We start from the raw sequence: 57,671 nt of genomic DNA, 5'->3' as shown, positions 1-57,671 counted from the left end.
CGTGACGTAGCAGAGCATGGCGCAACCGAACCAGCCGATCATCGCAGCGCCGATGCCCGAGGTGATGTGGTCGTAACCCGGCGCGATATCCGTGGTCAGCGGGCCAAGGGTGTAGAACGGTGCTTCGTCACAGCACTCCAGCTGCTTGTCCATGTTCTCCTTGATCAACTGCATCGGCACATGGCCCGGGCCTTCGATCATGGTCTGCACGTCGTGCTTCCAGGCGATCTTGGTCAACTCACCCAGAGTCTCCAGCTCGCCGAACTGGGCCGCGTCGTTGGCGTCGGCAATCGAGCCCGGACGCAGGCCATCGCCCAGCGAGAAGCTGACGTCGTAGGCCTTCATGATTTCGCAGATGTCTTCGAAATGGGTGTAGAGGAAGTTCTCCTTGTGATGCGCCAGGCACCACTTGGCCATGATCGAACCGCCACGACTGACGATGCCGGTCACGCGCTTGGCCGTCAGGGGCACGTAGCGCAGCAGCACACCGGCGTGGATGGTGAAGTAATCGACGCCCTGCTCGGCCTGTTCGATCAGCGTGTCGCGGAACAACTCCCAGGTCAGGTCTTCGGCCGCACCGCCGACCTTTTCCAGCGCCTGATAGATCGGCACCGTGCCGATAGGGACCGGCGAGTTGCGGATGATCCACTCGCGGGTTTCATGAATATGCTTGCCGGTGGACAGGTCCATGACCGTGTCCGAGCCCCAGCGAATGCCCCACGTCAGCTTGGCGACTTCTTCTTCGATGGAAGAACCCAGCGCACTGTTGCCGATGTTGCCGTTGATCTTCACCAGGAAGTTGCGACCGATGATCATCGGCTCCAACTCGACATGGTTGATGTTGGCCGGAATGATTGCGCGACCGCGGGCGATCTCTTCGCGCACGAACTCGGCAGTGATTTCTTTCGGGATGTTCGCGCCGAAGCTGTGCCCGGCGTGCTGCTGAGTCAGCAGGCCAGCGGCCCGGGCTTCCTGAAGCTTCATGTTTTCGCGGATGGCGACGTATTCCATCTCGGCGGTGATGATGCCCTGACGCGCATAGTGCATCTGGCTGACGTTGGCACCCGCCCTGGCCCGGCGCGGGTTGCGCACGTGGGCAAAGCGTAGCGCGGTCAGCTCGGCGTCGCTCAGGCGCTGCTGGCCGAAGTTCGAACTCAGACCCGGCAGACGCTCGGTGTCGTTACGTGAGTCGATCCACGGCGAACGCACATCGGCCAGGCCTTTGCGCACGTCGATGATCACGTTGGGGTCGGTATAGGGACCGGAAGTGTCGTAGACCGTGACCGGGGCGTTGATCTCGCCGCCGAAGTCGGTCGGTGTGATATCCAGAGTGACCTCGCGCATGGGCACGCGAATGTCCGGGCGCGAGCCCTGGACGTAGATCTTCTGTGAACGGGTAAACGGCTGTACCGATCCGGAATCGACCTGCGCCGACTCGCTCAAGTGGGGTGCGTTTTTTGGTTTTATGCTCATCACGGTCTCTCCAGACATCCACTGTGGATTTATTGTCGGAGTAACCTGATCGGGACGGACGGGTGCACTGAAGAAGTGCTGAGTATCGAGAGAGGCGTGCTGTTCATTGATTGAACGATCGACCCCGGACGACACTCAAGAGGACTCGCCGGGTGACGAGAAATCTTGTTCCCTACGCAGGCGCTAACCTGATCAGGTTCAACGGGATCCGGTTTAACCGATCTCAGCCTCACAGCAAGGCACCCCGACAAGAACGACATCAGTCTATGCCGCGTCGAGGCTGTAAAGCCAGCGCAATTGCGTGGGCATCGATAAATGGCTGAAATGGCCGATTGTTGCGTTCTGCGTCTGGCTCTACACTCGCTATCCCGGTTTTTTCCATCGAACCGTGACAATTTTCTTCATGAACAGGGAACGCCTCATGTTGCGCAAACTTTCGTTGGTCGTGGCTGTTTCATTTGCTTCCAACGGACTGAGCTGGGCAGCCGATATGCCGCTGCCGACCAAGACGGGTCTGGTGAACGTCTATGAGCAGGCGGTGGACAACAACGCCGATCTGGCCGCTGCACGCGCCGATTACGCTGCGCGCAAGGAGGCCGTGCCTCAGGCGCGTGCCGGTCTGCTGCCCAATCTTTCCGGCAGCGCTCAGGCCAACAACACCCGCACCAGCATCGATCAGCCCAGCAGGATCGCAACCCGTAGCGGCACGGTCTATCAGGCGACCCTGAGCCAGCCGATCTTTCGGGCCGACCGCTGGTTCCAGCTCCAGGCCGCCGAGGCCGTCAACGAACAGGCCGCACTTGAGCTGTCGGCCACTGAACAGAACCTGATTCTGCAATCGGCACAGAGCTACTTCAGTGTGCTGCGTGCACAGGACAGTCTGGCAGCGACCAAGGCCGAGGAATCGGCATTCAGGCGCCAGCTGGATCAGGCCAGGGAGCGCTTCGATGTAGGTCTGTCGGACAAGACCGACGTGCTGCAGGCGCAGGCCAGCTATGACACCTCGCGCGCCAGCCGCATTCTCGCCCAGCGTCAGGTAGACGATGCGTTTCAGGTGCTGGTAACCCTGACCAATCGCGAATACAACTCCATCGAAGGCATCGTCCACACCCTGCCGGTGCTCGCGCCGACGCCCAACGATGCCAAGGCTTGGGTCGACACCGCAGCCCAGCAGAACCTCAACCTGCTGGCCAGCAACTACGCAGTCAACGCCGCCGAAGAAACCCTGCGTCAACGCAAGGCCGGCCATGCGCCGACTCTGGATGCCGTCGCAACCTATCAACGTGGCGACAACGATGCGCTGGGGTTCAACAACCCCAACTACACCGGGCAGAACTATGGCGGCGATGTCGAACAGCGCACGATTGGCGTTCAGCTGAATATCCCGATCTACAGTGGCGGCCTGGTCAATTCGCAGGTGCGCGAAGCCTATTCAAGGCTGAGTCAGAGTGAACAACGCCGCGAAGGCCTGCGTCGTCAGGTGGTGGAAAACACCCGTAACCTGCACCGTGCGGTGAACACCGACGTGGAGCAGGTTCAGGCGCGCAAGCAGTCGATCATCTCCAACCAGAGCGCACTGGAAGCCACGGAAATCGGTTATCAGGTGGGGACGCGCAACATCGTCGACGTGCTGGATGCTCAGCGTCAGCTGTACGCCTCGGTGCGCGACTACAACAACACGCGCTATGACTACATCCTCGACAACCTGCGCCTGAAACAGGCCGCTGGCACGCTGAATCCGGGCGACCTGCAGGACCTGTCGCGCTATCTGAAATCCGACTACAACCCGGACAAGGACTTCCTGCCACCGGATCTGGCAGCGGCCGCGCGCAAGAACTTCGAAAGACCGGCCCAGCGCTGAGCGCGCCAGCCTGGACGCTGATTGCCCGCCGCTCCGCGTCACACTCATGAGCGGACGCGGAGCGTCCTGAGAGGCGTTACCACGCAGAGCGTGGGAACGATCCTAGGCCTTAAGCACACTGATCGTGCCCATCGCTCTGCGTGGGCTGCAGGCCGTGACGCTCTGCGTCACATTCTCTGCATCAACCGCCCGATTCCATCCAGCAAACGCTGCAGTGCGCCCTGATTGGCCTTCATCACACCCAGACCCGCTTCAGCCATGGTGGCTGCCAGCTTCGGCTGATCGAACAGGCGCTGCACGGCGACCGCCAGTGCGGCTGAATCGCTCACCTCTTCCAGTGCTCCGGCAGTGCGCAGCATGGCGGCGATTTCGAGGAAGTTGAACAGGTGCGGGCCGCTCAGCACCGGCTTGGCCAATGCCGCAGGTTCCAGCAGGTTATGGCCGCCATTGGGCACCAGACTGCCGCCCACGAACGCGTGGTCCGCCAGCGCATACAGAAACAGCAGCTCGCCCATGGTGTCGCCCAAAAGTACCGACACGTCCGGAGTGACAACCTGCGCAGTGGAACGCCGAACGGTCTTGAAACCCTGCTGCTGACACAACCCATGCACGCTGTCGAAACGCTCTGGATGGCGCGGCACCAGAATCAGCAAGGCATCGGGATGGCTCGACAGCAGCGTGCGATGCGCCGCCAGCACGCTTTCGTCCTCGCCCACATGAGTGCTCGCCGCGATCCACACCGGGCGTTGCGTGGCCTGCCACTCTTCCCGCAACCTGGCAGCGCGCTCCAGCAAGGCGGGGTCGATGCTCAGGTCGAACTTGATCGAACCCGTCACCGTCAAGCACTCAGGCCGCGCGCCCAGATCACGGAAACGCTGGGCCTCGACTTCGGTCTGCACGGCGAACCAGGCCATCTCGGCGAGCATCGGTCTTGTCAGTTTCGCAAAACGGCCATAACCCCGCGCCGAACGCTCCGACAGCCGAGCGTTGGCCAACACCACCGCAATGCCGCGCTTGCTGCATTGATGAATATGATTGGGCCACAGCTCGGTTTCCATGATGATGCCCAGCCGCGGTTGCACATGATCGAGAAAACGCCCAGCCGCCCAAGGCAGGTCATAAGGCAGGTAACAATGTTGAATGCGCGGCTCGTTGGCGGACATCGCCTTGATTCGCTCCGAACCTGTGGGCGTCATGCAAGTCACAGTGATCGGCAGTTCGGGATACTGCGCCAGCAAGGCGCGGATCATGGGTGCGGCAGCAATGCTTTCGCCGACCGACACCGCATGCACCCAGAGACCGCCACGCTGCATCGGCGGCAGGCGCATGGCGAAGCGCTCGCCGATGCGCTGGCGATACGCAGGCGCCTTGCGAGCGCGCAACCACAACCGCAGGGCAACCAGCGGCAGGCCCAGATGAAACAGGAAGGTGTAGAGGGTTCTATTCATGGGCGCGGAGTTTATCAGCCCGCCTGCGCAATGCCACAACGACATGAAGACGCAGACACGATGGCGGGTGGCGTGTGAATCATCAGGTCGGTCGCCACCGCCCTTTAGAATGCGCTGTCTCATACAAGGAAAAGATCATGAATCCGTATTACCTGCTGGGCGTCGCAATCTGCGCCGAAGTCATCGCCACCACATCGATGAAAGCGGTGAAAGGCTTCAATACACCGCTGCCCCTGCTGCTGGTCATTGGCGGCTATGCGATTGCGTTCTGGATGCTGATTCTGGTGATGCGCACCATTCCGGTCGGCATCACGTACGCCATCTGGTCGGGCATGGGCATCGTGATGGTGAGCATTGCGGCATTTCTGGTCTACGGTCAGAAACTCGACCTGCCCGCTCTGCTGGGCATGGGAATGATCGTGGCGGGTGTGGTGGTCATTCAGGTGTTCTCGAAAACCGCCGGGCATTGAAAGTCCGTTCCCTTATAATGGCCGCAATCTTTACTCACTGAGGTGCCCATGCCATCTGTTATTTCCACTGACGTCCTGATTGTCGGGGCTGGCGTTGCCGGCCTCTGGCTCAATGCCCGGTTGCGTCGTCAAGGGTTCTCGACAGTGCTGGTAGAAAGCGCAAGCCTGGGTGGCGGACAGAGCCTCAAGTCTCAGGGAATCATCCACGGCGGCGCCAAGTACGCGCTGCACGGCGCCCTGTCGGGAGCCTCGGAAGCCATTGCCGACATGCCGCGTCGCTGGCGTGAAGCCCTCGACGGCAAGGGCGAGCTGGACCTCTCGGGCGTGCGCCTGCTGTCCGACGCCCATTACCTCTGGTCGCCGGGCACGATCGCGGGCAACCTGACCAGCTTCTTCGCCAGCAAGGCCGTGCGTGGGCGCGTGGATCAGGTCAAGGGCGAGCAATTGCCGCCTGCACTTCAACATCCGAAATTCAAGGGCAAGGTCTATCGGCTGGCAGAGCTGGTGGTCGATGTACCGAGCCTGATCAATCGTCTCGCAGAACTGGCGGGCGACTCGCTGCTCGCCGCAAAGCAGATAGAACCGCTGTACGAAGGCGACGAACTGATCGGCCTGCGGGTCGATGGCACGGATATACATGCCCAGCGCATCGTGCTCAGCGCAGGCGGCGGCAATGCCGATCTGCTCAAGGCCGTCGGTATCTCGCAACCCCAGATGCAGCGTCGTCCGCTGCACATGGTGCTGGTCAAAGGGCCGACCCTCAAACCGCTGTATGCCCACTGCCTGGGTGGCGGCACCAAACCGCGCATCACCGTGACCACGCATCCTGCGGCCGACGGCCAGTGGGTCTGGTACCTGGGCGGCGATCTCGCCGAGGCTGATGGCGTGGCGCGCGAGCCCGAGGCGCAGATCGCGGTCGCCCGCAAGGAGCTCGAAGCGCTGCTGCCATGGGTCGACCTGAGCCAGGCGCAGTGGGCGACCTTGCGCGTCGACCGTGCAGAACCTGCACAATCGGGTCTGGTGCGTCCCGACAACGCCTTTCTGGACAGTCAGAAACGCCTGATGGTGGGCTGGCCGACCAAGCTTGCGCTGGCGCCGGACTTCGCCGACCGCGTATTGTCAGTCCTGTCCAGGGAAGGCATCCACCCGACGCCACAACCGGCACTGGCGAACGTGCCGAAGCCACCCATTGCCGTTCCTGTCTGGGATCAACTGCTGCCATGAGTCTGAAAACCCTGCACGACCTGCATCGCCCATTTGGCAGCACCGGCCTGAGCGTCTCGCCGCTGGGTCTGGGCACCGTGAAGCTGGGACGCGATCAGGGCGTGAAATACCCGAGCGGCTTCAAGATCCCGGATGACCAGCAGGCCGCGATGCTGCTCAGGATGGCCCGCGACATGGGCATCAACCTGATCGACACCGCGCCCGCCTATGGCACCAGCGAGGAACGCCTTGGCCCGCTGCTGCGCGGCCAGCGTCAGGACTGGGTCATCGTCAGCAAGGTGGGTGAAGAGTTCGTGAACGGACAGTCGAGCCACGATTTCAGCGCCGAGCACACCCGTCTGTCAGTCGAGCGCAGCTTGAAACGCCTTGAAACCGACTTTCTCGATCTGGTGCTCGTCCACTCGGACGGCAACGATCTGGCGATTCTCAACGAAACGGCGGTGTACGAAACCCTTGCGGCGCTCAAAAGCGAGGGCAAAATCCGAGGCTTCGGCTTTTCCGGCAAAACAGTCGAAGGCGGTCTGCTTGCCCTGCGCGACGGGGACTGCGCGATGGTCACCTATAATCTCAATGAACAGGGTGAGAAACCGGTTCTGGATTACGCGGCCGCCCACGGCAAAGGCATTCTGGTCAAGAAGGCGTTGGCCAGCGGTCATGTGTGCCTGACGCCCGGGATGGACCCGGTCCAGGCCAGCTTCCAGTTACTGTTTGAACATCCGGGCGTCGCCAGTGCTATTGTCGGGACCATCAACCCCATGCACCTGGCACACAACGTTGCCACCGCTGCTGCCATGATTTGCCGTCAAGCCTGATTTGGGCGGCCGACCCCAACGCAAGAAGGAGCCGATATGCCGCGAACATTGATTCGGAAGAATCCCAGCAACTTCAAGACCCTGCCGCTGTTCGTCGAAGCCACTCCTGAAAGCCTGAGTTATCAGAGTGTCGGCATGCCGATGAACTTCACGCAGACCTTGCAGCGACGCCGCAAGGTCGAGGTGCCGGACGCTGAGCGATTCGCCACTGAGTTGGCCAATCTCGGCGTGTCGATTCGTCTGACCATCAGTTGGCAGAACCGGGATTACTGGGTGCTGGTCCGGCAACGCCGTCAGGACCGTGGCGACGTGGTGCTCAAGCTGATTTCAGGCTATGTCCCGGCGCACGAGCTGACGCTGCCGCTGCACACCGCCATTCAGGAAGTCGCTGAAGAGTGCCTGATCGAAACGCCGCAGGGCTGGCTGAGCGGAATGTTCAAGGACACCTGGCTGCCCGCTCCCTACGCAGCGGCGCTGCATTACCGAGAGGCGATGCCCTTCACCCTCAGCCCGCTCTCAGGCGCTGCCAGACCGGTACGGGCTGGCAACCTGACGCTGCTGGAACGCCCACGCGCCTACGTCCACCTGCCCACTGCGTCGCTGCAGTTGATCTATGACATGCGCCTGGAAATCCCCAAGGAAGCCCGCCCGATCAGCCTGTTCCACGTCGATGAGGTGCTGGAAAACGATCAATTGGTCGCCCGCCTCAACCGGAGCAAGCCAGATCTGTACCTGATGCCGCTGGAAAACGGCTCGCCACTGCCGGAGCTTTACACGCTCAAGCGTGACAAGCTGACCCCGGCGGGCACGCGTGGTCTGTACCTGGCAGAGAGCTTTGCGGCACAGGATGGCTGGGTGGTGCGTGAGGAAAGGATTCGCTGGAAAGACTGGCTGCGCCAGCAAGGCATGACACCACCGCCAAAGAAGACGGGGCTGAAGCGTCTGACCAGCAAAGCCAGAGAGCTTCTGGGACTGGCACGCGGCAGCTTGAGCAAATAACCGGTTTGCCCGGAACACTCCGGGCAAACCTGATGCAATCACTGTCCGCGAATTTTCTCGACGATGGCCGTGGTCGAGCTGTTTTCAACCAGCCCCAACACCTTCACTTCGCCGCCGTAGGCCTGCACGATATCGGCACCGACCACCTGATCGATCCCATAGTCGCCGCCCTTGACCAGCACATCGGGCTTGACGTGGGTCAGCAGGTTTTCAGGTGTGCCTTCGGGGAAACTGATCACCCAGTCCACAGCGCCCAGACCGGCCAGAACGGCCATGCGGCGGTCCACGCTGTTGATCGGACGGCCAGGACCTTTGAGACGGCTCACGGAGGCATCGTCGTTGACCGCCACGATCAGACGATCACCTTGCGCGCGCGCCTGCTCCAGGTAGGTCACGTGCCCGGCATGCAGGATGTCGAAGCAGCCGTTGGTGAAAACGATCCTTTCCTTGTGTGCCCGCGCGTCATCGACGGCGAGCAGCAACTGCTCCAGCCCCAGAACGCCGCGCTCCGAGCCCTCTTCGCGCTGAATCGCACGACGCAGTTCAGGCGCGCTGATGGCCGCTGTACCCAGTTTGCCGACCACGATGCCTGCCGCCAGATTGGCCAACGCGACCGCATGTGGCAGTTCCTCGCCAGCCGCAATCGCCGCCGCCAGCGTGGAAATGACCGTATCACCGGCACCGGTGACGTCAAAGACTTCACGGGCACGCGCTGGCAAGTGCAGCGCCTGTTGATCGGGGCGAAGCAAGGTCATGCCGTGCTCGCCACGGGTCACCAGCAACGCGCCCAGATCCAGCTCGCTCATCAACTGCGCGCCCTTGGCAACCAGCTCTGCTTCGTCAACGCAATGGCCGACGATGGCTTCAAATTCGCTGAGATTCGGCGTGATCAGGCTCGCGCCACGGTAGATCGCGAAGTCCTTGCCCTTGGGATCGGCCAGCACCGGAATGCCGCGCTCGCGGGCGGCCCGGATCAATGTCTGATGGTTTTTCAACGCGCCTTTGCCGTAATCCGACAGCACAAGCACTTTGACGCCATCCAGCAGGTTTTCGACTTCTGCGCTCAGGGCCTGTGCATCGGTGGCGAAGGGTTCTTCGAAATCGATACGCAGCAGTTGCTGGTGTCGGCTCATCACCCGCAGTTTGACGATGGTCGGCTGATCGGCAATACGCTGGAAACGGGCCAGAACGCCGGCTGCCTTGAGGCTGTTGCTCAGACTTTCTGCCGCTTCGTCTTCACCGGTCACACCCACCAGCGAGGCGGGCGCACCCAATGCCGCGATGTTCAATGCCACGTTGGCGGCACCGCCGGGACGGTCCTCGATCTGGTCGACCTTGACGACGGGCACTGGCGCTTCGGGGGAAATACGCGACGTACCACCATGCCAGTATCTGTCGAGCATGACATCGCCAACCACCAGGACAGGGGCCTGATCAAAGCGCGGCATGGATAACTTCATCGAACAACCCGTACTAGAAAAATGGACAGGGGCGGAATCTTAGCACAGGGGGTTTGAACAGACAGGCTGTTCATAACCTGATTCCTGACGCAGACAAAAGACGATTCCAACGGGAGAAAAGATGCGTGTAGTGATGCGGTGAAAAGCCGCTGCGCCGTGTTTGAAACACAGCGCAGCCAGGCTTGATCAGATCGCGCCGACAGGCGCTGGCTCATCCAGGCCCATGGCGTGCAGGCGGGCGTAATAGCCGTTCTTTGCCAGCAGTTCGGCGTGGGTGCCGCGCTCGACAATCTGACCGGCATCCATGACCAGAATCAGGTCGGCTTTCTCGATGGTGGAAAGACGGTGCGCGATCACCAGCGTGGTGCGTCCTTTCATGACCTGATCCAGCGCGGCCTGAATGTGACGCTCCGACTCGGTATCCAGCGCAGAGGTCGCTTCGTCGAGGATCAGCAACGGCGCATTCTTGAGCAGCGCACGGGCAATCGCCAGACGCTGGCGTTGACCACCGGACAGCAGCACGCCGTTCTCACCCACCGGGGTGTCGAAACCTTGCGGCAGCTGATCGATGAATTCCTTGGCGTAGGCATCGGCGGCGGCCGCCTCAATGTCGGCACGCGGCGCACCCGCCAGATCACCGTAGGCGATGTTGTTGGCGATGGTGTCGTTGAACAGGGTGACGTTCTGGTTGACCTGCGCGATGTGGGTACGCAGGTTACGCAAGCGATAATCGTTGATCTCGACGTCATCCAGCAGGATCTGACCGAGTTCATGGGTATAGAACCGCGGAATCAGATTGGCCAGAGTCGACTTGCCGCTACCTGAACGTCCTACCAGCGCAATCATCTGCCCTGGCGCTGCCGAGAAGCTGATGTCGTTCAGGACCTGACGTTCGGTCTCGGGATAGAAGAAGCTGAGGTTCTTCACTTCCAGACGACCCGAAACACGCTCGCGCTCGAGGGTGCCGGTGTCGATTTCCTGCTGCACATCCAGTTGTTCGAAGATGCTCTCGGCACCGGCAACACCCTTCTGGATGGTAGAACTGACTTCCGACAGCTGACGAATCGGCTTGGGCAGCAGGCCTGCGGCTGTGATGTATGCCACCAGATCACCCGCCGTCGCATCGCCACGCAGGAACAGCACCAGGAACATCAGCACCGCCATGGCGGTATAGATGACCAGTTGCAGCATCGGCGTATAGATCGCGCCGGTCTTGGTCATGCGCAACTGCTTTTTGGTGTTGCTGTTGCTGGCACGCGCAAAACGATCCTGCTCGTAGGTTTCGCCGCCGAAGCTGCGCACCACGCGATACCCCTGAATGGTTTCGGACGCAACGTGAGTCACGTCGCCCATCGCCACCTGAATCTTCTTGCTCTGCTTGCGGAATTTCTTGCTGGCGGTGCCGACCATGATGGCGATCACCGGCAGGATGGCGAGCATGACCAGCGTCAGCTGCCAGTTCATCCACAGCAGGTAGATGAACAGGAACACCACGGTCAGGCCTTCACGGATCACCACCTTGATGGCATCCGTGGCGGCACCCGTCACCATGGTGACGTTGAAGGTGATGCGTGAAATCAGATGACCCGAATTGGTGGTGTCGAAGTAGCGATTGGGCAGTACCAGCAGCTTGTTGAACAGTTCGACACGCAGGTCATGCACCAGCCCCAGCGATACCTTGGCCAGGAAGTAGTTGCCGAGAAACGAACCCAGCCCCTGCCAGGCGGCGATCAGCACGATCAGCAGCGGCACGGCCTGCAGCAATTGCAGGTCCCTGAGGTAGGGAACATTGGGGAACAGCACCGCTTCCGGATTGCTCAGCCCATCGACGAAATATTTCAGGATGCCCGCCAGCATCGGCTGAGTGGATGCAAAGATCACGAAACCGAGGATGCTGAGCAGGAAAATGCCCACATACGGACGCACATAGGACAACAGGCGGAAGTAGATTTTCACGCTGGAAGTGGCGGACGATTCGGAGGTTGTCATGAGTATCCGTCGTGTTAAAAAGAAGCGGAATTGTATCACAAGCCGTTTTCGCAACAGCCTGCTGCGGTAACATAGGCGGCCCGTACAGCCCTTGGGGCGCAGAATCCGGAGTATCGATGCAAGCGCTCGACCACGCCCACTACCTTGCCCTGGTTCAAGGTGCCGAAGTGCTTGAAGCCGACGGCACGGGCGATAAAGTACTACGCCTGAATGACGGTTCAATGTTGAAACTGTTTCGACGCAAGCGGCTGATCAGTTCCGCCGCTTGGTATCCCTATGCCAAACGCTTTGCCGACAACTGCCTGACTCTGGCCAAACGCGCCATCCCCTGCCCGCATGTTCGCACTGTCTACAGAATCGCCGACATCGCCCGCGACGCGGTGCATTACGATCCGCTGGCCGGTTACACCCTGCGTCAACTGCTGGGCAAGGCTGCCAGCGATGATGACCTGCGCATGCAACTGGGGCGCTTTATCGCCAACCTGCATGAAAAAGGCATCTATTTTCGCTCAGCGCATCTGGGCAACGTGATTCTTACCCCGGAAGGCGCGCTGGGCCTCATCGACATTGCCGACCTGAAAACCTACCGTCGCCCGCTGCGCAAAAACCTGCGACTGCGCAACTTCAAGCACATGTTGCGCTATCTGGAAGACCGGCAATGGCTATTGGGCGACGCCAACCCGGCCTTCCTCAATGGCTACCTGAGCGGCCAGAGCGTCTGCACCGCAGCGGAACTGACCCAGGCCATGAACTGAAAAAATGGCCGCTTGCAGTCGGCCATTTCAGCGCTCGGCACTCAGAGCCTGATCCGATGTTCCTGAACCACCCTTCCCAGCACCATCGCCGCAGGCAGCAGCACCAGCACCCAGAGCTCATCCGGATTGCCGACCAGCTTCGCGCCATCGAAATTGAGCATCACCAGTGCGCACGCCAGATACAGCCCCCACGCGTCGCGCAGGCGCAACGCGTGCCACAGCGTCATCGCCATCACGATCAGGAACAGCACCAGCGACACCGCGCCGGTGTACAACCCCATCGAGACGTAGATGTTATGCGGATGCTGAATCGCCATACCGCCTGTCAGCGTCTTGGTGGTGTAGAAATCCACGCCACAGCCCATCATCCATCCGCAATTACGCCATTCGCCGGTCATGATTTCGAACAGCTCGATGCGGTAGGAATCGCCGCGCACCATCAGCAGTTTGATCCACTCCTCATCCCTGACCACCCAGAACAAAGCCGCGCAGATGAGTGCCAGCACCAGCAAAGTGATGAGACTGCGCTTCGGAAAACGATACACCGAATACAGCGTACAAGCCGCAATAAGGAACGCCGCACCCACCAGCGCGGTGCGGGTCTGCACGATGAAAGCAGCCACGACAAGGGTCAGCACAATACCCGCAACGGCTTCGATCCAGCGCTGCTCCTTCAGCCAAACCGGCAACGCCAGGGCCAGGCAGCAGACCAGCCAGGCACTGGCGTAAATCACGTTGGCCATGCGCGCAGGCAATATCTCGACACGTTTGCCGAACGCGAACTGTCCAGTCATCCAGCTGTAAATGCTGGCCACCAGAATATAAGCGCAAATGGCCCAGAAAAAGCTGCGTACGAACCGGCCTTGCTGGAAAAATCGATTGTCCGTCAGACCGGCCACAACAAAGACGAACAGGCTGACGTACGCCACATGTTTATAGAACTGGAAATCCTGTCCGTAAAAGGCAGGCACCAGAAACCAGGCCATGAACACTGCCCAGGCCACACCCAGCGGCTGCGCAAACACGCTGGCGCCACGGTATTTGATCAGGAAAAACAGGCCCGGCAATGCGGTGAGGGCGTAGAACAGATTATTGGTCGTCTTGGCTGAAGAGTTCAAAATGAAACTCAGCAGAAAGACGACCAGCACAGCACCAAAATAGACCTGTGCCTTGCTTGAAGGCACACCGGCACGATCAACTGACATTATTGAGCAACCAACCTGCTACCAGTCCAATGACTACCGCGACAATCAATTTGACGCGATCACGACGTTTGCGACGCTGTTTGTCGAGGCGCTCCTGCGGCACGACCACATGCTCACCAAAGCCGGTGTGCAGTACAGCATCGTTTTCCAGAATCAGAGCGTATCGGTTTTCCGACGCGAACAACTGTGAAAGTTTCTTCTCTCCACCATGGCCCGCATACGGCGCGTGCTGTTTGTAATCGGCCAGACGGCGCAACCCGGGATTGAAGGAAAAACCCTGCCACTCCGGCTTGTGCGAACCCAGTTTGTAGAAGGGAATGCCCTGAACCACTTCGCGCTCGTTCAAATAGACGTACGGGCTGTGGATCTGCAGATCATGATTGAAGCTGCGCAACCACACCTGCAGCGCCTGCGGGTCGTTCTCCAGCAGGATCATCGACTCCTCGATGAAGTGCGGGCGGTAGAAATCCCAGTCATCTTCGCAATGGAACACCCAGGACGTCTCGATCAGCGCATAAGCGGCATCCACCGAGCGCATCTGTCCCAATTTGGGATTGTTGATGAGGAAGCGGGTGCGCGCGCGCCAGTGCTCAGGAATACAGGCCTCGACCTGAACGTCTCCTGAATCTTCAGTGATCAGCACATGGCGGATGGCGGCGGTGTTGTAACGATCAAAGGTTTCCAGGGTGCGCTTCAACAGATCGAATCGCCCGCAACTGGTCACCACCAGCGTGATGTCGCTATTTTCGCTGAATACCATCATCTGTTCCCAATCATTGAAGGTTCAAGAAGCATTACCATGCCCAGCGCGAGCGCAGACGGTCGACCCAGCTCGCAGCCGCCATCGGCCGCAGCGGTGGACGCATGTGTTCGACAATGGCTTTGCCCAAAGCGTGAAACGTATAGCGCTCCTCGACGAGCGCCTGTCCGTTACGGGATATTTCATCGGCCAATGCCGGGGCCGCGCGCAGTTGCGCCAGCTTTTCACGAAGCTGGGGAATATCGCGGTACAGCACAATGTTGTGCATATCCACGAAGCCCAGCGCGCGATTTTCTTCAGCGCCCTGATCGAAGGCAAGCAGCACGCAGCCGCAGGCCATGGCTTCGAAGTTTTTAATCATGTATTCGCCCATGCCGACATCGGCACTGACGAAAAAGCGGATGCGGTTCAGCGTGTCGCAGTATTCCTCGCCCGACTTGGTCCGCGTGACCAGCAGGTTCTCATGCTGCCCCAACTCGTCGAGCAGCGCCTTGCGGCCGCTGTAGGCGACGCTGTTGGTGCTGCCGACGAACGCCAGTTCGATGTCACGCTCGCGGTTCTGCGCCTGTAACAGCGTCTGATCGTAGCCCTTGGGCACGAACACCGCGTCGAAGCCTTCCCCACGCAGCCGCTCGCTGACCATGAAGCCCGAGCACAGCACCCGGACCCAGGGCAGCTTGCGATAGTGTGCGCTGAACTTGCCGGTGTACTTGCAGGCAATGTAGTTCTGGTAGGCGTCGTGCTCGAGAATGACCAGATTCGGAATCATACGGATGAAGGCCACCTGACGCACTTCCTGCTTGAAGCGCAGAAAGAACACGATCCGGTCGTAACGGCTCACATCGATTTCACGCCGGAAATAGCTGCGCAGGTTGCGCTGGTCATTGGAATCCAGCCAGCGCACGTCGCAGTCGCAGCTCGACGCGATGCCGTCGTAAAGACGATCCAGAATCGCACGCTGCTCTTTCTGAACCAGAAGTAGGACTTTCATTGTTTTCCTTGCAGTACTGCGCCTGCTGAATCAGAAATCACGGCTACGCCAGAACAACTCGTGTCGTCGCACAGCCTTTCGGAAAAATTCGTTCTCGCCTTCTGCAGGCCAGCGGCGCCCGGCGAGCAGCTGCTGCAGCCAGCGGCGCACTCGACGTTTGCCCGGCATCGGTGGTTGCAGGTCATGCATCATGCCCAGCGCCATGGCTTTGTCGCGTTGTGTCGGCACCGACAGCTCAAGGCTGTAGGGCTCAAGCTTCAATTGGGCATCGAAGACCGGCGGCAGGCTGATGCCGGTGTACGCATCGCCCATGGGCCAGCGGTCGTTGTCGTGCAAGTGATTGGCGTACCCCAGAATCACCTCTGGCTGCCATTCAAGCCCGGCCAGCGCCTCACGCACAGCGGCCTGCGCACAGATGTGGTCAGGATGCGGGTCGATGGCGGGGTGCGGCATGACGATGACCTGCGGCCTGGCCTTGAGGATCAGCGCGCGCAGATCGGCCAGCAGGTTATTCCAGGTCGGCTGGCCATCGTCGCCCGGCAGCGGCAAGGTGTTGAACTGGCGAAACAGACGCGTATCGAGCAGATCCGCTTCGCGAGAGCCGACCGGCGTATCCGGTGCGGCCTGCATGGCAGGCAGTTGCAGGCAGAAATAGCCCAGTTGCAAACACTGTGCCTCCGCGACTCCGCCCCAGCGCGCCACGGCAATGCTGTCCCAGGCCCGCAGCCGCCCCTTCATGCGAGCCGCCTCGGCCCTGTCCAGGCCCATCTGCCGATAGTGATCGGCTTCGATTTCACCAGCGGTCAGGGTCACGATCCACGCATCACTGGCCTGGCTGTACAGCCCGAAAGCGGCCAGCTCGGCGTCATCGGCGTGCGGCGCGATCACCATTACCCGTTGCTGGCGTGCATCAGGTTGACGGAACACCCACAAACGCGGCTGTCCGCGCAGTCGGCAGAAACGTCCACGCAGGGTTAACGCGCCTGCCGCCAACGGTTCACCGAGCCCGGTCAGGTTCAGATAGCGCACGGCGTCGACACCGCGCTCGAAGGCTTGTCGATCGACGAGACCTGAACCTTGCAACTCGACGACAGGGTCCAGAAAACGTCCCAGCCAGCTGCTTTTTATGTTCAGCGCCAAAACCAGCGTTTCGCCGCCGGTCAGCGTCAGAGGTTCGGCGAATGTGAGTCGGCCATTTTCCAGGCGCACACCCGAGACTTCGTTTTCGACGGCGAAGTTGTACTGATAGTCATCAGCAGGCGAATAGAACAGATGATCGGCAAACCAGGCTTCATGAGCGATCCAGGCGCTGATCGCCAGCACCGGTATCAACCACCACGCTACCGCCACGCCGAGGGCGATCAACAGCAACAGACCACCCAACAACGCCAGCCGCTTGTTACGACGATGGCGCTTGAGCAACTCCTGCTTGCGGCTCAAATCTGGAACACCGGCACGGGGTTGCACCAGCGGTCCTTGTATTCGCGGTCGGCGCGGCCGAACGAGAAACGCAGCGACTTGCCCAGCGCACGTGCATCTTCCCAGGCGCTCTGCGTGTTGACGAAACTGAGCACGCTGCCAGGGCTGAAATCACGGGTTTCGGGATCGACGCCGCCGTTGACGTATTCGATGCTGACCCACTCGGGCGCTTCGACGCGGTACACCAGTTGAATGGCAATCGGCGCATCGTTGAGAAACACCACCGAGCCGATCAGCAGGTCACGCAGCAACTCGATCACGTCGGCCTTGCGCGCAGCACCGGTCGCTTCAAAGCCCCAGCGGCGCTGGAACAGCTCGCAATACATGTGTGCCAACTCTGCGCTGCTGAAATCGCTGACAGGCCGGACCGTGCCGCCCGCCTCTTCCAGCAGACGCAGCTCGCGACGCTGGTTGTAGCGAAACTTTTTGGACAGCTCTTCAGGTGTGCGCGCCATGGCCAGTGACTCGGCCTGCGGCTTGAAGGTGCTGACCCGGCCCTCGTTCAACGACGAGATGTAACGCCCGCGATGACGTACAGGCACCTCGATGCCCTGCGCCACCGGCAGAATCAGCTCGGCGTTGCCCAGATCGAAAAGGCCTTTCTTGCCATGACGTTTGAGCTCGTCCTTGGACAGCGCCAGCGAGCGGCCCCAGGTGGCAATCGCTGCCTTGATGTCGCCGCCCTGCTCCCAGCCCAGATAGCGCACGGGAATGCTGGCGAACACGGAAAGACGTTCGACGACCTGCGGGTGGGTGGCCACGCTACCGCCAAACCGGTGCCACGCCTGCGTATAGGCAGCGGCATCGATTTCGGTCCAGCCACGTTCACGCACGCCTTGAAATCGGTTGAGCATCAGGACTCCGCAACCAGGCGGGTGACCTGCGGCAGGCGCCAGAACACGTTGCGTACCGCGTGGTCGGAAAAGCGCTCGCGCAGACGCAGAAGCATGCGCTCGGCGCAATCCTGACGCTGATCCGCATCCAGCCCGGCCATGTGCATCAGGCCTTGAGCCAGACGCTGCTCGTCGCCCAGCGGGAACAGCAGGCCGACGTCTTCGACCACTTCACGCGCTCCGCCGCAGGACGTCGCAACGACCGGCACGCCTGCCACCATGGCTTCCAGCAACACCATGCCGAACGGTTCGTGATCCGAACTCAGGGCAAAGACATCGAACGCCTTGAAATAGCGACGTGCGTCCGCGACCTGGCCCATGAACATTACGTTCGCGCCAATGCCCAGTTCACGGGCAAGCTCCTTGAGCGACTCTTCCAGTCGACCCTTGCCAAGAATCACCAGTTGGCTGTTCTCGGGCAGGCTTGGCAGAGCAAGCGCGAAGCCGCGCAGCAGGGTCGCCTGATCCTTGTCAGGATGCAGACGTCCGACATTGCCGACGATCCAGGCCGAAGGTGAAAGCCCCAGTTCGACGCGCGCGTCTTCGGCAGAAAACTGGCTGCCTTGCAGTTGCTCGACATCGATGCGGTTGTATAGGGTCTCGATGCGCTCGGCCGGCCATGCAGGCAGGCTTTTGCGCATGTCGTCGCGCACCGAATCCGAAACGCCGAGCAGGCTCAGGCGTTTGCGGAACAGGTTGGCGAACAGCTTGCGGCTGCGGCGCTGATAGTCGCCGAACGCATGATGAACGCCGATCACCGGCAAACGTGTCGCCAAAAGCGCGATATAAACTGGTTTGAATCGATGCGCGATGCAGAAGCTGAAATGACGTGACGCCACGATGCTACGTAATTCGCGAATGGCACCCAGCTTGAGGCCACGAATGGCCTTCGAGCTGAATTCCATGAACAGCACTTCGTCCGAACCACAGTCGGCGACCACATCAGGGTCGGCAGCACCGGTCAGAAACACCGTGGTCACCCGATAGCCCTTGCCTGCGAACAGGCTGGCGTATTGGCGCGCACAGTCCAGAAACGGCCCGTCATAGCCGTGACAGAACTGCAGCACGTGACGTTCAGCCGAGCGTGTCATAAGCCTCGACGCCCTCTTTGACCACCAGAATGTCTTCCATGATCAGGTACTCGAGGTCGGAGCCGAAGAACATGTTCAAGGCATCGGTCGGCGAGCAGATCATCGGTTCGCCACGGCGGTTCAGCGAGGTGTTCAGCGACACGCCGTTGCCGGTCAGGTTTTCCAGCGCCTTCATCATGTCGTAGTAGCGCGGGTTGTATTCGCGCTTGAGCACCTGGGCACGGGAAGTGCCGTCTTCATGGACGACTTCCGGCACGCGGGTCTTCCACTCTTCCGCCACTTCGAAGGTGAAGGTCATGAACGGCGCCGGGTGATCGATCTTGATCATCTGCGGCGCGACGGTGTCGAGCATCGACGGGCAGAAAGGCCTCCAGCGCTCGCGGAACTTGATCTGGTGGTTGATGCGGTCGGCAACGCCGGCCACGCTCGGGCAACCGATGATCGAACGACCGCCCAGCGCACGTGGACCGAACTCCATGCGGCCCTGGAACCAGGCCACCGGGTTGCCCTTGACCATGATCTCGGCGATCCGCTCAGGGGTGTTTTCAATCTGGCGCCATACCGGTTTGCTCGGATGACGGGCACACGCGGCGATCACATCTTCGTTGCTGTAAGCGGGGCCGAGGTAGACATGCTCCATCTTCTCGACCGGCACGCCGCGCGCGTGAGACACATAGGCCGCCGCGCCCACCGCCGTACCGGCATCGCCGGACGCAGGCTGGACGAACAGTTCCTTGACCTCGGGACGGGCAATGATGCGCTGGTTCAATTTGACGTTCAGCGCACAGCCACCGGCGAACGCGATCTTGCCGGTTTCCTTGAGGATGTCACCCAGGTAGTGGTCCATCATCTGCAGCGCGAGCTTTTCGAACAGCGCCTGCATGCTGGCCGCGTAGTGGATGTACGGTTCGTCCGCCACATCGCCGACGCGCTTGGGGCCGAGCCATTCGATCAGTTTCGGCGAGAAGTAGAAGCCCTTGCCGTTCTCTTTGTAGCGACGCAGGCCGATGACGTTGGCCAGCTCGGTATTGATGATCAGCTCGCCGTTCTCGAACGTGGCCAGACGCGAAAAGTCGTACTTGCTGGCGTCGCCGTACGGCGCCATGCCCATGACCTTGAACTCGCCGTCCAGCATCTCGAAACCGAGGAACTCGGTGATTGCGCCGTACAGGCCGCCCAGCGAATCCGGATCGAAGAATTCCTTGATCTTGTGGATCTTGCCGTTTTCGCCGTAGCCGAAGAAGGTCGTGGCGTACTCACCCTTGCCGTCGATGCCCATGATCGCGGTTTTCTCGGTGAAACCGGAGCAGTGGTAAGCGCTGGAAGCGTGGGCCAGGTGGTGCTCGACCGGCTCGATCTTGATCTTTTTCGGATCGAAGCCCAGTTGTTCGAGGCACCAGACAATCTTGTTGCGATAGCGTTTGTAACGGCGATTGCCCATCAGCAGCGCATCGAGCGCGCGGTCCGGTGCGTACCAGTAACGCTTGGCGTAGTGCCAGCGGGCCTTGCCGAACAGGCTGATCGGCGCAAACGGAATCGCGACCACGTCGACATCGGAAGGCTTGATGCCTGCCTGTTCCAGACAGAACTTTGCCGACTCGTAGGGCATGCGGTTCTTTGCGTGCTTATCGCGAACGAAGCGCTCTTCTTCGGCCGCTGCGATCAGCTTGCCGTCGATATAGAGCGCCGCGGAAGGATCATGGCTAAGGGCGCCGGACAGGCCAAGGATCGTCAATGCCACTAGGGTCTAGCCTCTTTAGTCTGCGTACAGGCGCAGCGCGCCCGAGAAAATGTGTGCCCCCGCACAGCGGGCTGAGGGCAGCTAAAGGGCGGGATTATAGCGTAATGACCAAGGATTTGGCTTGGGGGCTGAGAGGGTTTAAACAAACAGATGACATCACGTCTTTGAGGACGCATCCGAAGAATCTCACCCATCCGCTGATATCCAATAACTATCTACGCTCCCGCCCCGACGAATTCTGATTGATTGAAGGCCATGAATCACGGGTTCACAGCCCTCAATCAACCCGCGCACCTTGCGCTCGTCAGAACCGGAAAAACCATGCAAACACCGACACCCGTGTCACCCAAACCCGCCGACACCTTTATTGAAGCGACGACGGCTCTCAAAAGACTCAATCAACTGGGCTCTCGACTGGGCGAAGCGCTCAAGCCGCTGCCAACACCTGATGACACCTTGCTGGATACAACTGCAGACGAGGCGTCCATTGCCCGCCTGCTCTCGCAGCTCGACGATTACTGGCATGCGGCCCTGGCGCCAGGCGATAGCCGTCATGACCAATTCCTGTCCGCCATGCAGCAGGCGCTGCGCGATGAGTTCTGCGTCAAGCTGCACGAGGGTGAACTCTCGGCAGTGCATGCAGGCTGCCTGCCCGTTTCAGCCTTGTCCTCCACAGAAACCAGGGCGCCCGACGCGTTCTCGCTTCACATACAGCTTGATGACGAGATTCAGGCTGAAGTCAGCGGCGCCGTGGTGCTGTCTCAGGCGCAGGGACCGACCTTGCTGGTATTGCCGGGTCTGGGCATCAAGGCGTTCGTGTCGCAGGAGCAGCTGCGCGAGGCGCTCACACAATGGCTCAATTCGCCCGTCCTGAAAGGCGCCCTGATCCAGAGCCTCGAACAAACCCATCAGGACCGGTCGGCACTCATCGACTCGGACCCCGACCTGTACGCCGAACCGTTCCTTGCCATCGATGTGCAGCTGCATGCCATCGCCACGGAGCCTTTGGCCCACGCCTTGAAACGCCTGCAGGAAAAACAACGCGCAGATGTGCGCTACGCCTGCACCCGATCCGGTATTGATGATCGTGAAGTGCGCCGCTCGCTGATTCAGCAGGCGATTGACCAGAAAGGCTTGTTCGGCCCGCAGGCCATGCTCGAACTGCGCGAAATGGCGCTACGCGAATCGCGCTACCAGCGCAGCCTGCCGGACTGGATCAAGCTCGCAAGCCCAAGAGACATGAGCGCCTATATCGAGCGCCTTGAGCACTACGAACAGGCTCGCGCAGCAACCCTGAGCGCGCTGGGCACGGCGGCGTCCGCAAAACAGTTTGCCAGGGCGCACTTGCAGGCACGCCTGGCGGACGATCTGGGCTACGGACTGGATCCGGCATTGATCTCGGTCAGTACGCAGCGAACTCTGCCAGTGACAGGCGAGACCTATACCGTTACGCGCTCGTGGGTGGAACTGGCGCTTTACGGCCTGCACCCCGGCGACCGCCTCCAGACATCGGCGTTTCTGAACCGAACCGCGCTCAGCCATGACGGCATGCCGCTGGCATCCGATTACCAGCATCTGGATGCCGCCTACATTGCACGCATCGTTGAAGAACTGGACCTGCGGGTACGCTTCGGCACGCATCAGAAAGCGGCTTATCAGCACCCGCACAACCAGTCCCTTATGCGCACCCTGACCCGTACACAGATCAACGCCCTCGCCTGCGCCGCCAAAATGCAGGGCCATATTCGCCCTGAAGATTTCGCCATCATCGAAGCCATCTCGCACTCAAAGCCTGACCCGGCACTGAGCACTTGCCACATCAGGCTGAACGCGAAAAACGCCATGAGCAAACTGTTGGTGTTTCGCAAGCAAAACGCACAAGGCGAGCTGGAACGTCTGGTCATGTTCATTCAGGACGCACCTGATCAACAGTTTTTCCGGGCATTCGACAACGAAATTCAGTTGGCCCAGGAACTGGTCAGCTGGACCGCGTCGGACGAGCACCGGGATTACCTGCTCCAGCAGACAGACGTCTCCGCACGACCGGAGCTCGAAACGCAACTGGCCGCCCTCAGACTCAAACCTCATCCCGACGAGGATTTCGTCCAGCTTATCGCGCTGCCGGACTACGACGCAGGTCTGGAGTTTTTCGCGAACGGCCACATTGAAGTCGCGCTGTCCGAACAGGACTTGCACACGCCTCGGTGGTACGTGAACGCCAGCCTCGACAAGCGTCAGGAGCTGGTTGCGCTGGAGGATGCAGCCACCGGCGCACAGCGCAATTACGAGGCGAAACCCCATACTCGCGTTCAACCGTTCGAGCAGTATGTTCACCAGCAAGCCAGCCAGCAGATCAACACGTTGCTGGGTGTGCCGGAAGGCACGGTGGATCCCGACCTGATCGTGATCACCAGTGAACGGGAAACCGTCACCTACACCCAACTGCTGCGCAATGGTTATGACGACAGCGTCAATCCGCTGCTTGCCACTGCCGACACGGTGGCCACCTTCAAAGGCCCCGAGGGGGTGGACCTCAGCGTCCTGTCACCGGCCAGCGTGGCGGGCTCGGTGCGCGGAAACTGGGTGGCCGACCGCTACATCGCAGAGGTCAGGCGCACCCTGCTCAACCCGCAGGACGAAGGTTATGACTACCGCCGCAAGGCAAGCGCGCTGACGACCCAATTGCAAATGAAAGCCGCAGCCCTGCGTAGTTACCTGAAAGGCCACATCGACGGCGTTCAATACGCCTGGTTGAAAAGCTCCCTGGATCGCGCGCACTCAAGCGATGCGGCAACACGCGAGCAATACCCGCTCTACCCGTTGCAACTGCATGTCGACAAACCGTTCATTGCCTCCAACCTCAAGGTCGTGGACCAACTGGTGTTTCCCGATTCGCTGCTGACGCATACCGAGACCGTACAAGGCTGCGTGGCGGTGCTGTCGACGCAGACCCGCCAGACCGCCCTGCTCTACACGCCTCAGGCGCCCGACGGGATCGAGTTCCGCCTGTTCAGCAGCTTCATGTCCTCGCTGGATACGCCAGGCATGATCGATTACTACAAGGACCGATGCCGCTTCAACGCACGCCGGCTGCTGTCGTTCTTCCTGCGTGACATGCAACAGGGCGGCGCGAACAATGCGCCTTTTCTGCCCAAGGCGTTCATCTCCGACTTTGCCGATACCTGCTTCAACCAGACTGTCGAGCGACGATTGCTGGATACGGAGCAGACCACAACTGGTCGCAACGACATGCTGTCGAAGATGGCCTGGGTCAGCGTCGAACTCATCGCGACGGCACTCACGCTGCCGTTCCCGCCTGCAAGTTTCGCAGTGGGCAGCCTGTTGTCCCTGCACGACAGCGTCCGTGCGGTGCAGGCGCTGACCGATGGCGACCATGAAACAGCTGGCGCCCATGTGATATCGGCCTTGCTCAACAGCCTGGGCGCTGCGGGCGATCTGCATTCAGGCCTCAAGGGTTTCGGCGGTATCGTTCACCAACTGGAATACAGCACCCCGATAAAGTCGGCACGCCCGGTGAGCCCCGCGAACTCGATGGATTCGGTGACTTCGGCACTGCGCCCCCTGTCACGCCAGTCGTCGCTGCCACGCTATGAAGATCTTTTCCCGGTCGACCTGCAGGAAAGAACCGTGTGGGTCGGCAAGAAAAACGCCAACGGCCACGCTCCGCTTTACCAGCAGATCGATACCTCGTCTTCGCAGGTCGGCACCACCGGCCAGTTCGTCGGCCGCAGGAGCGGCGAGACGTGGCTGCCGCTGAGCTCGCCCCTGGACGCCAAACCCGACCTGGCCATCGACCGTCCCCTGCACAACGTGGCGCGCATCAAGGACGGGCATGCCAAAGGCGTCTGTCTGGTAGATGGCCAATACTGTATCGGCATGTTCGGAAAGACTTACGTCGTGCAATTCGACGCCGGGCTGCGCTGTTGGCAGATCATCGACCCTGACAACCCGTTCGCGTTCTTCGGTAAACAGCCCGTGCGCCTGGACAGCCGGGGCCAATGGCAAAAAATCGACCGTCATCAGTTACGCGGTGGCGGGCTCGATGATCAGGCTACCTGGCGGCCGCTACAGGAAGAAGGGATTGAGTCTGGCAACGCTGTCGTCCGTTCGAGTGATTACGAAATGCCGGTCGCCATGCGGCCGGGTATTTACACCATCATGCACCGGAACATTCCAGACCCGAGCAATATGGGCCTGGAGCTGTATTTCGAGAGCTACTTTGCCAGCATGCGTCAGACCCTGGGGGCGCTTCAAGACAAGCTCTATCACGACGCCAAAACCTTCTTCACAAAACCAGTCCTGCCTGCGCGCCCCACGGTTCCGACGCTCCCGCCTCGCGCGGACGTCGATACGCTCGTTGAAAACATCTTCAACCACAGCAATGGCCTGGTCATCAGCGAAGCTGCCCAATCGGTTGCCAGCAAGCGTCTGCTCATTCTCAACATGCCGCTGCTGGCAGAGCGAAAAGTAGAAGTCTTGTACATCCAGCATCTGTTCACCGACAAGCACCTCGAAAAGCTGGCCACTTATCGTCAGTTGGCTGCCAGGAGCCGCTCCGGCTCTCATGAACTCAAACGGCACCTGAAGTACCTGAACAATGGCGCGCTGAACAATCACGCCTCCGAGTACGACTACTATCACTTGATCAAGGAAGCGCACAAACACGGCATAGAGGTCCGCCCGTTCAGCGCTTGCGCCAGCTATCCCCTTATCGAAAATCCGGTTGCCGCAGCGGCAGACGACTTGAGCGCTGCTCAAAAAATGAGCAACTACTTTGGTCACACCTTGATCAGCGAAGACCTGGCCCGCCAGCCATCACGACGCTGGGTAGCCTTGCTCGACCAGAAACTGGCCACCACCCATGACAGCATTCCGGGCATCACCGAGCTGCAGGGTGCAATCAGCGTTCACGTTCAGGATGTTCCGGCAGGTCGGACCACTCACGTGCGCAAGAACAGCTTCCCGCCAGCCGCCGAATCGTCAACCGATTTCACGGTCGAGTTTTCCAACCCGTTGGTGCCTGCGTCCGTCCCGCCACTGCAACCCGGTACCCAACTGGATGCAGTGTTGATGAATCGCATGGTCGATCGGGAAAGCATCGAGTCCGCAGAGCGATGGGCAGGCGATTATGTCTTCCGCTGGGATGCCGACAAAGGCTGGCTGCGCGGTGATCCCGAAGGCCGCCCAGGGTCGGCGACGGCCATTCAACAGTCTTTGGCAGACGCCACTTACGACGCTCCTGCCGAACACAGAGACGTGTTGCACAAACTGGCGAACTTCGAATACCGCGGGCTGGACGAGCGTTACTTTCTGCTCGACCCTGAACTGACCGACGCGAGAGAAGACTTTTTCAGGTTGCGTAAACAATTGCTGCGGGATTCGGAAGCGGTTCACACCACAGAACTGCCTGTCAGACCGCTGCTGCCTCAAGTGCCGGCCGACATATCACCGGCAGACTTTCTTGAACGGCTTTATCGGCATACTTCCGGCGTGGTGGTGGGCGAATCACATGCCTCAGTCGCAAGCAAAAAGCTGATCATCGATAACCTGCCAACGCTGGCTGAACAGAACGTCAAGACACTCTATCTGGAGCACCTGCTGAGCGACCTGCATCAAGCCGATCTGGATGACTTCCTCGATACCGGCCAGATGAGCAAGCGACTGCTGCATGACCTTCAGGCACTTGACAAGGGCCACCAGACAGATCCGAAGGGTATCTATACCTTCGAGAAACTGGTGATCAAGGCGCAGCAGCAGGGTATCGAGATTCGTGCCATCGATTGCCTGGCCAGCTATCACCTCAAAGGCCTGGCGAACGAAACGTCCACGACCCGCCAACAGATGATGAATTTCTTTGCTTCACGCACCGTTCGCAGGCATCAGGATGTGATGGGGTTTCACAAGTGGATTGCGCTGGTCGGCAACAGCCACTCCAACACCTTCATGGACGCAGTGCCGGGCTTGGCGGAACTGGAAGGCGGCATCGGTTTGCGGGTCAAGGATGTCTTGCCCGGAGCATCACATGGCATCGTGCGCGACCCTGGCGAAGCGTTGCCCCTGGATCTCGGAAAGGCAAAGGTTCACATTCAGGGCGACTATCGGGTCGAGATCGAGGTCCCAAGATCCCGCCCTGTCACGCGCCCCCGCTCCATCGAAAAGCGACTCGCCAAGCCTGGCATGTTCCTGATCGAGCAGAACGCTGATGGCTTGCAGATCATCGTGCATCGCTCACGAGACAGTCAGATCTATCGCACCCCCGTGAACACGGATGCGCAGGGCAAGCTGTCCGTTGATCGTCCGAGCTGGGTGCCGGTGCACCTTAAGGCCTTCGACGACATGAACGCCCTGACCGTCGCACTCAGGGACATGAACCTCAGTCGCGTGGAATAACGCGAATCATCCGAAGGGCGGGACGACTCAGGCCGTCTCGCCCGTCGGCAAGCGCTGCTCCAGCTTCCGGTGCAGCGCACTTTGCTCCGGCCAGTTGCGCATGAAGCGTGCGCGATCACGGGCAAAAGCTGCAATAAACGACGCCTGAGAGCTGTGTTGCTGCATGGCATCCAGGTCGATCAGCGCCCAGCGGTCCTCCTGCCAGAACACATTGTGTCCCTTGAAATCACCATGACTGATGCGCTCGCGAATCAATTGCGCGAACAGCGTATCGAGCGCCTGCAACTCGCTTTCGGGCACATCACCGGTTTCTACGTAGGGCGCAAAACGCTTGATGATGTCAGGACCCTTCAGGAACTCGGTAATCAGATAGGCTTTGCTGCGCATACCCAGCACGCGCTCTTCGCGCACCGCCAGAGGCTTGGGCGTCGCGATGCCCAGAAACGCCAGCCGATTGGCCTCGCGCCATGAATGCCAGGCCCGGCTAGGGCGCCAGAAGCGCTTGAGCCAGTGGCTGAAATTCTTGATGTTGTAGCGTTTGATGACCAGGGCGCGGCCACCCACTTCCACACGCCCGACGCTGGCGGCACCGCCGGTCTTGTAAAGATGCCCGTCATCGAGCAAGGCGTCGGCCTGATCCAGTACCGGCAGCATCGCCGCCTCTTCTTCACGACGAATCGCCTGAAACACCGAAGCACTGTCCTTGACGCTGAACAGGCTACAGTCGCGACCGGTCTTGTCGAGAAAGTCCTTCAGGCGCCAATTGCGAATCTTGTCGATCTGTTTCTGCAGCGCCTCCATCGGCAAGCCATGCTCGGCGTTGCTCAACAGGTAATGCACCAGCAATTCTTCGGTGAACGGCTCGAACGCGCGGGGCAACTGGGCAAAGAATACGCCGAGGTTTTCCAGGACTTTCTGACGTGACAACGGCTGCCCGGCCTGCTCGGCACGAATGCCTGCGCCGTCGATCATGTACAGCTTGCCGTCATGGCGCAGCAGGTTGTCCAGGTGCAGATCTTCCTGCCACAGGCCTTTGGCGTGCAGCAGGGCAATCGCCGAGAGCGCTTCGCCAAGCACGGTCTGTTGCTCATCGGTCAGCGGGGATTGGTGCTGCACGGCATTCCAGGCGTCGCCCAGGCTTGGCGCGGTCTCAAGAAACTCGAACAACAGCCAGCCGCCCTCGCCTTCCTGCAGACCGTCAGCCAGCAGCAAAGGCGTCGTCACGCCCTGCTCGGCCAACAGACGTACGCCGCTCAGTTCACGCTGAAAATGCCGGGCGGCCTTGCTGCCGACCAGCAGTTTGGCCAGCACTGTGCGACCACGCCAGACACCCGCACCCACGTAGCGCTGACCGGGCAATACACGCAGCAGGGTCAGCAGTTGCAGTTCGGCGCTGCCTGCGGCATCGGCCAGGGTCAGGCTCATCGGCAGCTCAGGCTTGCGCCCGGCGTTCTTGAGATCGGACAAACGCATCAACGGGTCTCTTTCTGGTCACGGTGTTGAAGGTCACGCTTGTGCTGGCCTCGCTGTCCGAGGCGCGCACGCCAGGCATTGACCTGTTCGCTGTCGGGACCGGCCTGCAGGTAGGCGGCCAGCAGTTCGCGCTGATCGGCTTCTGTCCACATACGCGCACGGCGCAACAGCGGTTCCAGATCCTTGACCCGGTCACGCCGGCCGAAGATCACCGGCCGGGTCTTTTCCAGATCGATCAGTTGCGCCTGACAGCCCGCCTGATCGGTCCGCAGAAAAATATGCTTGGGATAGAAACACCCATGGATCTGCCCCGCGCCGTGCAGCGTGCGCGCCAGCAGCCCACAAGCCTTGAGAATAGCGGATCGCGCGGCGCCGCCCAGTTCCGTCCAGCCTTGCAGCAGTTCATCCAGATCGGTCCAGCCGTCCAGCGCACGCGTCATCAGGATCGCCCGACGCTCGCCATCGACCCTGCTCTCGCCGTAAACCGCCGCCTGCAAGGCCGGGATACCCAGCTTCTGGTAGCGGCTGATGTTGCGAAACTCACGGGAAAACGACGGCTCGCCAAACGGATGATGCAACGTGTGGGTCAGGTAATTGCTCTGGCGCTTGAGGTAAAAACCCTGGCCGTCCAGATCCAGCCGGAACACGCTGCTCCAGCCGCCTCGTCCGGTATTGGGCTCATCGACTGCGTCCAGCTTCAGTTTCCACAGCGACTCGAAATCGGTCAGGCCGTGGCGCTCCAGCAGGGGCCGGTCGGCGCTGGCAATAAACACGCTCATTCGCGCCCCTCGAAAAAGCTGACGACATGACGGATACGCTTTTTGTCGGAGGCGTTCAGACGCGCACGCTGACGGTATTGCAGGTAAAAGCGCAGCCGCTGGGTGGCGGACAGGTGGTACTTGGCGACCTTGTCCAGGCACGCCAGGTCCTTGGTGATCCGGTAGCGCAGCATGAAACTCCACCAGAAGGCCCCGTTGGGGCAATCGATGAAGAACAGCCGGGCCTGATCGTCCACCAGCAGGTTGCGCCACTTCAGGTCGTTATGGGTGAAGTGATGGTCGTGCATGATCCGTGTGTAGGACGCAAGCTGGCGGCTGATGCCATCCACCCACTGCCTGTCGGACAACAGCGGATCCTTGCGCTGCGCCAGGGCAGACATGTCTTCGGTATTGGGCAGTTCGCGGGTGATCAACGCACCACGGTCATAGGCTGCGCCGTTGCGCTCGAGCCCCCAGGCCACCACTTCAGCCGTAGGAATGCCCCATTTTGCGAAACGCTTGAGGTTCTGCCACTCGGACTTGACGCGAGGCCGCCCCAGATAACGTCGCAGGCCTTTGCCAGCGCCCACGTAGCGTTTGACGTAGTAATTGACCCCGGCGCGCTGAACCCGAATCACCTCCGACAGCGGATCACGGGTCAGGCGCTCGCCCTGCAAGGCAAACACAGCGTCCAGGTCTCCGAAGTCTTCAGCCAGAAACGCGTACGCAGGCTCCAGGTTCCAACCCGCCATCAGAGCGCATCCCCGTATCGCAATTTACGCTGATAAAGCTTGTCGGCCTTTGTCTCCAGCCAGCCGAGCAGCTTCGCTTCCCTGACCAGTATTTCCCGCAACGGCTTCTGAAAGTAGCCCTTGAGAAAGCGCAGTTTGTCGCGACGCGTGAGACCGATGTCCAGCGCCGAGAAATACAGCGCCGCCAGGTCCTTGTTGCGCCAGCGCGGGGTGATCGCCCGACGGGTCTGGGCGCGGTGCAGGTCGATGACCGACAACCTGAAGTCGTCAGCCGTGACGGGCTTGTCGGTGTGCAACAGAAAATGGCAGATGTAACAGTCGCGGTGGTTGACCCCGGCGCGGTGCATCATCCCGACCAGTCGCGCGACCTCGGCGATGTACGCCCGCTTGAGGCGCGGCTCGGGCGGCTCGTTGCGCCAGTTGATACTGACGTCTTCAAGGCTGGTGGTGGGTGCCAGTTCTTCGGTGACGATGAACGAGTGCTGCGCGGCCGGGTTGTTGCCGCGTTCGCCATAGGCCACGGCAGTCATGGTCGGTACGCCGACTTCATGCAGCCGCTCTATTGCGTCCCACTCCTTGCCTGCGCCCAGCACCGGCAACTTGGCGGTGACCAGATTCTTCGCGATTTCGCCCCAGCCGATGCCGCGATGGATCTTCACGAAATAGCCGCGTCCGTCGACTTCGGTGCGCAGTGTCCGGCGACCTTCGAGTTCGCGATACACCTCACCGCTCAAGGCCTCGACCTCGGCGAACGCATCGCGCCCGGCCCACAGGCTTTTGAACGGTTCAGCAAGGAACAGCTTCATCAATAGTGCTCCGCCAGAATCACATCGGCAGCGTGCTGCGGCATGCTGTAAAGGTCCGCCGTATCAGCGAACGCCAGGCCGTTTCGGCCCCAGTTGCTGCGCGCCGCATCGTCCTTGAGCATGTCTGCCAGATAACGATTGAGCTGCGCCTGTTCGAACGGCTCATCCAGCACCAGACCGCAGTCGGCTTCGGCGATGTAATGGGCATAGCCACACACGGCGCTGACCAGAACGGGCAAACCCGCCACCAGCGCTTCAAGCAGCACGGTGCCGGTGTTCTCGTTGTAGGCCGGATGAATCAGAACGTCAGCGCCCATCAGGAAACGCGGAATGTCACTGCGACCTTTCATGAAGGTCACTTGATCACCCAGACCCAATGCAGCGCTTTGCAGTTGGAATACCTTGGGGTCGTCCTGGCCGATTACAAACAGCCGCGTGCGTTTCTTCAGCTCGGCTGGCAGTGCCGCCAACGCCTTGAGGCTGCGATCCACGCCTTTCGTCTTGAAACCTGAGCCGATCTGAACCAATAACAGGTCATTTTCAGCAAGGCCGAACTCCTGCCTGAAGCCTGAACGAATCTCCGGTGCTTCAGGGGGCGCCCGTCGATCCGGAGAAATGCCAGGCGGCAACAGATGGAAACGTGACAGCGGCGTATCGTAATGCTTGATGAACAGCGGCTGCTGAACCTCGGAAATCATCAGGACCTGGGTCTTCGCGTCCCTGGCGAAAACTGCACGCTCATAGTCGGAAAAGTGGCGGTAGCGACCCCACTTGCGATACAGCGGACTGCGCAGGTTCTGCGCCTTGTCCTCGAAGCAGCCGTCAGCCGCGTAGTAGACGTCCAGACCTGGCATCTTGTTGAAGCCGATCAGGCGGTCCACCGGGCGTTTGGCCAGATCCGCCTCCATCCACGCGCTGAGTTTTTCATTGCGGCGATGGTTGAAAAAGGCTTTGACCGGCGCGACCAGCACCTCGAAGCCGGGCGGCACGTCGCCTTCCCAGATCAGGGTGTAGACGCGAATCTGATGACCGCGCTTCTGGCACTCCAGCGCGATGCGCATGAAGTCGCGTTGCAGTCCGCCGAACGGAAAGTATTTGTACAGGACGAAAGCCAGTTGCATCAGCCAGGTTCCTTTGCCAGCAACAGCGCGCCCAGTTGGCTCGCTACTCGCTCGGGATTCAGGCGAGTGAAGCACGGTGGCCACTCGCGTTTAAGGTCAAACCGGCGCTGATCGTCAGCGGTCGGCTGGTACGTGCATTTCTTTTGCAGGCACGGCGCGCAGCTCGGGTAATCGGAGGCCAGATGCACCTGCGATTTACCGTAGGCTCCGGTCAGCACCGGGTTGGTCGGCCCGAACAGCGAAACGGTCGGCACATCCAGCGCGGCGGCCAGATGACCGATACCGGTGTCCACTGCCACGCAGGCCTGGGCCTGAGCCAGCACCCGCGCCACGCCTGCAAGATTCAATTTGGGCAGCACCTGCGCCGCGTCCAGTCCGTCGGCGATACGCTCGGCACGGGCCTTTTCAGCCGGATTGCCCCACGGCAGGCGCACTTGCAGACCTTGAGCGGCCATCCGTTCAGCCAACTGCCGCCAGTACAGCTCCGGCCAGTGTTTGGTGTCCCAGGTGGTGCCGTGCAGAAACAGCACGAAGGGTGCCTGCGGCGCGTCATCCTGAGCAGTCAGTTTGTTCAACCCGTAGTCACCGATGCCGGCCGGGACGCTGTAGCCCAGCGCCTGCGCGAACAACTGGCGCAAACGCTCGACCGCGTGCTGTCCGCGTGCCACCGGGTAGCGCTGGTCATAGAAACGGCTGGCGACCGGCTCGCGTGCCGAGTCACGGTCCAGACCGGCCACCGGCGCATCGACATAACGGGTCAGCCAGGCGCTTTTGAACAGCCCCTGAGCGTCGATCACCAGGTCATAACGCTGCTCGCGCAAACGGGCCTTGAAGCCACGCCACTCACCGTTTCTGAAGGTCTGCCACAGGTTCTTGCGCCAGCGGCGGATCGCCACCGGAATGACTGTATCGACAGCCGGATGCCAGGCCGGAATCTCGGCAAAGCCTTCTTCCACCACCCAGTCGAAGCGGATGCCCGGCAGCGCACGGGCCGCGTCGGTCAGCGCGGGCAAGGCATGGATCACATCGCCCAGCGAAGACGTCTTGATCAGCAATACCCGCAACGTCAGACGACCTCTACCGGAGTGCTGTCCAGGCGGCCCAGCGCCTGGATCACTGCGCCCGGCTCAAGCAGGCGCATGCAGTTGTAATGGCCGAAACGGCAGGTGCGGTCAAAGCAAGGGCTGCACTCGATGCCCAACTGGACAACCTCGACCTCGTCGGCCAGCGGCGGAGTAAACGCTGGCGATGTCGAGCCATACACGGCTACCAGCGGACGATTCAGCGCCGCCGCAACGTGCATCAGACCGGAATCGTTGGAGACGACCGAGTCGGCACACGACAGCAGATCGATGGCTTCGGCCAGCGAGGTCTGCCCGCTCAGGTTGACGGACTCTTCACGCAGACCAGGAATCAGGTTCTCGCGGATGGTCTCGCCGACCGGATGATCCTTCTGCGAGCCGAACAGCCAGACCTGCCAGCCTTCGCGGATTCGCGCATCGGCGACCTGCGCGTAGTGCTCGGCGGGCCAGCGCTTGGACTCGCCGAACTCGGCACCAGGGCACAGTGCCAGCACCGGACGGTCCAGCGTCAGCCCGAACTTGGCCAGCGCCGCATCGCGGGTTGCCGAGTCGATCTGCAGGCTTGGCTTGGGGTAAGGCCGAGGCAATTCCGCGTTCTTGTCGTAGGCCAGCGCCATGAAGCGCTCGATCATCAGCGGATAACGTTCTTTATCCAGAGTGCGTACATCGTTGAGCAGCCCGTAGCGGAACTCGCCACGCCAGCCGGTGCGCTGTTTGATGCCTGCGAAAAAAGGCACCAGCGCGGACTTCAGCGAATTGGGCAGCAGAATCGCCTGATCGTACTGGCCGGCCAGGGACTTGCCGATGCGACGGCGCGTAGCCAGTTCCAGAGCGCCATGGCCGAGGGGAAAGCTGAGCGCAGCGCGCACTTCGGGCATGCGCTCCAGCAGCGGACGACTCCACTCAGGTGCCAGCACATCGATCTGGCACTCGGGATGACGCTGTTTCAGGCACTGGAACAGCGTTTGCGCCATCACCATGTCACCGACCCAGCTAGGCCCAACGATCAGAATATTCATGTTTCATCCAAAAACGACCGGAAACGATCAGGGAGGCCGATCAGACTGCGTGACGTTCCCACACAACCTGTCGCCTCCCTGTCATAGCTTTATATAGTCTTGTTGTGAACGAACGGCATGTCGTCCGTTCAGCTCAACCCCATCTGCGCCCAGATCCGCATCACTTCACGCCGTTCGCAATGAAACTGATCGCCGCTGACCACACCCGCTTGCTTCTGCAACGCCTGACGGTGCGCCGCCGAACGGTACGCCTTGTAGGCTTCGCGCAACAGGCTGGCATCGGCGTCGGGCAACAACCCGGCCTCTTCCAGCCCTTCGAGAATACGAATGTTATCGGTGTATTGCAGCAGCCCCGGATGCTCTCTGGACCACGCCAAGGCCGCGTATTGCACCATAAATTCGATATCGACGATACCTCCGGCGTCCTGCTTGAGGTCGAACGGCATGGAGGACTCAAAGGCATTGGCTCCCCTGCCCGCCGCCGTCAGGCGGCTGCCGAGGTTGTCACGCATCTTGGCGCGCATCTCGCTGACTTCGGCGCGCAGCTTGTCCAGATCGCGCTCGCGACCCAGCACGTCGGCGCGCACCTTCTCGACTTCGCGGCCCACATCGGGGCTGCCGGTCAGTACACGGGCGCGGACCAGTGCCTGATGCTCCCAGGTCCAGGCCTCCTTGTCCTGATAACGCGCGAAAGCGCCCAGCGAACTGACCAGCAGCCCCGAGGCGCCGGACGGACGCAGCCGCATGTCGACATCATACAGCTGGCCGGAGTTGGTCTGAGTGGTCAGCAGGTGAATGATCCGTTGCCCCAGCCGGGTAAAGAACTGCGCGCTGTCGATCGGTCTGGCGCCGTCGGTTTCGGTCTGCGGGTCGCCGTCATGAATGAACACCAGGTCAAGGTCGGACCCGTGGCCCAGCTCGATGCCACCCACCTTGCCGTACCCGACAATCACGAAACCCGGATCGCATAACGTGCCGTCAGGCCGCGACGGCGTGCCGTGTCGCGCCACACTGTGACGCCAGGCCAGCGCCAGTACCTGTTCAAGTATCGCCTCGGCCAGCCAGGTCAGGTAGTCGCTGACTTTCATCAATGGCAGGCTGCCGGTGATTTCCGACGCCGCCACTCGCAGGCTATGGGCCAGCTTGAAATGCCGCAGCGCTTCCATTTGCTGCTCAAGGTCATCCTCGGGAATGCGGATCAACCGCTCGCGCAGTTCGGCGGCCAGCTCAGGCGCCAGTGGCGGATTGAACAGACGGCCTTCATTGAGCAACTCATCGAGCAGCAACGGGAAGCGGGCGATCTGTTCGGCGATCCACGGACTGGCGGCGCACAGGGTCAGCAAACGGCGCAGCGCGTCGGGGTTCTCGGTGAGCAGCACCAGATAGGCCGAACGCCGGGCCACCGCTTCCACCAGCGGCAACACGCGCTCAAGCACCAGATCAGGTTTGTCATGCTCCACCGCCTGCGCCAGCAGACGTGGAATAAAGGCGTCCAGACGCTCGCGACTGAGGCGCTGCATCGAACGCAGGTGCGGACTGCTACGCAGGTTCGCCAGATGCTTGATCGCTGTCTCGGCGTTGACGAAGCCGGCCTGGGAAAGCTGGCGACTGGCGGCCTCTTCATCCTGGGATTCTTCCCACAATGGCAGCCATTCGCCGCCGACGATGACTTCGCTGTCGTCCTCCTGCTCTTCATCAGGGTCGGAATCGGGATCGGCGATGACCTGACGGAAATGCCAGGACACGCGGCCACGCCAGTACATCAGTCGTTCGTGAAAGCTCGCCCAGTCCGAAAAGCCCATCATCAGCGCGATGCGCGCCTGATCTTGCTCGTTATCCGGCAGCATCTGGGTCTGCCGGTCGGCAATCGCCTGAATCGCATGTTCGGTGTAGCGCAGGAACTCATAACCTTCGCGCAATTCTTCGGTCACGGCGCCAGGCAGATAACCCTGGCCTTCCAGGGTCTTCAGGACCTTGAACAACGGCCGCTGCTGAAGGCTCAAGTCGCGACCGCCGTGAATCAGCTGAAAGGCCTGGGCGATGAATTCGACTTCACGAATACCGCCTGCGCCGAGCTTGATGTTCTCCGCCATGCCCTTGCGCTTCACTTCCTGCTGAATGAGCTGCTTCATGGTGCGCAGCGCTTCGATGGCCGAGAAATCCAGATAACGGCGATAGACGAACGGACGCAGCATTTCCAGCAACTCGGCGCCCGCCTTCTGATCGCCGCCCACCACGCGGGCCTTGATCATCGCGTAGCGTTCCCAGTCGCGGCCCTGATCCTGGTAATACTGCTCCAGGGCATTGAAGCTGAGCACCAATGCCCCGGATGAACCGTAAGGCCGCAGGCGCATGTCGACGCGAAACACAAAGCCATCGACGGTTACCGGGTCCAGCGCTTTGATCAGCCGCTGCCCCAGACGAATGAAGAACTCCTGATTGTCGAGCGGGCGTTTTACGCCGACGGTCTCGCCGCCTTCCGGGTAGCCGAAGATCAGATCGATGTCGGACGACAGGTTCAACTCGACCGCGCCCAGCTTGCCCATGCCCAGAATCACCATCTGCTGCGGCAGCCCCGTGCGACGCCCGGTGGGCGTGCCGAACTGCTGGCAGAGACGCTCGTGCAGCCAGTGACAGGCCAGGTCGATGCAGGCATCGGCCATGTCCGACAGGTCGCGGCAGGTCTCGATCAGGTCTGCCTGACGCGTCAGGTCCCGCCAGATAATCCGCACTTGATGCCGCATGCGTTGGCGACGTAGATTACGCCCCAACTCATCGTCAGTGGTCGCGGTGCTCAAGGCGTCGGCGATTTGCCCGCGCAACTCGCCTGCCGAGAAGCTACGCTCCAGTTCGCCTGAATCGGCCATGTCCAGCAGCATGCGTGGATCGCGGCAAATCTGCTCGGTGACGAAATCGCTGGCTGCGCAGACCCGGTCGAACGCCAGGCGGCGCGACTCGGGCCAAGCTTCGAAAGAAGTCAGTGCATCGGCAGATAAATCAGCGAGCGCTGTACGAAATGTCTGTTGTGCACGGGTAATCAATGGCAGCAGGATGGCCGGAAAATCGGCCAGTAAAGGTAGGCTCATGGTCTATCCTTGATCGGCGTGCAACGGGCTACCTGCCATGACTGCGAGATTGACCTGCCACTGCCGCTTGTCGAACAAAGGTTATAAATTGCTGGAAAAATCGTTTTAGAAGCATAAAATTCCGACTTTTTACCGCAACACATTCGAAACACATCAACAGTAACGTTTTATCTCACAACACAACAGGAGCGATTTGGTCGCTTCTCTGTAGTTTTACTACTGGCTACGTAACTCGGAGGGCTGAAATAGTCGTCGATTTGTAGTAAAACTACACGCCGCCGGGCCAACCTCCGGTAATCCAAGAATTTATGTCGTCTGCCCACAAGGCCAGTCGCAAACTCAGGCAACCGATTCTGGAAGCCTTTCCGCCCTGGAGCAAGCCATGCAAGACCTCGATCCCGTCGAAACCCAGGAATGGCTGGACGCCCTGGAATCGGTTCTCGACAAAGAAGGCGAAGACCGTGCTCATTACCTGATGACCCGTCTGGGCGAACTCGCCACCCGCAGTGGTTCGCAGCTGCCTTACGCCATCACCACGCCTTACCGCAACACGATTCCTGTCACCCACGAAGCACGCATGCCTGGCGACCTGTTCATGGAACGCCGCATTCGCTCGCTGGTGCGCTGGAACGCGTTGGCCATGGTTGTCAAAACCAACCTGAACGACCCGGATCTGGGCGGTCACATTTCGAGCTTCGCCTCCAGTGCCACGCTGTATGACATCGGCTTCAACTACTTCTTCCAGGCCCCGACCGACGAACACGGCGGCGACCTGATCTACTTCCAGGGTCACGCATCGCCAGGCGTTTACGCCCGTGCGTTCATGGAAGGCCGCATCACCGAAGATCAGATGAACAATTTCCGTCAGGAAGTCGATGGCAATGGCCTGTCGTCTTATCCACACCCGTGGCTGATGAAAGATTTCTGGCAGTTCCCGACTGTATCCATGGGCCTTGGCCCGATCCAGGCGATCTACCAGGCACGCTTCATGAAGTACCTGGAACACCGCGGCTTCATCCCGGAAGGCAAGCAGAAAGTCTGGTGCTTCCTGGGCGACGGCGAGACCGACGAGCCGGAATCCCTGGGCGCCATCGCCCTGGCCGGTCGCGAGAAGCTGGACAACCTGATCTTCGTCGTGAACTGCAACCTGCAGCGTCTGGACGGTCCGGTTCGCGGCAACGCCAAGATCATCCAGGAACTGGAAGGCGTGTTCCGTGGTGCTCAGTGGAACGTCACCAAAGTCATCTGGGGCCGCTTCTGGGACCCACTGCTGGCCAAGGACGTCGACGGCATCCTGCAACGTCGCATGGACGAAGTCATCGACGGCGAATACCAGAACTACAAGGCCAAGGACGGCGCGTTCGTCCGTGAGCACTTCTTCAACTCGCCTGAACTCAAGGCGATGGTTGCCGATCTGTCCGACGACGAGATCTGGAAACTCAACCGTGGTGGTCATGACCCGTACAAGGTCTACGCGGCCTATCACGAAGCCGTCAACCACAAGGGTCAACCGACCGTGGTTCTGGCCAAGACCATCAAGGGTTATGGCACCGGCGCCGGTGAAGCGAAAAACACTGCGCACAACACCAAGAAGGTCGATGTCGACAGCCTGCGTCACTTCCGTGACCGTTTCGACATCCCGGTCAAGGACTCCGAACTCGAAGCCCTGCCGTTCTACAAGCCGGAAGAAGGCAGCGCCGAAGCCCGTTACCTGAGCGAGCGCCGTGCCGCACTGGGCGGTTTCGTGCCACAGCGTCGCGCACAGAGCTTCAACCTGCCGACGCCGCCGCTGGAAACCCTCAAGGCCATCCTTGACGGTTCGGGCGACCGCGAAATCTCCACCACCATGGCGTTCGTGCGCATCCTGACCCAACTGGTCAAGGACAAGGAAATCGGCCAGCGCATCGTTCCGATCATCCCGGACGAAGCCCGTACCTTCGGTATGGAAGGCATGTTCCGCCAGCTGGGCATCTACTCCTCCGTCGGCCAGCTTTACGAGCCAGTCGATAAAGAGCAGGTGATGTTCTACCGCGAGGACAAGAAGGGTCAGATCCTCGAGGAAGGCATCAACGAAGCGGGCGCCATGTCCTCCTTCATCGCTGCAGGTACCTCGTACAGCAGCCACAACCAGCCGATGATTCCGTTCTACATCTTCTACTCGATGTTCGGTTTCCAGCGTATCGGCGACCTGGCCTGGGCTGCTGGCGACAGCCGCACCCGTGGCTTCCTGGTCGGCGGCACCGCCGGTCGTACCACACTGAACGGCGAAGGCCTGCAGCACGAAGACGGTCACAGCCACATCCTGGCTTCGACCATCCCGAACTGCCGCACCTTCGACCCGACCTACGGTTACGAGCTGGCTGTCATCATTCGTGAAGGCATGCGCCTGATGTTCGAAGAACAACAGGACGTTTTCTACTACCTGACCGTGATGAACGAGTCCTACACCCAGCCAGCCATGCCGGCCGGCGTGGAAGACGGCATCATCAAGGGCATGTACCTGCTCGAAGAAGACACCAAGGAAGCGGCGCACCACGTCCAGTTGCTGGGCTCGGGCACCATCCTGCGTGAAGTTCGCGAAGCGGCGAAGATTCTGCGTGACGAGTTCAACATCGGCGCTGACGTCTGGAGCGTAACCAGCCTCAACGAACTGCGTCGCGACGGTCTGGCGGTAGAGCGCAACAACCGCCTGCACCCGGGCCAGAAGCCTGAGCTGAGCTACGTCGAGCAGTGCCTGAACGGTCGCAAGGGTCCGGTCATCGCATCGACCGACTACATGAAGCTGTTCGCTGACCAGATTCGTCAGTGGGTTCCAACCAAGGAATACAAAGTACTGGGCACCGACGGTTTCGGCCGTAGCGACAGCCGCAAGAAGCTGCGTCACTTCTTTGAAGTCGACCGTCACTTCGTTGTGCTGGCAGCCCTGGAAGCCTTGGCTGATCGCGGCGATATCGAACCTAAAGTCGTGGCTGAAGCCATTGCAAAGTTCGGCATCGATCCAGAAAAACGCAATCCACTGGACTGCTAAGAGTCTGCTTCAAGAGCGCTGATCAGGGCGTGAACAGCCGAAGATGCGGAATTTACCTCGCGTAAATGAGCATCCAAGGCTGTTTTGCTGTAACTGAACCAGCGTATTCGTGAGTGAACAGGTTCTCCCAAGGAGATACAGAGTGAGTGAGCTAATTCGCGTACCCGACATCGGCAACGGTGAAGGTGAAGTCATTGAATTGATGGTCAAGGTCGGTGATCGCATCGAAGCTGACCAGAGCGTTCTGACGCTTGAGTCCGACAAGGCAAGCATGGAAATCCCGGCTCCCAAGGCGGGCGTGATCAAGGCCATGAAGGTCAAGCTGGGCGACCGCCTGAAAGAAGGCGACGAGTTGTTCGAGCTGGAAATCGAAGGCGAAGCGGCTGCCGCGCCGGCCGAGGCCGCACCTGCTGCAGCTCCGGCTGCTGCCGAGAAACCTGCTGAAGCCGCACCGGCTCCCGCCGCAGCACCAGCGCCTGCCGCTGCCGCTTCGGTACAAGACATCCACGTGCCGGACATCGGCTCGTCGGGCAAGGCCAAGATCATCGAACTGATGGTCAAGGTCGGCGACAGCATCCAGGCCGATCAATCGCTGATCACCCTGGAATCCGATAAAGCCAGCATGGAGATCCCGTCTCCAGCCGCGGGCGTTGTCGAAAGCATCGAAGTCAAACTGGACCAGGAAGTCGGCACCGGCGACCTGATCCTCAAGCTGAAAGTCGAAGGCGCAGCCCCTGCCGCCGCTCCTGCTCCGGCAGCCAGCGCACCGGCGGCCGCACCGGCCAAGACTGAAGCCGCACCGGCTCCGGCCGCAGCACCTGCTCCCAAGGCAGAAGCCGCGCCAGCACCGGCTGCACCGGCCAAAGACGGCGCCAAGGTCCATGCAGGCCCGGCGGTTCGTCAACTGGCCCGCGAATTCGGCGTCGAGCTGAACGCTGTCAGCGCCACCGGCCCACACGGCCGCGTGCTGAAGGAAGACGTTCAAACTTACGTCAAGGCCATGATGCAGAAGGCCAAGGACGCACCCGCCGGCGGCGCAAGCGGCGGCATGGGCATCCAGCCGATCCCGGAAGTCGATTTCAGCCGTTTCGGCGAAATCGAAGAAGTGCCGATGACTCGCCTGATGCAACTGGGCGCAACCGGTCTGCACCGCAGCTGGTTGAACATCCCGCACGTCACGCAATTCGACCAGGCCGACATCACTGAACTGGAAGCTTTCCGCGTCGCGCAGAAAGGCGCTGCCGAGAAGGCTGGCGTCAAGCTGACCGTTCTGCCTCTGCTGCTCAAGTCCTGCGCCCACCTGCTCAAGGAGCTGCCTGACTTCAACGCCTCGCTGGCACCAAGCGGCAAGGCTGTGATCCGCAAGAAGTACGTGCACATCGGTTTCGCCGTGGACACCCCGGACGGCCTGCTGGTCCCGGTCATCCGCGACGTCGACCAGAAGAGCCTGCTGCAACTGGCTGCCGAAGCCGCTGCACTGGCCGAGAAAGCACGCACCAAGAAGCTGACCGCCAACGACATGCAGGGCGCCTGCTTTACCATCTCCAGCCTCGGTCACATTGGCGGCACTGGCTTCACGCCAATCGTCAACGCGCCGGAAGTGGCGATCCTGGGTGTTTCCAAGGCTACCATCCAGCCTGTCTGGGACGGCAAAGCCTTCCAGCCAAAGCTGATGCTGCCTCTGTCGCTGTCCTACGATCACCGCGTGATCAACGGCGCGGCCGCTGCCCGCTTCACCAAGCGCTTGAGCGAATTGCTGGCGGACATCCGCACAATCCTGCTGTAAGCCCGAGCAGGCCCGCCTCACAGCGGGCCTTGCCGCACGTGTTTACGAGCTGCCACGCTCGAACCTCAACCCCGCCTTCAAGCGGGGCTTTTTTTGCCTGCAGATTGGTTGTCATCGGTGACGTGCGACGGTTGTTGTGCACAATCGCGCCCATGCTCTGCGCGCATCGTTATACACAAGTCTGGAGGACGCTCGAAACGGGGCGAAAAAGGAAAGTGTCTGGCTGAATGCCTCCCACAGTCCGTAGTTGCAGCAAGACTTGGGTATAACGCTGAGCGCAAGCATGGGCGTGATCGGCGTGCTTGAGATTACGCTGATCGTTCCTACGCTCCGCGTGGGAATGCCGCTCAGGACGCTCCGCGTCCGCACTTGAATGTGGCGCAGATGCGTGGCCAAGCTCCAGCGTTACCCACGTCATGCGCTCGGCTCACTGAGTCCGCAATCTGTGCCATTTGTGACGCGGAGCGTCACGGGAGGCATGCCCACGCGGAGCGATGGGCACGATCAGGGGTGAAGCAGACTTGTGTATAACGATGAGCGCTATGCATAGGCATGCCCCAGCAGAAACACGCCTTTTTCCCCTCAAAACTGAATCGTTTCGCCTATCCGACCATCTGCGCTGAAGAACTGGCTCTTGCGGCCGACACTTTTATAGCACTAAGCCACCGTGGTCTCTTGTAAGCATTGCCCGCATGATGCAACCTTGCCATACGCGGAAACAGGCCTTTGGCCCAACGCAATCAGTATTCCGGAAGCGAATTTGTTGATGAAGAGCCAGACCGATGCTGCCGGTAGATCCGCAGCCGAGGTAGTGACGCAATTGCCTGTGCCTTCGCGCCTGGGCATGCTGCGTTTCGAGCGGCTTAACGAAGCCAATTGGGCGCTGTTGTACCTCGACGCTAACTGTGAAAAACAGTTCGGCCTGCCTGCCGTGGATCTCTGCGCCCTGATTGGCTCGCCCTACGCCAGCCTGATGGAGCCAGAAGCGCGCTATCAGTTGCATGACGAGGTGCAATTGCAGCTGGCGACATCCAACAATTACAGCATTCGCTACACACTGCACACGCCCAGAGGCCCGCTTGGCCTTCTGGAAATCGGTGAAGCCTACAAACAGCACAATCGCCATCTGCTGCGCGGTTATTTCCTCATCGTCGAAGACGCTCTTGCAGAAGGCGAAGTGGCGGTCGACAGTGACCTGGAAACCCGCAACTCCCGCCTGCAGATCGCCCTGGAGCTGAACCAGCGCGCGCAGCGTGATCAATATGCGCATCTGGAGCGCGTCCGCGCCCAGCAAGACCTGATCCTGCGCCTGACGCGGCATCGCTACACCACCACCAATACCCTGCTGGAAGCTGCAGAGCTGATCACCAAAAGCGCCTGCGTCATCTACGACGTGGACCGCGCCAGCATCTGGAACCTCAATGACAAGTGCATGGAGCCGATCGCCGATTACCACCGGCTGACCGGCGACTACCGGTCTCGTGCAGTCATTGATGTCAGCCCTTACCCCAGCTACCTGCAGGCACTGCACACCAGCCGGGCGATTGATGCGTTCAACATTCAGTCCGATCCGCGCACGCGTGAGCTGGCCGAGAGCCTCCGTCCTCAGCAAACCAACGCCACCCTCGACGCAAGCATTCGCATCGACGGCCAGGTGGTGGGTGTGCTGTGCCTTGAACAGACCGGCTCGACGCGTGAATGGCAGTCCGACGAGATCGCCTTTGCCGGTGAGCTGGCCGACCAGTTCGCGCAGGTCATCAACAACCTGAATCGCCGCGCCGCGACCAATGCCTTGCATTTGTTCCAGCGTGCGGTCGAGCAAAGCGCCAATGCCTTTCTGCTGGTCAACTGCGACGGCGTGGTCGAGTACGTCAACCCGAGCTTCACGGCCATCACCCAATACAGCTCCGAAGAGGTCGCAGGCCGCAAACTCTCTGAATTACCTGCGCTGGAAAACCTCAACGAATTGCTGCTGGAAGCCAATTCCAGCCTGACCACCAGCAACAGCTGGCAGGGCGAGTTCAAGAGCCGACGCAAGAATCTGGAACCCTACTGGAGTCAGCTGTCGATCTCCAAGGTGTACGGCGACAACCGCGAGCTGACGCATTACATCGGCATTTACGAAGACATCACCCAGAGCAAGCTGGCCCAGCAGCGCATCGAGCGCCTGGCCTACACCGACAACCTGACCAACCTGGGCAACCGGCCTGCGTTCATTCGCAATCTGGACGAACGCTTCGACCGTGACACCGATACGCCCATGAGCCTGCTGCTGGTCGATATCGACAACTTCAAGCGCATCAACGACAGCCTCGGCCACCAGACCGGCGACAAGCTGCTGATCAGCCTTGCACGCCGCCTGCGTAACACCTTGAGCCCGACGGACGTCTTGGCGCGTTTTGCCAGTAACGAGTTTGCCGTGCTGCTCGATAACACCGATCAGGAAGCGGGTCAGAATATCGCCAGCCAGGTACTGGCGACGCTGGACAAGCCGATGTTCGTCGACAACCAGTTGATCAGCGTCACCGGCTCCGTGGGCCTGGCCTGCGCGCCACTGCATGGGCGTGATCCGCAAACGCTGATGAAGAACGCGGGGCTGGCGCTGCACAAAGCCAAGGCCAACGGCAAACATCAGGTACAAGTGTTCACTGAAGCACTCAACGCCGAGGCGAGCTACAAGCTGTTCGTCGAGAACAACCTGCGCCGTGCCCTGACGCAGAACGAGCTGGAAGTGTTCTATCAGCCCAAGCTGTGCCTGTTATCCGGCAGGCTGATCGGTATGGAAGCGCTGCTGCGCTGGAACCATCCTGAAAAAGGCATGATTCGTCCCGACCAGTTCATCAGCGTGGCGGAAGAAACCGGCCTGATCATTCCGATCGGCAAGTGGGTCGCGCGCCAGTCCTGCCGCATGAGCAAGGACCTGACCGCAGCGGGCTTCGGCAATCTGCAAGTGGCCATCAACGTTTCGCCCAAACAGTTCTCCGACCCGGAGCTGGTGTCCTCGATTGCCTCGATCCTCAAGGAGGAAGAGCTGGACGCCTCGCTGCTGGAGCTGGAACTGACCGAAGGCTTGTTGCTGGAAGCCACCGAAGACACGCGCCAGCAGCTGGACTCGCTGAAGAAGCTTGGCCTGTCGCTGGCCATGGACGACTTCGGCACTGGCTACTCGTCTTTCAGTTATCTGAAGAAATTTCCCATCGACGTGATCAAGATCGATCGCAGCTTCATCCGCGATATTCCGGATGACGAAGACGACATGGAAATCACGTCGGCGGTCATCGCCATGGCGCACAACCTCAAGCTCAAGGTGGTCGCCGAAGGCATTGAAACCGCCGCCCAACTGGCTTTCCTGCGCCGTCATCGCTGCGACGTCGGGCAGGGTTATCTGTTCGACAGACCGATCCCGGGCGAAGCGCTGATCGAGAAGCTGCAGCGTTACCCGCGCCGACCGTCGGCCTGATCCCTCTTCCTGCACCCAGCCCAGTCGGGCACACTGTCGGTCTGTTTTTACACGGCAGCACTTGTTTCTACGTGTAACGGGACCTATGTAATTGCATTCATCTGTCCTGGCCCCTGCTGCCTGTCTCTAAACGAGAGGATATGGTTCATGACTCTGCGCTCGGAAATTCTAGTGAACAAGAACGTACTGCCTACCAAAGAACAAGCACTGCCGGGCCGCGAAATACCCATGGCGCTGCCTGAAACCCACTACGTCAACGGCAACCCGCTGCTCGGGCCGTTCTCCAACAACGTGGAATTCGCCATCTTCGGCATGGGTTGCTTCTGGGGCGCAGAACGCCGCCTGTGGCAACAGGAAGGTGTCGTGAGCACCGTGGTTGGCTACGCGGGCGGACACACGCCGAACCCGACTTACGAAGAAGTCTGCTCCGGCCTCACCGGCCACACCGAAGTGGTGCTGGTGGTCTACGAGCCTGAAAAGATCAGCTATGAGTCGCTGCTTAAAGTGTTCTGGGAAGCGCACAACCCGACCCAGGGCATGCGTCAGGGCAACGACATCGGCACGCAATACCGCTCGGTGATCTACTGCACCACGCCTGAACAGCTCGATACAGCCAAGACCAGTGCCGAGATTTTCCAGGCAGAACTGAGCAAGGCCGGTCTGGGCGGGATCACCACAGAAATCGAAGAGGCACCGACCGTGTTCTTCGCCGAGGCGTATCACCAGCAGTACCTGGCCAAGAATCCGCAGGGCTATTGCGGCCTGGGCGGTACCGGGGTTTGTCTGCCGGCCTGATGGCTACGACTGATCATGCCCATCGTTCCGCATGGGCATGCAGCCCGTGACGCTCTGCGTCACCTTCGATAGCGGACGCGAAGCGTCCTGAGAGGCGTTACCACGCTGGAGCGCTCATCGTTATACACAAATCGACCTGAAGGAACGCAGTGCCCGAAAGTGGGAGCGGACTTGTCCGCGAATACTGCGTTTCAGACGCTGGATCTTTGTCGGATGTACCAGCTTTCGCGGACAAACGGAACGCTGCCCGGTCCGCTCCCAAGGCCGAAATAGTGCCCGCTCCAGATGCGCGTTGCGACTTGTGTATAACGATGAGCGCTGGAGTGGAACGATCAGTCATTCACTCCGCAATCAACCAATCCATCTTCCAGCCGCCCTGGGTCTGGCCCAGTTTGTCGGCCAGGTACGGCATCAGCTCGCGCAGTTCTTCTTCAAGGCCCCACGGTGGGTTGGCGATGGCCAGGCCTGAGCCGTTGAGGCTGGCCGGGGTGTCCAGCGGGTGGACATACAATTCAACGCGCAGCAACTTGGGTGCGCCGGTCTCGGCGAGGTCCTGATAGAAGCGTCTCAGCAGGCGTGGATCCTTGATCGGATACCAGATAGCGGCCACGGTCTGACGCATGCGGCCGATGGTTTCTTTCAGCGCCACAGCGCAGCGCTTCATTTCATCGAGCTGTTCGAACGGCGGATCGATGAGCATCACGGCACGCTTTTCGGCAACCGGCAGCAAGGCACGCGGTACATGCCAGCCTTCGCCCAGGTGAACGGCAACGCGGCGGTCGCCCTTCATGTTTTCCTTGAGCAGACGCCCATCTTCGGGGTGCTTCTCGTTGAGCAGCACACGTTCGCGCTCGCGGGTCAGGCGGCGGGCCAGCTCGGGCGAACCGGGGTAATAGCGCAGCTCGCCATCCGGGTTCATGTCGCGCAGTACCTGCAGGTAATCGGCAGCCAGCGCAGGCACGTCCGCCGCTTCCCAGAGACGGCCGATGCCTTCCAGCCATTCGCCGGTACGGGTGGCCTGATCACCCTTGAGGTCGTACAGCCCGAGCCCTGCGTGGGTGTCGAGGTAGGCAAACGGCTGCTCCTTGCGCGCCATGAGGGCGATCAAGCGAGTCAGTGCGATGTGTTTGAACACGTCGGCGTGGTTGCCGGCGTGGTAGGCGTGACGGTAATTCATGGCAGCTCCTGGAAGGCTGCGCAGTTTAGCAAAACTGAGCGGTGAACAAGAATTTGTAACGAATTTGCGGGACCGATCCCTTTCCTTTGCAGGACATTTCCGAGAAACTCCCCGGCCCTTGTGCCTGTCGATCCCGGTCACTACTCTGCGCCGGTCGCTGCAAATTCAGCGATGAGGAATAGTAGCCCTCGTTCTCCAGGCGCACTGCGCCACCTTATGCAAGGCGCTTTTTTGCGGCCTGCTTTTATGGTGGTCGTGCGTGGGGCATCTTCGGGTGCACCGGGCTCCTGGACCGGGCTACTACCTGCGCATGATCACCACCCTCGTTTAGTAGCCGAAGGTGATGGTCTTCTTTGAAATTTCAGGAGATACATCACATGCTAAAAGTCGTTCCAGCCCCACCCGCTTTCAAAGCCAACCCCGACCTGAGCCATGAAGACGCGCTCATGCACGCCAGCGACCTGCTGCGCTGCGCCGTCACCAGCGCCTACGAATTCAGCGACAGCATGAGCGGCGCGCAACGCGACCTGACCCTATCGATCATGCACCTCACGGAAATGGCCAAAACCATGGTCGACCTGACGCTGGACAGCATGGCCACCGACTGAAAACGACACGTTCATAGCCAATCCGGCCATTGTTGATCAACGAGGGTTGCCCGAGCGCAAGGCTGCTACCAGAATCGAGGCACATTCGAACAAGGAAAGACACGCCATGATGCACGCGGACCTGATTGATCAAGAAGACCTGATTGGCCAATTCAGGGCGCTGGGCTTCGACATGCCCGGCGGCGCAACAGCCGAACAGGCCTGCGCCCACGTGGTACGAGGCCTCGACGCCGAACGCGCCACCGCACTTCGGCGTCTGGTCGAACAACTCCTGACCGGCAGCGCAACCATCCTGCCCGCCGTGCGCCAGGCCATCGACCAGCAACTGCTGCCTGCGCTGGCGGCGTACAGACAGAGTCAGGGCTGAATCAGGTGTGACGCGCAGTCCATCTTCAGACAACACGTACCCGACTGACGAAACATGATTCGTGTGGGAGGCGGCTTGCCGGCGAAGCGGTTTTCAGGCGCCAGGCAAGTGACTGAAGTGACGCTATCGCCGGCAAGCCGCCTCCCACGGTCCAGTGTCTGCGGCAAGCCCGCCCTCAACCCTGCGACAGGGTCTTGGCAATCACGTCAACCGTCGCACTGACCTGATCTTCATACCGCGCCAGTTCGCCCTTGTGCTTGTCCTTCAGGTCGATCTGCTGGGAGCACAGGTTCAGCGCTGTTCAAATGCAAAAGCATCTAGAGACCAGAAAAACCCCAATCCTGTAGCGGCGAGAGTTGAGAGAGAAATTCAAGATGCTCAATCGTCTTAACCTTTTGCAGATTCTTCAACTCCATCGGGCCACCCAGCGCGAGGGCAGGTACGAAGCCGTACATTTCATCAATTTCAAGCGGGCCGAGCTTTTTCAGGGCAAGCTCAAATAAATGATCCACGTCATTACGCTCTGGCTGCATCGTTGAAAAAAACAGTCGAGTACCGAAATCAAATTTTTCGCGACTCAGAACAGAAGGAATATATGAGTAGCGTGACAAATAACTACTGACTGATAAGCTATTAGCGGTATCTTCCCCCCACAGATAAATCTGCCCAAATGCACTACGTGCAATCACATAATATTTATCAAGTTCTGAAAATTTTGTGCCCACGAGCCATCGTTCAAGAATTGGCTCATAATCCTGCGGGTTAACAGTCCAGAACAATCCATTGGCATATCCGCACCACCCATAACTCTCCCAATATTGCAATAACTGAGCAGGCAACTTTCCTTCATATCGTTTAATGCTGGAGAATGGAACTGTATGACTTACGGTTGCCGGACCAAATTTCTTTAAAAAGAAAGCATAATCTTCATCCACTGCTAACTCTCCTTATCTGCATCGCTCAAGGCGGGCGTTAATATTGGTTGTATTGCGAAGCGCGTCAGGTATCTGGCTGGCGGCATTATCTAGCCCTCCTATACGACTAGACCATTGAGGTCCGATACTCGAATTAATACGTCGATCTCCTAAATCGTTGATAACATCTTTACCGCCTGCGACCATATCTGGGTTGTGCAGCGCTGCCAATGCTGTCATTTTTTGTGAAACGATTTTCTTGGCTTCTCTTTCTGCTTCTTCTAAACCCGCACCATCCAACCTCAACATGGCCGTGATTTTCGCCTCCATTTCAAGGCTGAGAACCTTACGCGCATCCTCTGCTATTTTCGGATCACGTATGGCATTACCGTTATTAAAAGCCTCCCGCCCCTTCAAATACTCATCCACCGTCAGATCATTCAGCCCCTTCTGTTGACCCGCCAATTGCCGGTCAAACTCAGGAATCCGATCAAAGTGTTTCGGGCTCACATTGAAGCATGGCACCTTGTGCTCGGGCATGCCCATCGGTTTTTTCGGTGAAGGCTGGTCCGTTTGGCGAGGGGAAGGTGGTGCCGGTTGTTCATCACGGCCAACTGCACTTCTACGCGGCTCGGATTGTGGCAGATCGGTGCGTTTCTTCAGGACGTCCTCATGGTTGAGCATCCACTGGCCGAGCCTTGCTCCCTTAGAGCTGGCCTGCATTTCGCTAGCCAGCACGGAAGCGTTACCACGACCACGGGTAAGGTAAGGTATGCAACGATGGCACCCAGTAACAGCAGCACCGCTTCCTCATGGCCTCGCGCGGTCTGATCTGCAGTTTCAACCCTGGCAGTGGGACAATCACCTTCGTGTAAAATCACCCCATCGCCTTGTTCTTTAATTATTCAGATATCAGGAAATCCCCAGTCTTGAAGCGGTGAGAGCTGCGAAAGAAACTCAAGATGCTCGATGACTTTAACTTTTTGTAGATTTTTCAGCTCCATAGGACCGCCGAGCGCGAGGGCGGGCACGAAGCCGTACATCTCATCGCTTTTAAGCATGCCAAGAGCATCAAGGGCCGGTTCAAAAAGCTCGATAAGATCATTATGATCAGGCTCTAGACACGAAAAAAAGACTCTAGCCCCAAGATCAAGATTGTCTTCCGTAAACGTTGAAGAATGTGAGGAGAAGCGACCCATCAGCGAGGATATTGTCAAGCAATGCCCTTTTTTCTCTCCCCACACATAAAGCATTCCAAAAGCACCGCGTGCAATGACATGATAATTGTCTTGACCATAAAACTCTGTACCGGCGAGCCACTGATCGAGTATTTCTTGATAGGGCTGAGGGTTGACAACCCAAAACATCCCACTTGCATATCCGCACCAACCGTACTCGCTCCAATAATCTAATAGCTGCTTGGGAAGTTTCCCTTGGTATCGAGCAATACTTGATTCTGGAACCTCTTCGCGAGTAATTGAAGGCCCAAAGTTTTTAACAAAATATGCATAATCCTCATCCACAACTTGCTCCTTATCTACATCTTTCAAGCTTTGCATTAATCTTCATAGTGCCACGATCAGCCTTGGGAATACTTTTCGCCGCCACGTCGAGACCGCTGATGCGAGCAGACCATTGAGGCCCTATACTCGAGTTAACACGCCGATCACCGAAATCATTAATTTTGTCTTTTCCTCCAGCAAAAAGATCCGGATTATGCAATGCAGCCAAAGTATCCATTTTTTCCGAGGCTAGCTGGTTGGCTAAATTTTTTGCCTGCCCCACTGAGATATTTTTTGACCTTAACTCACGAACAATATTGACCACCATATTGTTCGTGAATTGCTCTCGCGCAGCTTTAGCCACCTTCGGATCCCTAACCACATCCTTACTCGTAAAAGCCTCCCGCCCCTTCAAATATTCATCCACCGTCAGATCATTCAGCCCCTTCTGTTGACCCGCCAACTGCCGGTCAAACTCAGGAATCCGATCAAAGTGTTTCGGGCTCACATTGAAGCATGGCACCTTGTGCTCGGGCATGCCCATCGGTTTTTTCGGTGAAGGCTGGTCCGTTTGGCGAGGGGGAGGCGGGGCCGGTTGTTCATCACGGCCAGCTGCACTTCTACGCGGCTCGGATTGTGGCAGGTCGGTGCGCTTTTTCAGCGCGTCCTCATGTTTGAGCATCCACTGCCCCAACCTTGCGCCTTTTGAGCTGGCCTGCATTTCGCTCGCCAGCACGGAAGCGTTACCACGACCACGGGTGAGGTAAGCAACGATGGCACCCAATAACAGCAGCACCATTTCTTCATGGCCTCGCGCGATCTGATCCGCAGCCCTATCCACGGACTGGAAGTCATCACCGCCAAAAGGATTGAGACCATGATCGCCTCGTGTGCCGTTACACACGATGGAAATCCCGCTCAGGTAATACTCACCGATACGTGGAAGACCATCGACGAGGAATTCGGCAATCGACTTCAAGCCCAACGCACTCAGTATCCAGGTGCTGACCTGCAAGCCCATCATTGCGCCTGCGGCGCCAAACGGAACTGCTCCTGCTCCACCAAACAAGGCACCCACGCCAGCCCCGATGGCACCTCCGGTCAAGGTGCTACCTGCGACAATCATGGCGACCTGGGTTGCAACGTCGATCAGATCATTGACGATACAGGAGATGTCGATGTCCGAAAAACGTCGCCTCAACCTGTCGGCAGCCGTCCATCCGGCATGAGTAAATGCGTTTCTGAGGTGGTTGATGCGGCGGAGATGAAGCGCTAGCGTCGGGACGGGTTTATTGTTGTGGCTGTGGTAAGTGCCGCCACCTTGATAGCCCATGCTGTGGATAATGCGGTTTTCTATCTCGAACCATGTGGGCACGATATTCCATATCGGCATTCAGCGTCTCCCTGACAGCTGTGCATCGTTGCGCAGGGACGATAGGGATGGAGGGGAGTGAAGTCAAAGCGGTTTGGGCATTTCTGATTGGTCCTACGGACTTCTTGGCAAAGTCTGACGCCAGACCCAAGGGACCTGTTTAGGGGGGGCAGGCTCGGGCACACTACCGGCCGTGCTCCAGGCCATCGACCAGCAACTGCTGCCTGCGCTTGCGGCTTACAGACAGAGCCAGAGCTGAATCGGGTATGACGCGGAGCGTCACGGGCTGCATGACCACGCGGAGCGTGGTCACGATCACGATTAAATTCAGACTCTGAGCGCGCTGAAAGACCTCAACCCTGCGACAGGGTCTTGGCAATCACATCAACCGTCGCACTGACCTGATCTTCATACCGCGCCAGTTCGCCCTTGTGCTTGTCCTTCAGGTCGATCTGCTGGGAGCACAGGTTCAGCGCGGCCAGCACCAGCAGGCGGTCGCCGATCAGGGTCGGGTATTTGCGTTTGGTGTCGGCCAGCGAGGCGTTGAGCATCGCGGCGGCCTGCAGGAGTTTGACGTCCTCGCCTTCCGGCGCCTTCACCGAATACTGGTTACCCAGGATGGACAGGACCGTCACCCCGTTTCGGTCGAAGTTCATGCTTCGACAGCGCTTGCGCTGGTCGCCCGGTCAACCAGTGCCTGAATGCGGGCGGCGGTGCTGCCCTGCTTTTCTTCCTGCTCCATCAGGCTCAATTGCAAGCTGTCGTTTTCATCCCTGACTTTGGCCAGCTCGGCAGTGAGCTGGGCATTCGTGTTCTGCAGGTTCTGGTTCTGTTGCACCAGATCACCGACAAGGTGTTCCAACTGGCTTAGGGAGGCTTCCAACATTCTGATTACTCGAGCAAATTTCAACGGGCGCACACGATAAAGAAAAGTCACTGCGCATGCCAGCGCTCAGGCCCTACGGCGCTGGCGTCTTACGCCATGGACACGTCTGTAAAGGAACGCATGGGGGCCTTGTGACTGCGATTCTGGGATCTTGTTCCGGCTGTTCGTCAGACCGTCCCGGCCTGCGACATAAACGCACAGCCCATGGGCAAGGTGCCATATGCCGAAACGCCCTATCGCCAGTACTTTCAAGGCTTTGCGAGGGAAATCGCATGCGGATGAAAAAAACGTCATCAATCGAACGTCTATGGGTCATCCCATTGCGCTCAAGTCTCCAGTCGTTCGACCGATAGGCACGCATTCACGTTACTTATTGTTTCTGCCGCATGGATTGCGCACCCTGACTCTGGAAGCCATCTATGTCCCTTCGCAATATGAATATCGCCCCGCGCGCCTTTCTCGGTTTTGCCATGATCGGCGCATTGATGCTGATCCTTGGTGTCTTCGCGCTCTCTCAGATGAGCAAGATCCGCAGCGCGACCGAAGTACTGGCCGATAACAACGTGCCCAGCATCAAGAGCCTTGATCGTTTTGCAGAGGTCAGTATCCGCCTGCGAGTGCTGTCGTACCGTCTGCTGGTCAACCGCGAGCCGGAGATCCAGCAGAAGACCATCGAGTTGCTGGCCATGCGCAACAAACAGATCAACGACGCCCAGGCCATTTACGAGAGGCTGATCAGCGACCCGAACGAGCGCAACCTCTATAACCAGTATGTGCAGTTGCTCGGACAATACCGTGAGCTTGAATCGCGCATGAAGACGCTGACGCTCGCCAACAAGGTCGACGAGCTGCAGGACCTGCTCAATAAAGACATGCTCAGCAACTCCGATCAGATGAATGCCGTTCTGATCAAGCTGGTCGAGATCAACACCGCACAGTTGATGCAGGTGAAGAAGCAGGCAGCCGAGGAATACGAGTCGGCGTTCGACATGGTCATCGCCCTGCTGGTCGCGGCCACCCTGCTGACCCTGGTGTTTGCCTGGATGCTGATCAAAAGCATTACGACCCCTATTGCCGTTGCACTGCATGCTGCCGAAACCATTGCCCAGGGCAACCTGACTCAACCAATCAAGGTTGACGGCACTGACGAAGCCGGTCGCTTGTTGCAGGCCATGAAAACCATGCAGGACAAGCTGCGCGACACGCTGCAGCGCATCTCAGGTTCAGCCACCCAACTGGCGTCCGCCGCTGAAGAACTGAACGCCGTGACCGATGAAAGCGCGCGCGGTCTGGTGCAGCAGAATAACGAGATCGAGCAGGCCGCAACGGCAGTCAACGAAATGACCAGCGCGGTGGAAGAAGTGGCGCGCAACGCGACCAGTACTTCTGAAGCGTCACGCAATGCCACCGCTTCGGCGGGTGACGGTCGTGATCTGGTGCTGGAAACCGTCGGCGCCATCGAACGCATGAGCGGCGATGTGAAGGAAACTGCTGAATTGATCGGCAATCTGGCGAATGAATCCCGTGACATCGGCAAGGTGCTGGATGTGATTCGGGGCCTCGCGGACCAGACCAACCTGCTGGCGCTCAACGCGGCCATCGAGGCGGCACGCGCGGGTGAAGCCGGTCGCGGGTTTGCGGTCGTGGCAGACGAAGTTCGCGCCCTCGCCCATCGCACTCAGCAGTCGACCAGCGAGATCGAACGCATGATCGGCAGCATTCAGGGCGGTACGGAACAGGCTGTGACGTCGATGCGCAACAGCACCGAGCGGGCCGAATCGACCCTGAGCATTGCCAAGGGCGCAGGCATGGCGCTGGACACCATCAACATTGCGGTGGAAGAAATCAAAGAGCGCAATCTGGTGATCGCCAGCGCAGCCGAAGAACAGGCGCAGGTGGCGCGTGAAGTGGACCGTAATCTGGTCAACATCCGTGACCTGTCCGCACAGTCCACCACCGGCGCCAACCAGACCAGCGCCGCCAGCACCGAGCTGTCGCGCCTGGCGGTTGATTTGAACAGCATGGTGGGGCGATTCGCCCTCTGATCAGCGCTCTGCCCGCACTCTGCATGGAACGATCAACGTAACTGATCGTTCCTCACGCTCCGCGTGGGAATGCCGCTCAGGACGCTCCGCGTCCGGTCCTGAGCGCGACTACGTCTCTACAGCCTGACACTCGCAAACGTCGATTCATTACGTGCCTGACTGAGTGCCGACATCGGCCCTGACAGCGGAGCCAGTACCAATGCCTGCGGGATCGGCATCATGGCGACCTGCTGTGCGGTGTTGGAGCCTACGCGCTCGTCACGCGGCGGAATACCAAAGTATTCGCGGTAGCACTTGGAAAAGTGCGGCGTGGAGACGAAGCCGCAGACCGAGGCCACTTCGATGATCGACATCGGCGTCTGCTTGAGCAGTTGCCGGGCACGAATCAAACGCAGCTTCAGGTAGTAGCGCGACGGCGAGCAATGCAGGTATTTCTGGAACAGCCGCTCCAGTTGTCTGCGGGAAACGGCGACGTAGACGGCCAGTTCGTCGAGGTCGATCGGCTCTTCGAGGTTGGCCTCCATCAGCGCCACGATTTCCTGAAGCTTGGGCTGATTGGTGCCCAGCATGTGCTTGAGCGGCACGCGCTGGTGATCCTGCTCGTTGCGAATACGCTCGTAGACGAACATCTCGGAAATCGCTGCCGACAGTTCACGACCATGATCGCGACTGATCAGGTGCAGCATCATGTCCAGCGGCGCGGTGCCACCGGAACTGGTGAAACGGTTACGGTCGAGGGTGAACAGACGTGTGCTCATCGCTACTCGCGGAAAGGCTTCCTGCATGGACGCCAGACATTCCCAATGCACGCTGCAGTCGAAACCGTCCAGCAGACCCGCGCAGGCCAGAGCCCAACTGCCCGTACACACGGCACCCAGCCGACGGGACTGGCGCGCCTGACTTTGCAGCCAGCTCACATGCTCGCGGGTGACAGTGCGCTGAATGCCGACACCGCCACAGACGATCACGGTGTCCATGACCGGTGCCTGATGCATCGCTGCATCCGGGGTGATCTGCAAACCGTCACTGGCCCAGACCTGACCGCCGTCCACACTCAGAGTGGTCCAGCGATAAAGCTCACGGCCCGACAACTGGTTGGCCATTCGCAGAGGTTCTACCGCTGATGCAAGGGAGATCAGTGTGAAGTTGTCCAGCAGCAGAAAGCCGATGGATTGTGGGGCGCGGTTCTGGGGTTGAGCCCCTTGATTGAACGATGTCATCACACTATCTCCTCTCACGTGGCGGGGGTCGGCCTCAGGCGAGGCTCTTGTTATAGCCTTCATCCATCGAGGGCTTTGCAATGACATCGCAAATCCCGTGCCTGAATTTGATCAGCCATTCAATAACCCCTGAAAACGACGTCGCGATGCGTCTATCCGGTAGCGACGTGCCTGTCTGTTTGCGACGTGGAGGACTGCGCAAGGCGTTGCCGTGTGAGCAATTCGGTAGCACTGCAAGGAAACGGCAACCGAGTGACTACTCGGGGAGTGCTACCCAAAGCACAGGGGCGCAGGTAAACAGCCAGCCCCGATTTCGCGCTAAAACGTGGCGGCTTTCGGGGCTGATGTTCGAAAATCGAGCAGCCGTTTGCAGCTGCAAGGTCGGGCCATGACCCTGCCATCCCGGAACTAACCCGGAACAACCCCCTCAAAAAGACCGCGTTCGCGAAGGCGCTGCTCGTCATGAACGGGTTCATGACCGGTTTTCAGGCCCGAGTGCCTGTGCCCTGCTCTGCTACGCTGGAGCCGCACCGCCCGCAGCATGGGCCTTCACGCAAGCGCTCGACGCCCGGCACCGACATGCCCATACCCATCAGCGCCATAGGCCTCGAGCAGCACAGCCAGCAGACGTTTTTGGCCGTTTTCTGGCTGCTCCACCCCTGTAGAAGTGCGCTTGCACGTTGGAATAAATCTGTAAGCGACCTTGCGCACACTGGATGCGACCCCGCCTGTACTGGATACGACGCCCCCAGTATGCGTTTGATTTTGCCTGTTACATGATCGGCCTCGACTCGATCGCCAGGCGCAGTGATGGAGCTTCGCGAAATGCATTGCCAACACATAAGTCGCGTCAGCGCTCACCTGCTGATGACCAGAAGAAACTCACAGGAGTCCACCCCATGAAAGCTTCCAAATCGTTGCTGTTGGCCGCCACGCTCTGTACCCCGATGCTGGTCCAGGCCGCCGAACCAGAGGCATGTCATACCGTGAACTTCTCCGATGTCGGCTGGACCGACATCACCGTCACTACCGCAGTGACCAGCGCCGTACTCGAATCCCTCGGCTACAAGACCAAGACCACCATGATCTCCGTTCCCGTGACCTACAAGTCTCTGGCGGACGGCAAAAACATGGACGTGTTTCTGGGCAACTGGATGCCGACCATGGAAAACGACATCAAGGCTTATCGCGAAGCCGGCACCGTCGAAACCGTTCGAGCCAACCTGGAAAACGCCAAGTACACCCTCGCTGTACCTGAAGCGCTCTACAACAAGGGCCTGAAAGACTTTTCCGACATCGCCAAATTCAAGAAGGAACTGGGCGGCAAGATCTACGGCATCGAGCCTGGCAAT

42 protein-coding genes, 2 pseudogenes and 1 riboswitch (2 of these 45 only partly in view) are annotated in these 57,671 nt (G+C 59.7%); of the genes and pseudogenes, 16 read left to right on the top strand and 28 right to left on the bottom strand.

Features of this window, described 5'->3' with window-relative positions; genetic code table 11:
• Window positions 1–1,473: the 5' portion of a phosphomethylpyrimidine synthase ThiC gene (gene thiC / locus AC0IXS_RS17500; protein ID WP_191953980.1), read on the bottom strand. It extends 417 nt beyond the left edge of the window; 1,473 of the gene's 1,890 nt are visible here — the first part of the coding sequence; its start codon is at window positions 1,471–1,473; its stop codon lies beyond the left edge, outside the window.
• Between the two features lie 152 nt (window positions 1,474–1,625).
• Window positions 1,626–1,730: riboswitch (TPP riboswitch) on the bottom strand.
• 164 nt (window positions 1,731–1,894) lie between these two features.
• Between thiC and AC0IXS_RS17495 the strand changes: the two genes are divergently transcribed.
• The gene (locus AC0IXS_RS17495) at window positions 1,895–3,334 is read left to right on the top strand and encodes a TolC family outer membrane protein (protein WP_471825287.1); all 1,440 of its coding nucleotides are present in this window, start codon (window positions 1,895–1,897) and stop codon (window positions 3,332–3,334) included.
• A gap of 167 nt (window positions 3,335–3,501) precedes the next feature.
• On the opposite strand, the gene waaA is transcribed toward AC0IXS_RS17495, so the two are convergent.
• Window positions 3,502–4,782 carry a lipid IV(A) 3-deoxy-D-manno-octulosonic acid transferase gene (gene waaA / locus AC0IXS_RS17490; protein WP_471825286.1) on the bottom strand — a complete coding sequence of 427 codons (1,281 nt, stop codon included), beginning with the start codon at window positions 4,780–4,782 and terminating at the stop codon, window positions 3,502–3,504.
• Window positions 4,783–4,919: 137 nt separating this feature from the next.
• On the opposite strand from waaA, the gene AC0IXS_RS17485 reads away from it, so the two are divergent.
• The 4 genes from AC0IXS_RS17485 to AC0IXS_RS17470 are packed head-to-tail and all read left to right on the top strand — an operon-like array spanning window position 4,920 to window position 8,287.
• Window positions 4,920–5,252 (top strand): SMR family transporter, encoded by a 333-nt coding sequence (locus AC0IXS_RS17485; RefSeq protein WP_004883465.1) that lies wholly within the window; start codon window positions 4,920–4,922, stop codon window positions 5,250–5,252.
• 48 nt (window positions 5,253–5,300) lie between these two features.
• The gene (locus tag AC0IXS_RS17480; RefSeq protein ID WP_122668009.1) at window positions 5,301–6,476 is read left to right on the top strand and encodes an NAD(P)/FAD-dependent oxidoreductase; all 1,176 of its coding nucleotides are present in this window, start codon (window positions 5,301–5,303) and stop codon (window positions 6,474–6,476) included.
• Window positions 6,473–7,288 (top strand): aldo/keto reductase, encoded by an 816-nt coding sequence (locus tag AC0IXS_RS17475; protein ID WP_471825284.1) that lies wholly within the window; start codon window positions 6,473–6,475, stop codon window positions 7,286–7,288. The genes AC0IXS_RS17480 and AC0IXS_RS17475 overlap by 4 nt, the downstream gene beginning before the upstream one ends.
• 36 nt (window positions 7,289–7,324) lie before the next feature.
• Window positions 7,325–8,287 (top strand): hypothetical protein, encoded by a 963-nt coding sequence (locus AC0IXS_RS17470; RefSeq protein ID WP_025993087.1) that lies wholly within the window; start codon window positions 7,325–7,327, stop codon window positions 8,285–8,287.
• A gap of 38 nt (window positions 8,288–8,325) precedes the next feature.
• Here the strand turns inward: AC0IXS_RS17470 and hldE are convergent, their stop codons facing one another.
• Both hldE and msbA read right to left on the bottom strand, forming a co-directional pair.
• Window positions 8,326–9,747: a bifunctional D-glycero-beta-D-manno-heptose-7-phosphate kinase/D-glycero-beta-D-manno-heptose 1-phosphate adenylyltransferase HldE gene (gene hldE / locus AC0IXS_RS17465; RefSeq protein WP_069144897.1), complete on the bottom strand. Its 1,422-nt coding sequence runs from the start codon at window positions 9,745–9,747 to the stop codon at window positions 8,326–8,328.
• 186 nt (window positions 9,748–9,933) lie between these two features.
• Entirely contained in the window at window positions 9,934–11,736 is a 1,803-nt protein-coding gene (gene msbA, locus AC0IXS_RS17460) for a lipid A export permease/ATP-binding protein MsbA (protein WP_471825281.1), read from the bottom strand.
• A gap of 116 nt (window positions 11,737–11,852) precedes the next feature.
• Between msbA and AC0IXS_RS17455 the strand changes: the two genes are divergently transcribed.
• Window positions 11,853–12,491, top strand: coding sequence for a BUD32 family EKC/KEOPS complex subunit (locus AC0IXS_RS17455; protein ID WP_057409238.1), 639 nt, complete (start codon window positions 11,853–11,855; stop codon window positions 12,489–12,491).
• 41 nt (window positions 12,492–12,532) lie between these two features.
• On the opposite strand, the gene AC0IXS_RS17450 is transcribed toward AC0IXS_RS17455, so the two are convergent.
• From AC0IXS_RS17450 to AC0IXS_RS17420, 7 genes are read right to left on the bottom strand one after another with little or no spacing between them, the layout of a single operon-like run.
• Window positions 12,533–13,696, bottom strand: coding sequence for an O-antigen ligase family protein (locus tag AC0IXS_RS17450; protein WP_057409237.1), 1,164 nt, complete (start codon window positions 13,694–13,696; stop codon window positions 12,533–12,535).
• Window positions 13,686–14,459, bottom strand: a complete 774-nt coding sequence (locus AC0IXS_RS17445) for a hypothetical protein (protein WP_057409236.1) — start codon at window positions 14,457–14,459, stop codon at window positions 13,686–13,688. Before AC0IXS_RS17445 ends, AC0IXS_RS17450 begins: the two co-directional genes overlap by 11 nt.
• 31 nt (window positions 14,460–14,490) lie before the next feature.
• Window positions 14,491–15,447 carry a glycosyltransferase family protein gene (locus AC0IXS_RS17440; RefSeq protein ID WP_057409235.1) on the bottom strand — a complete coding sequence of 319 codons (957 nt, stop codon included), beginning with the start codon at window positions 15,445–15,447 and terminating at the stop codon, window positions 14,491–14,493.
• A gap of 30 nt (window positions 15,448–15,477) precedes the next feature.
• Window positions 15,478–16,887: a PIG-L deacetylase family protein gene (locus AC0IXS_RS17435; protein ID WP_471826262.1), complete on the bottom strand. Its 1,410-nt coding sequence runs from the start codon at window positions 16,885–16,887 to the stop codon at window positions 15,478–15,480.
• Window positions 16,884–17,780, bottom strand: a complete 897-nt coding sequence (locus tag AC0IXS_RS17430; protein ID WP_057409233.1) for an antimicrobial resistance protein Mig-14 — start codon at window positions 17,778–17,780, stop codon at window positions 16,884–16,886. The genes AC0IXS_RS17435 and AC0IXS_RS17430 overlap by 4 nt, the downstream gene beginning before the upstream one ends.
• Complete coding sequence (locus tag AC0IXS_RS17425; protein WP_004883432.1) at window positions 17,780–18,910, bottom strand: glycosyltransferase; 1,131 nt, start codon at window positions 18,908–18,910, stop codon at window positions 17,780–17,782. Before AC0IXS_RS17425 ends, AC0IXS_RS17430 begins: the two co-directional genes overlap by 1 nt.
• Window positions 18,894–20,651 (bottom strand): carbamoyltransferase family protein, encoded by a 1,758-nt coding sequence (locus tag AC0IXS_RS17420; protein ID WP_025993078.1) that lies wholly within the window; start codon window positions 20,649–20,651, stop codon window positions 18,894–18,896. Before AC0IXS_RS17420 ends, AC0IXS_RS17425 begins: the two co-directional genes overlap by 17 nt.
• A 321-nt stretch (window positions 20,652–20,972) precedes the next feature.
• On the opposite strand from AC0IXS_RS17420, the gene AC0IXS_RS17415 reads away from it, so the two are divergent.
• Window positions 20,973–27,062, top strand: coding sequence for a membrane-targeted effector domain-containing toxin (locus tag AC0IXS_RS17415; RefSeq protein WP_471825278.1), 6,090 nt, complete (start codon window positions 20,973–20,975; stop codon window positions 27,060–27,062).
• A 27-nt stretch (window positions 27,063–27,089) separates the two neighbouring features.
• Here AC0IXS_RS17415 and AC0IXS_RS17410 read toward each other — a convergent pair whose 3' ends face one another.
• The 8 genes from AC0IXS_RS17410 to glnE form a co-directional block, all read right to left on the bottom strand.
• The gene (locus AC0IXS_RS17410) at window positions 27,090–28,535 is read right to left on the bottom strand and encodes a lipopolysaccharide kinase InaA family protein (protein ID WP_320471256.1); all 1,446 of its coding nucleotides are present in this window, start codon (window positions 28,533–28,535) and stop codon (window positions 27,090–27,092) included.
• Window positions 28,535–29,314: a lipopolysaccharide kinase InaA family protein gene (locus tag AC0IXS_RS17405; RefSeq protein WP_029243038.1), complete on the bottom strand. Its 780-nt coding sequence runs from the start codon at window positions 29,312–29,314 to the stop codon at window positions 28,535–28,537. Before AC0IXS_RS17405 ends, AC0IXS_RS17410 begins: the two co-directional genes overlap by 1 nt.
• Window positions 29,311–30,045, bottom strand: coding sequence for a lipopolysaccharide kinase InaA family protein (locus AC0IXS_RS17400; RefSeq protein WP_029243039.1), 735 nt, complete (start codon window positions 30,043–30,045; stop codon window positions 29,311–29,313). The genes AC0IXS_RS17405 and AC0IXS_RS17400 overlap by 4 nt, the downstream gene beginning before the upstream one ends.
• Window positions 30,045–30,851, bottom strand: a complete 807-nt coding sequence (gene rfaP / locus AC0IXS_RS17395; protein ID WP_029243040.1) for a lipopolysaccharide core heptose(I) kinase RfaP — start codon at window positions 30,849–30,851, stop codon at window positions 30,045–30,047. Before rfaP ends, AC0IXS_RS17400 begins: the two co-directional genes overlap by 1 nt.
• Window positions 30,851–31,972 (bottom strand): glycosyltransferase family 4 protein, encoded by a 1,122-nt coding sequence (locus tag AC0IXS_RS17390; RefSeq protein WP_122689857.1) that lies wholly within the window; start codon window positions 31,970–31,972, stop codon window positions 30,851–30,853. Before AC0IXS_RS17390 ends, rfaP begins: the two co-directional genes overlap by 1 nt.
• Window positions 31,972–33,036 (bottom strand): lipopolysaccharide heptosyltransferase I, encoded by a 1,065-nt coding sequence (waaC, locus tag AC0IXS_RS17385; RefSeq protein ID WP_191953975.1) that lies wholly within the window; start codon window positions 33,034–33,036, stop codon window positions 31,972–31,974. Before waaC ends, AC0IXS_RS17390 begins: the two co-directional genes overlap by 1 nt.
• A gap of 2 nt (window positions 33,037–33,038) precedes the next feature.
• Window positions 33,039–34,073 carry a lipopolysaccharide heptosyltransferase II gene (waaF, locus tag AC0IXS_RS17380; protein ID WP_004883410.1) on the bottom strand — a complete coding sequence of 345 codons (1,035 nt, stop codon included), beginning with the start codon at window positions 34,071–34,073 and terminating at the stop codon, window positions 33,039–33,041.
• Window positions 34,074–34,201: 128 nt separating this feature from the next.
• Window positions 34,202–37,159 (bottom strand): bifunctional [glutamate--ammonia ligase]-adenylyl-L-tyrosine phosphorylase/[glutamate--ammonia-ligase] adenylyltransferase, encoded by a 2,958-nt coding sequence (gene glnE, locus AC0IXS_RS17375; protein ID WP_191953974.1) that lies wholly within the window; start codon window positions 37,157–37,159, stop codon window positions 34,202–34,204.
• A 382-nt stretch (window positions 37,160–37,541) separates the two neighbouring features.
• Between glnE and aceE the strand changes: the two genes are divergently transcribed.
• The 4 genes from aceE (at window position 37,542) to msrA (ending at window position 46,228) form a co-directional block, all read left to right on the top strand.
• Window positions 37,542–40,187, top strand: a complete 2,646-nt coding sequence (gene aceE, locus AC0IXS_RS17370) for a pyruvate dehydrogenase (acetyl-transferring), homodimeric type (RefSeq protein ID WP_471825274.1) — start codon at window positions 37,542–37,544, stop codon at window positions 40,185–40,187.
• 142 nt (window positions 40,188–40,329) lie between these two features.
• Window positions 40,330–41,973: a dihydrolipoyllysine-residue acetyltransferase gene (aceF, locus tag AC0IXS_RS17365; RefSeq protein WP_025993068.1), complete on the top strand. Its 1,644-nt coding sequence runs from the start codon at window positions 40,330–40,332 to the stop codon at window positions 41,971–41,973.
• A gap of 766 nt (window positions 41,974–42,739) precedes the next feature.
• The gene (locus AC0IXS_RS17360) at window positions 42,740–45,433 is read left to right on the top strand and encodes a putative bifunctional diguanylate cyclase/phosphodiesterase (protein ID WP_057409687.1); all 2,694 of its coding nucleotides are present in this window, start codon (window positions 42,740–42,742) and stop codon (window positions 45,431–45,433) included.
• Window positions 45,434–45,580: 147 nt separating this feature from the next.
• Window positions 45,581–46,228, top strand: a complete 648-nt coding sequence (gene msrA, locus AC0IXS_RS17355; protein ID WP_057409686.1) for a peptide-methionine (S)-S-oxide reductase MsrA — start codon at window positions 45,581–45,583, stop codon at window positions 46,226–46,228.
• 340 nt (window positions 46,229–46,568) lie between these two features.
• On the opposite strand, the gene AC0IXS_RS17350 is transcribed toward msrA, so the two are convergent.
• Window positions 46,569–47,405 carry a 23S rRNA (adenine(2030)-N(6))-methyltransferase RlmJ gene (locus AC0IXS_RS17350; protein ID WP_004888053.1) on the bottom strand — a complete coding sequence of 279 codons (837 nt, stop codon included), beginning with the start codon at window positions 47,403–47,405 and terminating at the stop codon, window positions 46,569–46,571.
• Between the two features lie 377 nt (window positions 47,406–47,782).
• On the opposite strand from AC0IXS_RS17350, the gene AC0IXS_RS17345 reads away from it, so the two are divergent.
• Together AC0IXS_RS17345 and AC0IXS_RS17340 are read left to right on the top strand one after the other, a co-directional pair.
• Window positions 47,783–48,013, top strand: coding sequence for a DUF6124 family protein (locus AC0IXS_RS17345; protein ID WP_025995006.1), 231 nt, complete (start codon window positions 47,783–47,785; stop codon window positions 48,011–48,013).
• A gap of 106 nt (window positions 48,014–48,119) precedes the next feature.
• Entirely contained in the window at window positions 48,120–48,380 is a 261-nt protein-coding gene (locus tag AC0IXS_RS17340; RefSeq protein ID WP_471825271.1) for a hypothetical protein, read from the top strand.
• Between the two features lie 175 nt (window positions 48,381–48,555).
• Here the strand turns inward: AC0IXS_RS17340 and AC0IXS_RS17335 are convergent.
• The 7 genes and pseudogenes from AC0IXS_RS17335 to AC0IXS_RS17305 form a co-directional block, all read right to left on the bottom strand.
• Window positions 48,556–48,678, bottom strand: a pseudogene (locus AC0IXS_RS17335) (cell division protein ZapA); the annotation flags it as partial.
• Window positions 48,679–48,697: 19 nt separating this feature from the next.
• On the bottom strand, window positions 48,698–49,315 hold the full coding sequence (locus AC0IXS_RS17330; RefSeq protein ID WP_471825269.1) for a GAD-like domain-containing protein: 618 nt from the start codon (window positions 49,313–49,315) through the stop codon (window positions 48,698–48,700).
• A gap of 12 nt (window positions 49,316–49,327) precedes the next feature.
• Window positions 49,328–50,017 (bottom strand): polymorphic toxin type 15 domain-containing protein, encoded by a 690-nt coding sequence (locus AC0IXS_RS17325; RefSeq protein ID WP_471825267.1) that lies wholly within the window; start codon window positions 50,015–50,017, stop codon window positions 49,328–49,330.
• 182 nt (window positions 50,018–50,199) lie between these two features.
• Window positions 50,200–50,817, bottom strand: coding sequence for a GAD-like domain-containing protein (locus AC0IXS_RS17320; RefSeq protein ID WP_471826260.1), 618 nt, complete (start codon window positions 50,815–50,817; stop codon window positions 50,200–50,202).
• Between the two features lie 10 nt (window positions 50,818–50,827).
• Window positions 50,828–52,189, bottom strand: coding sequence for a DUF6861 domain-containing protein (locus tag AC0IXS_RS17315; protein ID WP_471825265.1), 1,362 nt, complete (start codon window positions 52,187–52,189; stop codon window positions 50,828–50,830).
• 332 nt (window positions 52,190–52,521) lie between these two features.
• Entirely contained in the window at window positions 52,522–52,824 is a 303-nt protein-coding gene (locus AC0IXS_RS17310; protein WP_004888061.1) for a cell division protein ZapA, read from the bottom strand.
• Complete coding sequence (locus AC0IXS_RS17305; protein WP_004888063.1) at window positions 52,821–53,054, bottom strand: hypothetical protein; 234 nt, start codon at window positions 53,052–53,054, stop codon at window positions 52,821–52,823. Before AC0IXS_RS17305 ends, AC0IXS_RS17310 begins: the two co-directional genes overlap by 4 nt.
• 419 nt (window positions 53,055–53,473) lie before the next feature.
• Here AC0IXS_RS17305 and AC0IXS_RS17300 point away from each other — a divergent pair.
• Together AC0IXS_RS17300 and AC0IXS_RS17295 are read left to right on the top strand one after the other, a co-directional pair.
• Window positions 53,474–54,244 (top strand): annotated as a pseudogene (locus AC0IXS_RS17300) (MCP four helix bundle domain-containing protein); the annotation flags it as partial.
• Window positions 54,227–55,099: a methyl-accepting chemotaxis protein gene (locus AC0IXS_RS17295; RefSeq protein ID WP_471826258.1), complete on the top strand. Its 873-nt coding sequence runs from the start codon at window positions 54,227–54,229 to the stop codon at window positions 55,097–55,099. The pseudogene AC0IXS_RS17300 and the gene AC0IXS_RS17295, both read left to right, overlap by 18 nt.
• 116 nt (window positions 55,100–55,215) lie before the next feature.
• Here AC0IXS_RS17295 and gbdR read toward each other — a convergent pair whose 3' ends face one another.
• A complete protein-coding gene (gene gbdR, locus AC0IXS_RS17290) occupies window positions 55,216–56,319 on the bottom strand; it encodes a choline metabolism transcriptional regulator GbdR (protein ID WP_004888066.1) in 1,104 nt (367 codons plus the stop codon).
• An 899-nt stretch (window positions 56,320–57,218) separates the two neighbouring features.
• Between gbdR and AC0IXS_RS17285 the strand changes: the two genes are divergently transcribed.
• Window positions 57,219–57,671, top strand: the 5' end (the start) of a protein-coding gene (locus AC0IXS_RS17285; RefSeq protein WP_004888068.1) for a choline ABC transporter substrate-binding protein. Its footprint extends 495 nt past the window's final position; the window shows 453 of its 948 coding nt (coding positions 1–453); its start codon is at window positions 57,219–57,221; its stop codon lies off the right edge, out of view.

This window comes from Pseudomonas sp. AC016 (assembly GCF_979253365.1).
This window is presented reverse-complemented; position numbering and strand designations above follow the sequence as displayed.

Bases quoted from the DNA above. Each gene is read 5' to 3' on its own strand.
- AC0IXS_RS17495 (WP_471825287.1), top strand. From the start codon at position 1,895: ATGTTGCGCAAACTTTCGTTGGTCGTGGCTGTTTCATTTGCTTCCAAC.
- waaA (WP_471825286.1), bottom strand. From the start codon at position 4,782: ATGAATAGAACCCTCTACACCTTCCTGTTTCATCTGGGCCTGCCGCTG.
- AC0IXS_RS17485 (WP_004883465.1), top strand. From the start codon at position 4,920: ATGAATCCGTATTACCTGCTGGGCGTCGCAATCTGCGCCGAAGTCATC.
- AC0IXS_RS17480 (WP_122668009.1), top strand. From the start codon at position 5,301: ATGCCATCTGTTATTTCCACTGACGTCCTGATTGTCGGGGCTGGCGTT.
- AC0IXS_RS17475 (WP_471825284.1), top strand. From the start codon at position 6,473: ATGAGTCTGAAAACCCTGCACGACCTGCATCGCCCATTTGGCAGCACC.
- AC0IXS_RS17470 (WP_025993087.1), top strand. From the start codon at position 7,325: ATGCCGCGAACATTGATTCGGAAGAATCCCAGCAACTTCAAGACCCTG.
- hldE (WP_069144897.1), bottom strand. From the start codon at position 9,747: ATGAAGTTATCCATGCCGCGCTTTGATCAGGCCCCTGTCCTGGTGGTT.
- msbA (WP_471825281.1), bottom strand. From the start codon at position 11,736: ATGACAACCTCCGAATCGTCCGCCACTTCCAGCGTGAAAATCTACTTC.
- AC0IXS_RS17455 (WP_057409238.1), top strand. From the start codon at position 11,853: ATGCAAGCGCTCGACCACGCCCACTACCTTGCCCTGGTTCAAGGTGCC.
- AC0IXS_RS17450 (WP_057409237.1), bottom strand. From the start codon at position 13,696: ATGTCAGTTGATCGTGCCGGTGTGCCTTCAAGCAAGGCACAGGTCTAT.
- AC0IXS_RS17445 (WP_057409236.1), bottom strand. From the start codon at position 14,459: ATGATGGTATTCAGCGAAAATAGCGACATCACGCTGGTGGTGACCAGT.
- AC0IXS_RS17440 (WP_057409235.1), bottom strand. From the start codon at position 15,447: ATGAAAGTCCTACTTCTGGTTCAGAAAGAGCAGCGTGCGATTCTGGAT.
- AC0IXS_RS17430 (WP_057409233.1), bottom strand. From the start codon at position 17,780: ATGCTCAACCGATTTCAAGGCGTGCGTGAACGTGGCTGGACCGAAATC.
- AC0IXS_RS17425 (WP_004883432.1), bottom strand. From the start codon at position 18,910: ATGACACGCTCGGCTGAACGTCACGTGCTGCAGTTCTGTCACGGCTAT.
- AC0IXS_RS17415 (WP_471825278.1), top strand. From the start codon at position 20,973: ATGCAAACACCGACACCCGTGTCACCCAAACCCGCCGACACCTTTATT.
- AC0IXS_RS17410 (WP_320471256.1), bottom strand. From the start codon at position 28,535: ATGCGTTTGTCCGATCTCAAGAACGCCGGGCGCAAGCCTGAGCTGCCG.
- AC0IXS_RS17405 (WP_029243038.1), bottom strand. From the start codon at position 29,314: ATGAGCGTGTTTATTGCCAGCGCCGACCGGCCCCTGCTGGAGCGCCAC.
- AC0IXS_RS17400 (WP_029243039.1), bottom strand. From the start codon at position 30,045: ATGGCGGGTTGGAACCTGGAGCCTGCGTACGCGTTTCTGGCTGAAGAC.
- rfaP (WP_029243040.1), bottom strand. From the start codon at position 30,851: ATGAAGCTGTTCCTTGCTGAACCGTTCAAAAGCCTGTGGGCCGGGCGC.
- AC0IXS_RS17390 (WP_122689857.1), bottom strand. From the start codon at position 31,972: ATGCAACTGGCTTTCGTCCTGTACAAATACTTTCCGTTCGGCGGACTG.
- waaF (WP_004883410.1), bottom strand. From the start codon at position 34,073: ATGAATATTCTGATCGTTGGGCCTAGCTGGGTCGGTGACATGGTGATG.
- glnE (WP_191953974.1), bottom strand. From the start codon at position 37,159: ATGAGCCTACCTTTACTGGCCGATTTTCCGGCCATCCTGCTGCCATTG.
- aceE (WP_471825274.1), top strand. From the start codon at position 37,542: ATGCAAGACCTCGATCCCGTCGAAACCCAGGAATGGCTGGACGCCCTG.
- AC0IXS_RS17360 (WP_057409687.1), top strand. From the start codon at position 42,740: ATGAAGAGCCAGACCGATGCTGCCGGTAGATCCGCAGCCGAGGTAGTG.
- msrA (WP_057409686.1), top strand. From the start codon at position 45,581: ATGACTCTGCGCTCGGAAATTCTAGTGAACAAGAACGTACTGCCTACC.
- AC0IXS_RS17350 (WP_004888053.1), bottom strand. From the start codon at position 47,405: ATGAATTACCGTCACGCCTACCACGCCGGCAACCACGCCGACGTGTTC.
- AC0IXS_RS17345 (WP_025995006.1), top strand. From the start codon at position 47,783: ATGCTAAAAGTCGTTCCAGCCCCACCCGCTTTCAAAGCCAACCCCGAC.
- AC0IXS_RS17340 (WP_471825271.1), top strand. From the start codon at position 48,120: ATGATGCACGCGGACCTGATTGATCAAGAAGACCTGATTGGCCAATTC.
- AC0IXS_RS17325 (WP_471825267.1), bottom strand. From the start codon at position 50,017: ATGCAGGCCAGCTCTAAGGGAGCAAGGCTCGGCCAGTGGATGCTCAAC.
- AC0IXS_RS17315 (WP_471825265.1), bottom strand. From the start codon at position 52,189: ATGCCGATATGGAATATCGTGCCCACATGGTTCGAGATAGAAAACCGC.
- AC0IXS_RS17310 (WP_004888061.1), bottom strand. From the start codon at position 52,824: ATGAACTTCGACCGAAACGGGGTGACGGTCCTGTCCATCCTGGGTAAC.
- AC0IXS_RS17305 (WP_004888063.1), bottom strand. From the start codon at position 53,054: ATGTTGGAAGCCTCCCTAAGCCAGTTGGAACACCTTGTCGGTGATCTG.
- AC0IXS_RS17295 (WP_471826258.1), top strand. From the start codon at position 54,227: ATGAAAACCATGCAGGACAAGCTGCGCGACACGCTGCAGCGCATCTCA.
- gbdR (WP_004888066.1), bottom strand. From the start codon at position 56,319: ATGACATCGTTCAATCAAGGGGCTCAACCCCAGAACCGCGCCCCACAA.